The organism is Amycolatopsis sp. lyj-84 (genome assembly GCF_046549075.1).
Classification (GTDB): Bacteria; Actinomycetota; Actinomycetes; order Mycobacteriales; family Pseudonocardiaceae; genus Amycolatopsis.
The window spans coordinates 221,724-265,940 of the sequence record NZ_JAJPWO010000013.1 but is presented as its reverse complement, the minus strand read 5'-3'; the positions used below and the strand labels follow the sequence as shown (position 1 = coordinate 265,940).

Sequence of the window (44,217 nt, the reverse complement as noted above, 5' to 3'; positions counted from 1 at the left end):
CGCACGACTCAACAACCGCCCCCGCAAAACACTCGACTGGCACACCCCACTCGAGAAACTCACCACGCTACTGTCCTAACAGAGCACGTTGCGACCACCACATGAATCCGCCTGGCTTTCGCGACACAGCCGCTCGACATCTCCCACGAACACGCCACTTTGACTTACCCCTCAAGAACCCGAATCGCCGCTCACAACCTCATACCAGCGGAAACCTTGCCTCGATCGCGTCCGCGATCCGGCGGCAAGCCGAGCCGTCCCCGTACGGCGAGGGGAGGCGGCTGAGTCGCTCGCGGTGCCCCGCGACGTCGTTCAGCCAAACCGCGGTCTCCACCCCGATAAGCGGTCCGGGCGGAACCAGAACGCCGAACAGGCCGGAGATTTCGGGGCGCTCGGTGCTCCGCCGCACCACGACCACCGGGCGTTTCAGCACGCTCACCTCTTCTTGGATGCCACCGGAATCCGAGACGATCACGGCGGCTTCGGCGGCCAGGGCGAGGAACGCGGGATATGCCTGGGGTTCGAGAACCAGAAGCGGCTTCAGTAGCCTGGTCAGCCCGAACCGTTCCACGCTCTTGCCGGTCCGGGGGTGCAACGGGAACACGACCGGGAGCGGCAGCTCACCGAACTCGCGCAGGATCTCCGCCAGTCGCTCGGGATCGTCGACGTTCTCCGGCCGGTGGATGGTGGCGAGGACGTACTCGTCCCGATGGAGTCCGCGAGCGGCCAAGACGTCGGCGCGATCCCCAGCGGATGGGAGCGCCGCCCGCAGTGCCTCAACGACGGTGTTGCCCGTGACTGCAATCCGCTCGGACGGAATGTTCTCGGCCAAGAGGTTCAGCCGGTTGAGATCGGTCGGAGCGCAGCAGAGATCGGCGACATGGTCGATCAGGACCCGGTTGTGCTCCTCGGGCATCGCACGGTCGTGACTGCGCAGCCCGGCCTCGATGTGCACCAGCGGGAGTGTGCGCGCGTTGGCGGCCAGCGCGCCGGCGAGCGCGGACGTCGTGTCGCCCTGCACCAACACGACCGGGTGAGAGTAGGCGTTCAGGACCTCATCGATTGCGCTGATCGCTTCACCGAGCTGCGCGCCACGTCCGGCGGAGGTCACCCCCAGTTCGTGGAACTGTTTCGAGGGAGGCAAGTCCGCCCGGATACGTGAGTACAGTGAGTCGTCGTAGTGCTGTCCTGTGTAGACGATCGCACCGTTCTCCCCGAAGTGACGCATCAGCGGCGACAGCTTGATGAGTTCCGGCCGGGTCCCGCAGACCAGCACGACACCGCCGGCCGTTTGTGAGCGCGACGCACCTCGGTGATCCGTCTTCGGTGCACGGAGGTCGGCGGCGATCGACATTCGGACGTCCTTTCGGAGCGGGTTTTCACGCACGCTACTCACCGAACCCACGTTCATGGTGACAAAATCAATCCATGGTGTGATCCGGTTACATGTTTCACCAGAAAGGTAATTACTCGAATAGGGTCAACCTGTCGAAGATGTCAGCACAGAACGGGTCCATCTCTTTGCTCAAGAAATACGTCTCACTCGCCGCGGTGATACTCATGACGGCCGTCACGACCGCCATTCCCAGCTCTGACGCGTCACCGCAAGTCCTGCTACCCGATCTCCGCCAGGCTCCCCCGGGCTGCGCCGGAGGGTTTTCCAGGGACGCCCTGAAATGCGTCGACTGGGACGTGTGCATGGTGATCGATCCGGCGGCACCGAACGGCCGCTGCGTCCTCCCCGCCGCCGCGCAAGCCGTCAGGCTGAGATTCACCAGCTCGGAAGAGAACATCGGTGACGGACCTCTGCTACTCTACGGCCGACGCGGTGACACGGCGCAGAACCGCATGACCGTCCGGCAAGCTCTGCGCAACGCCGCGGACGGGTCGATACCGTCGAATCACGACGAAGCGCAACGCTCCACCCGCACCTTCACCTACTACGAACCGGCCATGGACCACCAGCATTGGCACCTGATGAACTTCGAGCATTTCGCACTCGTCTCGCCACAGGGGAAAACTGTCGTCACCGACCGCAAGAACGGCTTCTGCCTCGGCGATCGCTTTCGTGTCAGGGACATCGACAAGCTCGGGCGGGTCCCTGGCGAATTCGGCCCTGACGCGGAACTCGCCCAGCGCCTGCGAGCGAACAAATGCCGCCATCATGAACCGGACGCACTCGACGTGGTCGAAGGAATCTCTGTCGGATCCGGTGACGACTACAAGTACGACGTCGACTTCCAGTGGCTGGACATCACCGATGTGCCGTCGGGAACCTACGACCTGGTGAACACCGTGAACGACGACCGGACCCTGGCGGAGTCGAACTACGGCAACAACTCCTCGTCCATCGCCCTGTCCATCGAATGGCCGGGCGGGGCACCGGGCCTGCACGAGGTCCTCCCGCGAGGCCCTGTCGTCAAGTTCCTTCGCAGTTGCCCCGGACGGAAGCGGTGTGGCTGAACCGTTTTGCAACTCAGGGAACAACGCCGTCCCGGATCGGATGACTCGAGTCGCGACGACGAAGACCTATGGGCAGAATTTTGCTCAGTCGCTGTTCGGGGCGGCGAAAAGCGGTGAGGTCAGGCGGCCCGGGCCGTGCCGGGAGCCTGACCTCACCCGCGGTACATCGCAGAGGGCAGTCAGCTTCCGCCGCACGAGAAAGCCGCCGCACGGAGGGGCATCCGTGCGGCGGCTGTTTCGCGGGATCGGTCAGTTTTCCTGGACGGTCCCGCCGTCGACGATGCCGCCACCGGCGCAGTTGTCCGGGGTGGCACCCTCGGCCTCGGTCTCGCCCGGGGACAGAACCGGGACGGCGATACCTTCGGCGACGTCACGGACCGGGACCTGAACCCCGAGCACGTTGACGTTGTTGTCGCAGACACCACCGACGACGTTGAGGTTGTGCACCGCGTCGAGGTTCTGCACGTTCGCCAGACCCAGCTGACCGTTGTGGTCCACCGGCTGACCCGCCACAGTGACACCGGCCGCCGAGGCGGACCCGCCGGCGATCGCCATTCCGGCGGCCAGAGCGGTAGCGACGAACCCAAGCTGCTTGATCACAGAAAAACTCCTAGAGGAACCCGCCGAATGAACCCGGCGAGGGGGAACCCTGGCGGCGAACTTCGATTCGCCGCATCCAGGGATATCGACTATCGTGCATTTCACGCTGGATGGGGCCGGTCAACTCCTGGGCAGGATGAACCGGCCCCACCCGTGCCGGCGTCGCTTCGCGTCGCAGCGGGCCCGGAACACGCAGCGAAGTGTGCATCTCTTCTCCGTGTTCCGGGAACGCCTCACGACTTCGATGCGCCTCGCCGGATCCCCTGCCTCGGCCGGCTTCCGCACACACAACGGGCAGCCTCGGCAGAGAAATTACTAGTTGCCTTGAAAAGTTCCGCCGTCGGTGATGCCACCGGCGGCGCAGTTGTACGGGGACTCGCCACTGGCCTCGTGCGCACCCGGCGACAGGATCGGCACACCGATGCCGTTGAGCGAGTCACGGATCGGGACCTGGACCCCGAGCACGTTCACGTCGTTGCCGCACACACCCAGCGTGCCGTTCACGTTGTGCAGCGCGTCGATGTTGTTCAGGTTGACCAGGCCGACCTGCTCGCTCACGTCGTGGCCGTAGTCGTAGTAGTCGTCGGGGGTGTCCGCGGACGCGACCCCACCGCCGACGAAGGCGCCGGCGGCCATGGCGGCCGCGACGAAGCCGATCTTCTTCAGCATGGATTCTCCTTGAAAGGCGATTGCATCGAACAGGACGGCAATAGAAGTGTGTTTCGTCCTGTGTCACGGAAACGTACTGAGGTCGCCCGCTCTTTTCCACGCCGATCCACCATCGTGTGGGCACCGCGGACCCCTGACCGCGCAACCGGTGGTCCAATCGGGTAATGCTCCCCTTGCCCACCAGAGGAATTCGACGCGGAGCACGAGCACGGCTCTTTTCTTGTAGCACAAGGATCACCGGGCACCCAAGAGACTGAGTCGGCTCACCACCGCTTGCGAAATCCCGAGAGCCGGTTTTACCGTGACGGCCCGGGTTACCACCAGTGTTCCCTCGCGGGAACGCGAGAGTCATCGGGTGCGCATGGAAAGAATCTGGATACCGGGCCTCGCGTCCGCGGCAACTGTGCGGATGTCGTGTTCACCGGAGGGTCCGGCCGTCATCGCCTTGACCGGTGAACTGGATTCGCACACCGCCGTCGTCGTGGAAATGGCGGTCGCGACGGCACTCGCCCGAAGCCGGGGAATTCGAGCGATCGTGATGGATCTCGCCGAGCTGACTTTCCTGAGTGTGACCGGCGTTCAAGCGCTGCATGCCGCCGTCGATCGCGCCGCCGCCAAGGGCGTCACGCTCCGGATAGCGCTCGGCCCGCACTCCGTCGCCTATCGCGCGATGGTCACCACCGGCATGATCGCCGTTCTCGATCACTACCCCGACCGGCACACCGCCTTCGCCGTGGCGGATCTTCGTTCAGTGAACTGACGCCCGGCCTGCCGGAGCCGCCGTGTCGAACTTGCTACCCGGCCACTCCACGGTCACCCGCGTATTTCGGCGTCGAACCGCGGGCTGTCCGGACGAGGCACGCCTCCTGCTCACTCACGCAGGTGCAGGCCGATCCGCCGATGAGGTTTGAAGCCGTCACCCAGTGGTCGTTCTGTGCGCCGAGGAGACTTTCCACGCGTCCCGCGTCAAGCAGCCGTCGCCCGCAGAGTGACCAGTGCGAGGTGGCTTTCACGATGGAATCGGGATTCGGAGAAGCGGTCATCCGTGGACTTCATCGCTATGTCCGGTTGGTGATCCAAGAGCTCGGGATGCACGGCGACGCCTTCCACGCTCAACTCGAACCGACGGCTGGCGCATAGCCGTCGCCGCGTTCACGCGTGAAGTATGTGAGCGTGAGGACGACGGCCGACCCAGTACGGCTCCGACCGGGATCAGGGAAAGCGATGTGACCCTCGCTGAGCGCCTGACGGGTATTTGCGCCCTGTCATGATCATGAGCCAGGACGCACCCAGCTCGCCCTGATCTGTCTGACCCACGACCGCGGCAAGGACGGCTTCTCTCGCAGGCCAGGCCGCCGGACGATTGAGAGAGAGCGAGGCTGGGCAGTACACCTGTGCCCGGTTCCGGGCCGGCGCCAGGCGAGACGTAGCTAAATCTGCCGTGGCGTAGCGGTTGAGCCCAGCAGCCGTCGTCCGACATCTGCCCGGTCCGGCCCCGCACATGGCCGTCCGGCACCTGCGGGAGGCCGGTGGCTTCCCGCATGACGAGGAGGCCACCACATGCTTTCCACCACCGTCGCGCCGACGCCGCCTCGGCAACGAACGCGGAACCCGGAACGGCGATCTACACGTCCCCCGGTGACCACCACCGTCGCCGCCACCGGCGACCTGGACCTAGCCGTCACCGCGCGTTTCCAGGATAAGCTCGCCGATGAAGTACGTCGCCGGCCCGCTACCCTGATCGTCGACCTCACTGACGTCACCTTCATCTCCAGCCGCGGGCTGGCGATCCTGCTCGAGGCGGTCACCACCGCCCACTCGCATGGCATCGCCTGCGCGGTCATCGCGAGCCATCATGCCGTCCTGCGACCCATCAAGGCGCTCCGCCTCGAACGCGTCCTCCCTGTCCACACCGACCACGCTGCCGCTGAGATGTCGCTCGCCCCACGAGCCTTCTCGCCCTTTGAGCAATGACACCCTGCTCACCCTCGCGGACGGGTCTTGCGGCCGGTCACCTTGTTGTAGATGACCAGGACGATGATCGCGCAGATGACCGACCCGATCCATCCCGCCGGTTGGAAACCACGGAAGCCGACAGTGAGCAGGCCGAACAGGAAGCCACCCACGACCGAGCCGACGACGCCCAGGACGATGGTCCGCAGCAGGCCGATGTCGTCCTTGCCCGGCACCAGTGCTCGCGCGATGAAACCGGCGATCAGTCCGAACAGGATCCAACCCAGAATGGTCCAGAGCATTTCTTCACCTCATGATCGATCGTGGACAGGTGCTCGCGCCCTACCTCGCGCGAGCGCCCGTCTTGGTGGAAAAGCGGAACTCGACGGTCGCCGGCAGGATGTCGAGATCGAGTGCTTGACGCAGCCGAGGAAGGCCGTCGGTGTCGATCCGATGGCGGATCTCGGTGAGATCGCCGTCCTGCTCGGCGCTGATCACCAGCGCCACGGCCGGTGTGTCACGGGTCCCGGCGAGTGTGGCGTGTGCGGCGTGGACGCCGGGATAGGTCGTCACCTCGGTGACGAACGGTTCGATCGCGGTGCTCGCGGCCAGTTCGGTGCGACCGGCGGCGGGGTCGGTCTCGAAGTGCCAGGTGTGAGTCTTGGGTTTGCGGGTCAGCTGCGCGATGAGCCATCGCAGCAAGAGCAGGCCCAGCACGACGGCGGCCGCTGCGGTGACGTAGAGCGTCCAGGTAGGCGGCTGCGCCGTTCCGGCCACCAACGCGGATTCGGGGCGCAAGACGGTGACCGTGCCGAAATGGGTCAGCAGCGCGAAAGCGCCTGCCGCGATCAGAACGAGCCCGAACAGGGCGAGCACGGTGCGGTTGAGGCGTGCGGGGCGATTGAGGTTGGTCATGACGCGCTCCTGGCGGCACGAACCTTGACCTTGACGGTCGGGCGCAGGACGGGGTCGATCTGGTCGAGCCGGTGTTCGACCGCACCACGAACGGCGTCGGCGAGACCATCGATGGTCGTCCGCCCGGTACTCACCTTCGCGGTGACAGTGCGGGGTTTGAGTTTCACCGTCGCGCCGGACACACCGTCCACTGTGGAGGCCGCGGCGTGCAGGGTGGAGCGGTAGCTGCGACGCGAGGCACCGGAGTCCGGATCGCCCCGCAGCGGCAGGACGGTGGGCTTGCCCGGCAGGATCGCCGCCAAGACCAGGATCAGCCCGAGCAACACCGCGACGCCACCGGCGATGGCCGTCACGACGTCGCTCCAGCGCATGTCGTGCAGGGCACCGGCGACGGTGTCGTAGCGAATCCAAGGAGTTTCACCGAGAAGCATCTGGATCGCGATGACCGCGACGAGGGCGCAGGCGGCGAGCAGGACGATCGCGGTGAGGGTCGCGGGGATGCTGCGACGTGGGCGGCGTTTCACTGGACCCTCCCGGCCTCGGCGGTGGCGGTGTGCAGCGCGGTGACGGTGATGTCCACGTGCGACACGGTGAGCCCGGTGAACTCTTCGACACAGCGCATCAGATGTCGGCGGGCGTTCTCGGTGGTGCGAGACACTGACATCGGATAGCTGATGGAGATCCTCACGTCGAGGGTGGCGGTCCCGCCGTCGACCTTCGCGGTGACCTTGGCGCTGTTGTCGAGGTCTTCACCACCGACGGCGACACCGAGCACGCGGCTCGCGGCGCCGCCGACGCCGTCGACCTCGGTCACCGCGTGAGCCGCGATCCGTTCCACGGTGCTGTCGGAAATGGTGAGGACGCCCCGGTCGCCGGAAGCGGCGGGAGCCGTCCTGGGCGCCGGGCTCGGCAGGGTGGCGGTCATGGAGATCAGCCCCTGTCACGGCCGGTGAGCTGCGACAAGTCGAGCTTGCCGTCGACGACACGGCCGACCAGCAACCCGAGGGCGCCGAGGGCCAGAACGACCAGGAAGGCGCCGAACCCGCCAAAGGCGGCCGCGAGGCCGAGGGCGAGACCGGTGAGCAGACCGAGATGCGTGGAATTCACTGGTTCTCCTTGGCAAGGGCGATCGTGTCCGGATCCTCGACCGTGGCACCGGCTGGAGAGGCGATATCGCCGATCCGCACATGGATCGGGCGATCGACCTGCCCCACGGCGATGCGGACGTCGTCGCTGATCTCGACGGCGGTCGCCGGGTAGCGGCCGACGACACCGATGGTGATCTCGTCGTCGCGGACGCGGATGCCCGGGATCCGGCGTCCGCGCAGGAGGGTGGCGATCTCGCCGAACCGGCCGCTGTGCAGACCCGCGATCCGGGGCTGGGCCTGCACGGCGGTGGCGATGCGGTCGGCGTCGATCTCGACGCCGAGGCTCACTGGACGCGGCCGGTGTCGGTCTTGGTGTCCTCGTCCTCGTCGTCACCTGGGATGTGCACGTCGGAGACGTTGATGTTGACCTCGACCACCTCGAGGCCGGTGATCTGCTCGACCGCGCCGATGACGTTCCTGCGCACCGCACGCGACAGGTCGGCGATGGACACGCCGTACTCGACGAGAATCTGCAGATCGACCGCGGCCTGCTTCTCGCCGACCTCGACCGACACCCCCTGGCTGGCCGACGCGGTGGCACCGGGAATGCGCTCACGGATCGCGCTGAACGCCCGGGCCGCGCCACCACCCAGGTCGTAGACCCCGGAGATCTCGCGGGTGGCCAAGCCCGCGACCTTCGCCACCACCGTGTCGGCGATGGTGGTCGCCCCCTTGCTCGACTCCAACGCGCCCGTGCCGGTCTTCTCGACTGCGCTCGACTGGCTGGGAGCCTTGGTAGCGGTCGAATTCGTCATGACGTCTCCTCGGATCGGTTCCTGTGGTCTCGCCGGAAGCTCTCGGTGTTCCATCCTCGCTTCCACACCACTAAGACCCGGCCTCGAGAAGATCGTCACGACCCCATCGTGTGACCCCCGTCCCGCCAGTCCAGGTAGTGCGATCCCGACTTCGAAGTACTGACATCGCGACGGCGAGAGGGGTTCAGCTCGCGCCGCCACCGTTGCCGCATCGCACCGATCGCATCACCTCGCCGAAGCTGTGGACAGAGCGGAGCCGTGGTGCGTGTGCGCGGTGATCGCTTCGAGCCGGTCGCAGGTCTGCCAAGGGTGCCAAAGATTCGGGGCGTCGTTCTTGGCGAGCGCCGTACTGAGCCTGGACGCCGTCGAGCTCCAGCCGGAAGTCGTACGGCCCCGGCCCCCACCGAATAGCCCGGCCCTTCAGCCATGGCAGTTGCACCTTGCCACTGCAACGAACCAGCGGTCCTCAACTTTTCGAATGAAAGTATCGAAATTACGCCGAACGAGATCACCGGAACCCTCTTGGACCTCAACGTCTTACACTCGACAGGATTAATTTCTACAGTACTGTCACTTGCCTATGAAAAACTATTGACACCGGCGTTTCGATATCGGCTACCGGCTACTTGATTCCCTTGCTCACACTGCATTGCTCGCCGGATTCCGACCCCTTGGACGATCCACAGAGATCCTCCGCCGTCCGATCCCTTCGCGTTTTTGCCGCCCAGGGAGACACGGTGCCGTTCCCGGGGCCCAGCCCGACCGGTAACGAAAAATCACAGACGACACCCGACTGCCCTTGGATCAACCCTGATCGGCCGGTTTTAGCGGCCATTCGGGTATCACGCAAACATGACCGAAATCGGTGTCACCATCCGAACTAACTAATCGCGGGTGATCATCCTGTCATTTCCCCGCACCTCGGCGAATACTTGATCATGACACCGACCGGTGCCGTAATATGAAGAAAGGGACACAGATGAGCAACTCGAAGCGTCGGGCCGCGCTGGCCGCCCTGCCCATCGCACTCGGACTGCTGGTTGCCGGCCCCACAGTGGGCATGGCCTCGGCCGCGCCGCAAGCAGAGACGAGCGATCAGGCGCGCTGCCTGCTGCTCTGTTTCGGCCACCACCACCATCATCACTACTACCACCACGGCTACCCGGGATACTGGCTGTATTGATAGCTCTGTACCGCGCCGGGGTGGGCTCCCGGCGCGGCGCTGTCACCGGCGAAGCGTCGGCCTCCAGTCTGCGGCTGCGCCGGGTGATCGCGGGCGGGTTCACGTGCAGCGACTGCGGCCCAACGCCGCCGAGATCACCGAACCGGGTCGGCCAACCTGCTTGGCACCCCTCGCGCTACGACCACGACTTCCGCCATCTTCACCCGCACACAGCCCGTTACACCCAGAGTCACTGGGACGACGAGGCAGGGCGAGAACGAGAAGAGGTGTGGCCGGATGAAGGCTGAGAATGAGGTCCAGCTGCGCTGGGAGCACCGGACAGTGCGACTCGACGACATCGACGGCACCCACACCGAGACGGTGATCTACTCCGGTATCGCGGTCGTCTACCACCGCGGCGGGCACGTCGCCGACGAGGTCTGGCTACCGGTCGGCGAAGAGGAACCGACCGTCGCCGACGACGAGGTGCTGATCACCGCGCTGCGCACAGCGTGGCGCTGGACCAGTCCAGCCGCCTGAACGAATAGTTCTCCGTCGCGGGAGGCGGGTAGATCCGGATGTCGAGTCCACGCTCGCGGCGATCGTGAAAGCCGCCTTGGACCCTGTCGCCGGCGCCGAGTACGCCGGGATCTTCCTGGTCGAACGCGGCCGCAAGATCCGCACCGGCGAGCCCATCCTAGTCGACGACCTCGCCACCGCCCGCCGGCGCTGGCCCTCTTTCGCGCCTCAAGCCCTCGGCCAGGGCTTCGCTTCCGTGCACGCGATGCCCTTACGGTTGCGCAGCGAGGTCATCGGCGCGCTCAACCTGTTCGGCCGCACCGTCACCCCGCTCTCGCCTTCGGATATCCGGGTCGCACAGGCTCTCGCCGACACCATCGGCATCCTTCAAGAACGCGCCATCCGCCGCGGCGAAGTCCTCACCGAACAACTGCAAACCGCGTTGAACAGCCGGGTCATCATCGAACAAGCCAAAGGCGTGCTGTTCCACGCCGGCGACCTCGCTATGGACCAGACCTTCGACGTGCTGCGCACTTACTGCCGCCATCACTCTGTCCGGCTGTCCGGCTGTCCGACACCGCCACGCAACTCGCCAACGCGGACCTCAATCCCCACGAAGAAGGGCCGGCACCACAACCATGGGAATGAACGACACGCGCGCGCCTGAGCATGGCCGGCGCCCGCGTGCCGGGCAGGCTCACCACCGCAGGTCAAACGAGATTCGACCGTTGAACCGCATAAGGATTTCTCGACCGACAGCGCGTCGCTGGTATACGGCGTTCGATTCTGGCCGCCACCTTTGGCACCTGACTCTACGCAGCGTCTCGCGGGTTTGTTTCGACAGCGACAGGGCCTGAGTCTGCAGGACCATCATCGGCGACACGCCACGGCCCCAGGGAGCATTGTCGCGCGGGTCCCTCATCCGCATTCGGCACTACTCGTCGTCAGACGAATTGATTCCCTGTCACGGCGAAACTCGCGGTTGGGTTGTAGACGCGGTTTTTACCCTCGAAGTGAAAGACGACCATCTTGCCACTGTGATACTGGTTCACCATTGTGATGATTTTTGCCACCACGTCGTTCCGATGCGCGATGTTGGTCAGGTTAACCAGATCAACGATGACCGCGCTCGCTTGGGTCGACAGCTTGTCCCGCACCGCCGCGACGGAACCGGCCGGGTTGTAACCGTCCGGGGTGTAGGCGTCAACCGTCACCGAGTAGTTCTCGTCCGTCTGGATGTCCTGCAGCGACTCGGTGACGCCGCCCGTCGTTCCGCCGGTGTACACGATGAAATCAGCGGTCGCGCCGCTGCCTCCGACCGCACCGCGATGTCCGCTCGGCAGTTGCAGGACCACAGTGTGCTTGGCGGGCACCAGCGCCGCCAAAGCGCGTCCGCAACGTACTTCGCTTTCCGAAGCCGCGTTTTTCGTGCCTTCGGTCGCGTCGATGAAACCGCCCATTGCGTCTGCCTCCAGATATGAATCGCCCAACTACTCATCGGGGGATGAGTCAGAGGACAGGAAAGCGTTACCGACGTCATCGCGCCTACGCCCGAATGGCGCAGGCACAGGGCGAGGCGCTCGCCCGGAATCGGCACGAACGAACGGTCTTGCCGTCTCCGCGGGTAACCATCAGGCAACGACGCCAACCTCGACCGGTTACAGTGCAGTCGGCTGCCGTTCGCAGCCGACCCCCGTCGTTCCTTGGCAGTAGCGACCTTCGCAGCCGTCCCTGAAACAGGAGCGGCACGCGAGGCAAGGGTTGGTGAGGCGATCATGACCTTAAGGACCCCTTGTTGCAGGAGCCGCGCTTCGTGGTGGATGGCCACGCCGAGCTCGAGGCACTGCAGGATGGGATGGTCGACGCCGAACTACTCGGTCCCCACGGCCAGTGCGTCGCTCAGGTCGACGCTGGATGGCAACACTGCGGGCACCAGGCCTCGTTGATGGAGATCGATGATCGTGCGGGGTTCCACAAAGGTTCGCTTAAGACAGAAGACCAGCACGGTCTGGTGTCCAAGGCTCGAGTGGGATGCGCGGCTCGGGTGCCGTAGCCCGCATGCTGACGCCTCCGACTGCGGCGTTACGAGTTCACCGGGGCCAGGACGATGTCGAATCGAGCTCTCGACCACGTCATCTGCTCAAAATCGCGGCCGTCGGGCGTCGGTGTCCCGGGTTGTTGCCGCTGGAAGTCCTCGACAAGCGAGTCTTTGACCCCGAACACCGAATCGGAGCCGAGGAAGTCATCGCCGCGAACGAAGATGTGGGTGACGAGCGTCCGGTGGTCCGGGTGCGTAACCATGAAGTGCAGGTGTGCCGCCCTCATCGGTGACCGGCCCACCGCCCGCAGCATCGCGCCGACCGGCCCGTCCGCGGGGATGGGGTAAGGAGTGGGTGTGATGCCCCAGAACCGGTAGTGCCCTTCGTTGTCGGCGTGGAGATGGGCCCGGCCGGCGGTTCGGTCGTCGCCGTATTGGACATCGTAGAGTCCGTCGGCATCTGCCTCCCACACTTCGATGAGCGCGCCGGGCAGTGGCCTGCCCGCGGTGTCGGTGACGGTTCCCTCGACCCAGCACGGTTCGCCGCTCGCGCCGAAGGAGATGTCGCCGCCGAGTTCCACCTCCGGGCTGTCGTCGACGAAGAACGGGCCGAACACCGTCGCTTCGGTAGCGTCACCACGGGCCTCGTTGTTCATGGCGATGGTCTGCATCGAGGCACCGAGGGTGTCGGAAAGCAGGATGAACTCCTGCCGTTTGTCGTCGGTGATGTGACCGGCGGCGGTGAGGAACTCGATCGCCTTGCCCCATTCGTCCTCGGTCAGCCTCACTTCGCGCAGGAAGGCGTGGAGGTGCCGGACGAGCGCGTGCATCAGTTGCTTGAGACGCTGGTCGGTGCAGCTGTCGAACGACGCCAGCACCCTTTGCACCAAATCGTCCTCGCGTTGCTGCTGCTCCGGAGAGACCGTCGGTGCGCCGGGCACCGTGGATTCCTGGTCGGTCGTCATGCGGGTTCACTTCCTTCCCACGCCGCGTGGAGCATCGCGGCAAGGTTGTCTGTGGTGGCGTCCGTCGGGTTGTCTTCGGGTACGGACTTGAGGATCGCCTCGACCGCGTCGGGCAGGTCCGTCTCAGCGAGACCGTAGTCCCGCAGCGCCATCGGCGCGTCCAGGGTCGCCCGCAACGCCTGCAATCCGGCCAAGCCGCCGCTGGTGCCGAATGCCTCTGCCAGGCGCCAGTCGGCGTCGGGCGCGTTCGGCGCGTTGAACGCCAGGACATAGGGCAGTACGACGGCATGGGTCTGCGCGTGCGGCAGGTTGTACATCCCTCCGAGGACGTGGCAGATCTTGTGGTGCAGTCCCGAACCGGCCGAAGCGAACGCCACTGCCGACAGGTAGGCGCCGTAAAGGGCATGTTCGCGACCGTCCAATCCGGACGGGTTCCGTGCCACCCCGGGAAGACCGAGGTTCAGTGCCCGCACACCCTCGATCGCCAGCGCCGCGTTGATCGGATCGGCACGGGGCGCCCAGAGACTGTCGACGCAGTGCGCGAGGGCGTTCAGCCCGGACGCCACGCTCAACTCGACCGGCAAGGTGAGAGTCAACGAGGGATCGTAGACGATCGCCGCGGGGAGAACCCGTGGGTCGCGGCCCGTGGTCTTCACCGCGTTCTCCGTCAGGCCCCAGACATCCGTCGCCTCGGATCCGGCGTACGTGGTGGGAACAGCGACGATCGGCAGCCCGGTCGTCAACGCGACCGCTTTGGCCAGCCCCGTGGTCGATCCCCCTCCGATCGACACGATCACATCGGCCTCGTGCGCCGCTGCCGCGGCGCGGGCCCGCTCGGCCACGCCGACGGGAACGTGCATCAGAACCTCGTCGTGGCGCAATGCCACGGGCAGATCAGCCGCGATCTCATCAGCGAGCACCCGTTCGGCGTCGGCGGCGATCACCATCACCCGCCGGGCATCGAGGCGCTCGACCTCCGCCCGGACACCAGCAGCCGCGGCACCCGAGGCGAACCGGATTCGCTGCGGGAGCGTGGCATGAACGAAACGCATCACATCACCTCTGTACTCACGTCGGTCGAACCGCTCGGTACGGGACAGTCATCCTCGCGCGACGGCGTCGTCGAGGTCGTAGCCGTAGATCCATCCGTTGGCGACCAACGGATCCTCCGCGGCGAACGCGGCGTCCCGGGCGCGCTGCTCCGGGCCGTCGGGAAGGTGGTTGATGTGGGAACGGCTGTGGCTGACGGCCTGCAGGCGGGTGGTGCGAGGGATGCGGAGTTGTTCGTACCGGCGCAGCGCGGCGGCGGGGTCGTCGCGATCCGCGGTCAGACAGCGTGCCAGTGCGGCGGCGTCCTCGATCGCCTGCGCGGCGCCCTGGGCGAAGAAGGGGAACATCGGGTGCGCGGCGTCACCGAGCAGCGTCACGCCGCCATCGGACCACCGCGTGAGCGGTGCACGATCCAACAGGGCCCATCGTCCTGGTGTGCCCGCGGCACGGATCAAGTCGGTCAGGCGCCGGTCCCAGCCGTCGAACTCGGCCAGGAACTCCCTCTCGGTCGCGGTCGCGGTCCAGGACTCGACCGTGTAGTCACCGGCGGGAGCGAAGGCGACGAGGTTGACGTACTCGCCCGCGGAGATCGGGTAGTGCACCAGATGGTGGCCGGGGCCGATCCACAGTGTCTGGGTAGGACGCCGGGCGAAGTCCGGCGCCCGGTCGGCGGGGACCAGCGCGCGGAACGCGCACGTGCCGGAGTACGTCGCGGGCGCTGATCCGAAGACGGTGCCGCGCACGATGGAGTGCACTCCGTCCGCGCCGATCACGATGTCCGCCTCGACCGAGTGGCCGTCGGCGAAATGGATCCGGTACGCGTCACCGCATCTGTCGAGCCCGACGCACTTCCGGCCGAGTTCGACACTGTCGGCCGGTACTCGTGACCGGATGGCGGCGAGGAGATCGGCTCGGTGCGCGGTGTAGGTGTGCTCGCCGTACAGGTCCAGGCAGGCCGTCTCGAGGTTCTCCGCGGAGAGAATCCTGCCGTCCTCCCATCGGCGGAATTCCCAGCCGGTGTCGAGCCGGACCGCACGCTCCCGCAGGTACTCGAACGCGCCGAGCTCGCGAAGCTGGCGCCCTGCGTTGGGGGCGATCACCAGACCGGCGCCGACCTCGGCCAGACGCGGCGCTTGTTCGTACACTTTCGCCGGAAGACCTTGACAGTTCAGGAAAGCCGCGGCCGCGAGCCCGCCGATACCACCGCCGAGGATCGCGATCCTCTGCATCGAGATCGTGCCTGCCGCCATTCTTGAGCTCCTCCGGTTATCGGCGCGATCCGCGGATCGGCGTGGGTTGCTTCGCTGTGCTCATGCTGCCTCCTCGCGACAAACGGCGCGGCATCGTGTGTCATTGAACGAACATTCGATCCGTGTCCGGCAGGAGGTCGCTCGCATGCCCCGAACCAGTGAGCCCGGGCGGAGCGTGAGCTCCAGGCTCCTCGAATTGCTGTTCTCCTTCGGACCGGGCGAGACCGAGTTGAGCTTGGCGGAGCTCGCCCGCAAGACCGGGCTCCCGCACGCGACCGCACGCCGTCTCGTCCTGGAACTGACCACCGCGGGTGCGCTCGAGCAGCGTGCCAACGGCCGCTTCGCCGTCGGACTCAGGCTGTGGCAGCTGGGCACGCTCGCGCCCATGACCGAGTCACTGCGGACGATGGCCCAGCCGTTCATGGACGACCTGTACACCGCGCTTCACCAGCATGTGCAGCTCGCCGTCCTGGAAGGCGAAGAAGCGGTGATCATCGAAAGGCGATCCTCCCCCCGTGCCCTCGGGCTGATCTCACAGGTCGGTGGCCGATTACCGCTGCACTGCTCCGGAGTCGGCAAGGTGCTGCTCAGCCACGGCGAATCGGCACTGACGACCAAGATCCTCGGGAGCGAACTGCGCCGTCACACGCCGAAGACGATCACCGATCCCGATGTGCTCCGCAGTGAGCTGGCCGATTGCCGTCGAACCGGCACCGCACAGGTGCGCGGCGAGTTGACCAAGGACGCCGACTCGATCGCGACGCGGATCGTGAACCACGAAGGGCGAGTCGTGGCCGCGATCTCCGTGGTCGTCCTCTCCGGTTCGGTTCACCGGCAAGCCGCTCTTCCTTCCGTCATCACCAGCGGGCGCGGCATCTCCCGCATGCTGGGCTGGCATCCTGGGGTCAAGGTCCGAAAAGGCTGAGAAAGTACCTCCTCCGCGGAACGCCGGCGGGATTGCAATGTTCATCCAATGAACCAGCGCGTTGTTCTGCCCTCCGCAGCTGCTGATACTCGCCGCGCGGCCAGATGGCCGTTATCGCATCCCGTCGAGTGTGCAGGAGTGGGCCGATGCCATCACCGGAAGTCATGGCCAGCCGGAGAGAGACACCGCAGGTCACAACGTCCGACCTGTTCATCGACGGCAAATCCGTACCCGCGCACGGTGGCCGCTACGTGGAGACCCTCGAGGCCGTCAGCAATACTCGGATCGCCCGGGTCGCGGCGGCGACCGTGGAAGACGCCAACCGTGCCGTCGAGGCAGCCGCAGCAGCGCTGCCCGCCTGGGCCGGGCTACCGCCGGCCCAGCGCCGGACAGTGCTGCAGCGGGCCGCCGAACTGTTCGGTGAACGGTCCGCAGAGCTGTCGGCGATCATGGGGCGCGAAATGGGCGCCACCCGGCCATGGTGCCGGTTCAACGTCCATGTCGCACAGGGCATGCTCACCGAAGCCGCGGCACAGGCCTACTCCGCCGTGGGCGAAGTCATCCCGTCCGACGTACCGGGCCTGACGGCACTCGGGATTCGCCAGCCCGCCGGAATCGTCGTCGGGATCGCGCCGTGGAACGCGCCGCTGATCCTCGGCGTCCGGGCGGTGGCGATGCCCCTGGTGTACGGCAACACGGTCGTGCTCAAGTCCTCCGAGCAGACCCCGCTCACGCAGGCCGCCATCGTGAAGATCCTCCATGACGCCGGCGCACCGCCGGGAGTGGTCAACCTGATCAGCAACGCCGCGGAAGAGGCACCCGCGATCGTCGAGGCACTGATCGCCCATCCAGCGACCGCGCGGGTCAACTTCACCGGCTCGACCAAGGTAGGCCGGATCATCGGCGAGCTGGGCGGACGCTACCTCACCCGGGTGGTTCTCGAACTGGGCGGCAAAGCGCCCCTGGTGGTCCTCGCCGACGCCGATCTCGAGGCCGCTGCGTCAGCCGCCACTTTCGGCGCCTTCGTCAACCAGGGCGAAGTCTGCATGTCCACCGAGCGGGTCATCGTCGAGCGGCCGGTGGCCGACGACCTGAGTGCGCGACTGGCCGCCAGGGCAGCGAAGCTCGTCGTCGGCCCGGCCGATGACGACGCCTCCCAGATCGGCCCGCTCGTGCACGCCGGTGCCCGCGACCATGTCATGGGGCTCGTCGAGGATGCCGTGCGCCACGGTGCCGAGGTTCTCACCGGAGGGTCCGCCGACGGTCTCTACGTCCGGCCGACCGTGCTGCGGCACGTCACTCCGGACATGCGGATCTACCGTGAGGAGACCTTCGGCCCGGTGGTGTCGATCATCGAAGTCGACGACGCCGACCACGCCGTCACGACCGCGAACGACACCGAATACGGGCTGTCCGCGAGCGTCTTCTGCCGTGACGGCGGGCGAGCGCTCGACGTGGCCCGCCGGATCCGGTCGGGAATCTGCCATATCAACGGCGCGACCGTGCACGACGAGCCGCAGATGCCGTTCGGCGGCGTCGGCGCCAGCGGATGGGGACGGTTCGGATCCCGCGCCGCTCTCGAGGAGTTCACGGAGTTGCGCTGGATCACGCAGCAGTCCGGCGAGCGCCACTACCCGATCTGAGCATGCGACCACTTCATCACCCGCTCGAGGAGACGACCCTGATGACTACCGCTGACCCCGGACTTGCCGCCGGCGAAGCCGTTCTGGAGAACACCGTGCGGGAGGCGGTCTTCGAGGTACTGCGGCGCCACGGGATGACCACGATCTTCGCCAATCCCGGATCGACGGAGATCACGTTCCTCACCGGACTTCCGGACGATCTCGACTTCAAACTCGCGCTGCACGAGGGCAGTGTCGTGGGCATGGCTACCGGCTGGGCGACCGCGACCGGCCGCCCGGCGTTCGTCAATCTCCACACGACCGCGGGACTGGCCAACGCCGCGGGCGCGCTCGCAACCGCGCGGACCAACCGGGTGCCACTGGTGGTCGTGGTCGGGCAGCAGGACCGCCGCCATCTCGCCCATGACCCCTTCCTCGCCGGCCGGTTGTCCGGACTCGTGGGCGACTATCCGGTGTGGACCGGCCACCCGGCGCGCGCGCGGGACGTCCCCGCTGCGGTGGCCCGTGCGCACCATGAAGCAGTCACCGGCGAAGGTCCCGCGCTGGTCGTGGTGCCGATGGACGACTGGCTCCAACCAGCCGGGCGACTCCGTGCGGCGGCGGCGACCGACATCCGCCGGGGACGGCCCACCCTCGGGCCCGAGATCGACGAGCTCGCGGCCGCCCTCGACAAGGCCAAGGCGCCAGCGTTCGTCGTCGGATCCGCCTCGGACGGCCAAGCGAACTGGACCGCCGTCGCCGCACTGGCCGAGCGCCTCGGGGCACCGGTCTGGCAGGAACCGTTCGGTGCCCGCGCAGGCTTTCCGCAAGATCATCCCGCCTTCACCGGACACCTGCCCCCAGCACGGTCCGCGGTGCGGTCCGTCCTGGGCCGCCACGACGTGATCCTGGTGCTCGGCGCTCCGGTGTTCCGGCAGTATCCCTGGGAGCCGGGTGAACTGGTTCCCCGGACGAGCACCGTCCTGCAGGTGACGCCGTACGCGGACGACACCCATCACAGCATCGCCGACCGTGCCTTCGTCGCCGATGTCGCGCTGACCTGTCAGGTCCTCGTCGGCCGTGTCCGCGCTCGTGACGGGCAACCCGACGCCGCGCGCACACCGGTGACTCCCTTGGCTCCGCCGCGAACCGGGGAGCCGCTTCGGCCCGGGCACGTCTTCGACATCCTGGCCCGCGGGCTACCGCGGGACACGATCGTGGTCGAGGAATCGCCGTCGAGCCGGCCCGAGTTGCACCGTCGCGTCCCCGCCCGTGCTCCGCTCGGTTTCCTGAGCGCGGCCGCGGGCGGCTTGGGATTCGGCCTGCCCGCGGCGATCGGGCTCAAACTAGGCGCACCACGTCGCCCCGTCGTCGCCGTCCTCGGAGACGGTTCCTCACTCTATGGCATCCAGGGCCTGTGGAGCGCCGCCCACTACCACATCGGAACGCTGTTCGTGGTGCTGTCCAACGGCGGCTACGCCATCATGGACCGCCTCGCCGAACAGTCCGGGCAGGGCAAGCAGCCGTGGCCGTCGTTCACCGAGGTGAGCATTTCCGGGATCGCGTCAGGACTCGGCTGCCCCGCGCAGCGGATCAGTGACTATGACGAGCTGGCGGCGACGCTCGCCGAACACCTGCCGGCACTCGCCGGACGGACAAGCCCGCTGGTACTCGACATCGAGGTGGCCGCGGACCCGGCCTACGGGTAGCGAAGCCCTTTGGTGCCGGACATTCATTCGACGAAGCCACGGAACGGCGGATTCCCCTAACGCCGGCAGTCCGCGAACTGAGGCCGGAAACGGCACGGAACTGTCATGCCTTCCCCAGGAGAACGGAAAAGAATCATGTCCGCTCGCAATGTCGCGACGGGCCGTGAGGCCACGCGGAGTACCCGATGGATCCTGCTGATCTGCTGCCTGACCGTGGTCTTCGACGGCTACGACCTGATCGTGTACGGGACCGTCGTCCCCGACCTTCTCGCCTACCGGCCGTGGGCGCTGACTCCGGCTGATGTCGGCCACATCGGAAGCATCGCTCTCGTCGGAATGCTGGTCGGCGCGCTCTTCGTCGGCACGCTCACCGACATCGTCGGCCGGCGCCGGGTGATGATCGGGTGCCTCGTCTGGTTCTCGATCGCCATGCCGCTGACCGCGCTGGCACCCAACCCGGAGATTTTCACCTTGCTGCGCTTCATCACCGGGCTGGGGCTGGGCGGAGTGATCCCCACCGCGATCGCGCTGACCGCAGAGTACTCCCCCGCCCGGCGTCGCCAGCTCAACAACGCGCTGATGTTCTCCGGCTATTCGATCGGCGGAATGCTCGCCGCGGTCCTCGCGCTGGTACTGCTGCCCGTCGGCGGGTTCCGGATCATGTTCGTCATCGGAGCCGCCCCCCTGGTCGTCGTCGTGCCGCTCGCCATCCGGATGCTGCCCGAATCGATCGCCTTTCTCACGGCGAAAGGCCGGCACGACGAGGCAGCGGCCTACGCACGACGATTCGGTCTCACCGAGTACGAGCCGCCGGCGGATTCCCGGCCCGTCGGCGCGAAGCGCGGGCTCGTCGAAACGGGCAAGACGATCATGGGTGGCCGTCGCCTGCCGATGACATTGTTGCTCTGGGTCATCTCCATCATCGGGCTGCTGCTGGTCTACGGGCTCAACACCTGGCTGCCGCAGTTCATGCGCAACGCGGGCTACTCGATGGGATCGGCCCTGACGTTCCTGCTGGTGTTCAACATCGGCGCTGTTGTCGGCGTCATCATCGCCGGCGCGCTAGCGGACCGCGTGGGCGAGAAACTCGTCATCACCTGCTCGTTCTGCGTCGCCGCCGTCGCGGTCCTGCTGTTCATCGTCAAACCCGCGACCGCACCGATGCTCCTCATCGGCGCGCTCGCCGGATTCGGCTCGAACACGCAAACCCTGGTCAACGCGTTCATCGGCGGACTCTATCCCCCGCAGGCTCGCGCGACCGCGCTCGGCTGGGCACTCGGCGTCGGCAGAATCGGCGCGATCGTCGGACCCACCTATGGCGGCTACATCCTCACCCAGGTCAACGCGGGCTCTCTCTCCAGCAATTGGAGTTTCTACGCCTTCGCGATTCCGGCGGTGCTGGCAGCGGTTCTCACCGTCCTCGTCCCACGACACCACTCGACAGGCCTGCACGACACGGTGACCACACCCGTCGCGGCCGGGCGCACACCCGGCAACCCGTAACCCAGACGTCTGTCGGCTTATCACGCCGGGCAGATCGAACGGCAGAGTCACCGCACCACCGAACGGGCGGACTGCCCATTGAGAAAAGAATCGCTACGAATCAGGAGAATGCCCGTGACCGCGAACAAAGTTGATTCAGATGTGGTCGTGTTGACCGGAGCCGGCGGGGGCATCGGACGGGCCACCGCGGTCCGCCTCGGCCGGCATGGCGTGCGCCTCGCCTTGACCGATGTGAACGAGTCGGCGCTGCGAGAGACCGCGGACCAGGTCGCCGAGACCGGCCCCGAGCCGGTCATCGAGGCCGGAGACGGCTTGGACCAGAGTGTGACGACGGCACTGGTCGCCAAGGCGACCGAGGCCTTCGGCCGGATCGATGGTCTGGTCAACGCGACCGGCATCACCTTGCCCAGGTCGTTCCGGGACACCTCATCCGAGGATTTCGACCGTGTCATGTCGGTCAACGTGAAAACCCACATGCTCATGATGCAGGCGGTCCTGCCGATCATGGCCGCGGCCCGGTACGGCTCGATCATCAACATCTCCTCGGTGGGCGCCCGGGTCGCACTGCCGAACCTGACCGTGTACTGCGCGTCCAAGGTCGCCGTGATCGGCCTGAGCCGCGGCGTCGCCGCCGAATACGCCGCCGACAACATCCGATGCAACGCCATCTGTCCCGGCGGGGTGGACACCCCGCTGGGACAAGCGGCCCTCGACCCGTTCGAGGACAAACAACGTGGACTGGAAATCCTCACCGGCCGCCAGCTGTTCAAACGCTGGGCCGAACCGGATGAGATCGCCAGCCTCATCGAATACCTGCTCTCCCGCGATTCGACCTTCGTCACCGGCGCGGTGTTCGACATCGACGGCGGCCACACCACCACCTGACCCCTCGCCTGTTCCCGATTTCCTTCCCGACCGAGCAGGAGAGACACTTGCAGATCACTCACCTCGGACACGCCTGCGTGCTCGTCGACACCGGTTCCGCCCGACTGCTTATCGACCCTGGCGTCATGTCCGACATCGACGGCGTCGACGGCATCGACGCGGTACTGCTCACGCACAAGCATCCCGATCACGTGGCCCCGGAGAAGGTCCGAGGCGTGCTGGCCAGGAGCCCCCGGGCGGTGCTGGTAGCCCCTGGCGACATGGGCGACGTGCTGTCCGGCCTGCCGGAGCTTCACTCGGCCGAACCGGGCGCGACACTGAAATTCGGGGACACCGTCGTCGACGTCGTCGGTGGACGCCACGCGACCGTGCACGACACGATTCCCAGCTGCGCCAACCTCGGCTACCTGGTCGACGGTGGCGCGTTCTTCCACCCCGGGGACTCGTTTCATGAGCCCGCAGTGGACGTCGACGTGCTCGCCGTGGCGATCGACGGCCCGTGGCTCAAGATCGCCGAGTCCATCGACTACGTGCGGCGGGTCTCGCCTCGCGTCGCCATCCCGATCCACGAAGGCGAAACCCTCGACCCCGCGAAATACGTCGGCATGCTGAGCAACGCCGTCGGCGGCGACGTCGTGCGCCGCTTGGATCGCGGGTCGGCCACCCAGTTGTAGCGGCCACCAGCACGGCAGCGGCCGAAAGGTCTCGGCCGCTGCCGTGAGCTGACCCCCATGTACCGAACCGCTCGCCGAAGGTCGATTGACCAAGCTCGTTGAGTTCGTTCACCGAGCCACGTCCACGCAATCACGCACCGGCCTTCGTGGTCCCGACTTCACGGACGCCGATTCGATTCCCAACGGAAGGCAGGGCAACGATGCCCGAGTACCTCGTGTTCCTCTTGGTTGCCACACAACATCACCGGCAGTCGCGGTTCTTCGCCGGTGCGGAGGTGGCGTGATGACGACCGGCGAATCCTCTTCCCAAGCGCGGCGCTACGAACGACGCCTGCTCGTCGTCCTGTTCCTGGGGGTCGGGTTCGTCCTCTTCGACAGACAGGCCTTGGCCTTCCTCGCGCCCTACATCAACGCCGACTTCGGGTTGTCCTCCACGCAACTCGGCCTGGCCGCGGGCGCACTGTCCCTTACCTGGGCCGTTTCCGGAATTGTGATGGGAATGCTCTCCGATCGGCTCGGGCGGCGTAAACCGCTGCTGATCACGGCCGTGGTGCTCTTCTCCCTGATCTCAGCGGTCTCCGGGCTGGCTTCGGGCTTCGTCGCCCTGCTCATCGCGCGAGCTCTCATGGGCGCGGCCGAGGGCGGCGTGATCCCGTTGTCGCAGTCGCTGATGTTCCAGGCGTCCCGGCCGAAGCGACGCGGACTGAACACGGGCCTGATCGGGGGCGCTTCGGCGGGATTGCTCGGTGGCATCGCGGCGCCGTTCGCCTTCATTTGGCTCGCCGAGTCCATCGGCTGGCGTTGGTCGTTCTTCGTGACACTGCTGCCGGGTCTGGTGATCGCGGCCGCGATGACGATGATCGTCCGAGAACGTCCGTTGCCTCCGGCTGCCGAACCGGAGAAGAAGCCGGCCGCGGTGAAGGTACCACTTCGCCAAATCCTGGGCACACGCAACGTGGTCCTCTGCATCCTCATCGCTGTTTGCTACCTCACGTGGTTTTCCACGATCGTCACGTTCACGCCGCTCTATTTGCTGAAAGTAAAGGGTTTCTCACCGGGAACGATGGGAACGGTGATGACGTGCCTCGGCGTGGCCTGGATGGTGTGGGGTGTCGTCACACCCGCCATCTCGGACCGGATCGGTCGCAAGCCCGCGCTGGCAGGCTTCACCGTCCTGGCCGTCTGTTGCCCGCTGGCGGTGATGTTCGTGGACAACGCGTGGCTACTCGGAGCGGTGATGATGCTGACCTACACAGGCGTCGGCTGTTTCACGCTGTTCATGGCGGTCATCCCCGGCGAGTCCGTCCCGCCGGGCGCCTTGGCGACCGTGGTCGGTGTGACGATGGGTGCGGGTGAACTGCTGGGTGGTGCCTTCGGCCCCGTGGTCGCCGGGTGGGCTTCGGACAGGTGGGGTCTGCAGGCGGCGATGGTCATCGCGGCGGTGAGCGCGGTGATCGTGGTGCTACTCAGCCTCGGCCTGCGAGAAACGGCACCCCGTATCTTGTCCCGGTCGACGGGCAACCGGCCGGCTGCACGGGCCGGCGCCGCCGAGGAAGTGTCCGGACTCGGATAGGAACCGGCCCGGCCGCGGAACGAACTCGCCGAAGGCGGCCTGCCGAACGACGCTATCTGCCATAGCTGGTCCACATCGGACGGTGCCCTTACTCTGCCATCCTTGTGTGGTGTCCTGTCGCGGACTCGCGTCCCGGCCCACGCTGAGAGGTGAAGGGACATGGCCATGGCTGTGCTGGAGCGTTTCGCGGTGCTGAGCTCGCCGGATCTCGACGAGTTCCGGCATTCGGTGTCGCAGTTCCTCACACCGCACCGGCTGACCCCGCTCGCCGGAAACACAGCAGGGGTGCATACCGACCTGTCGAAGACGTCGGTGGGCCCGGTGTCGCTGGTGTACTGCCGCAACAGCGGCGTCGAGCTCGGCGTGCATCTCACCGAAAACGTGGACTACTACGACATCAACCTCGCCTTGCACGGCCGTAACCGGGTGACCTTCGGCCGTGACGAGGTGGTCGTCGACGCCTCTCGCGCAGCGGTCATCTCACCCCGGATGCGGGTGGATATGCGGCTGAGCGACGACTACCGGCAATTGCACGTGCGTATCGAACGGCAGGCGCTGACCGACCACCTGGAGGCCATGCTCGGCCGGTCAGCACCTGCCGTCATCCGCTTCGAACCCGACATGGATCTGACCGGGCCCGCCGCCAGGGGATGGTTGCGGACGGTCCGGATACTCCTCCAGGACCTCGATCAGCCGGCCGGCCTTGCCGAGCACCTGCTCGCAGCGGCACCGTGGGCGAATCTGCTGATGACCGGTCTGTTGCTCGCGCAGCCCAACAACTACTCCCCTCAACTGGAACGCATCGATGCTGGACTGCGCCAGCCGACGCCCGTCCGGCGCGCGATGGACGTGATCGAGTGCGATCCCTCCGCTGATCTGAGTGTCGACAGGCTGGCCCGCGCGGTGCGGATGACGCCGCGCTCGTTGCAACGGCATTTCCGTTCGGCGCTGGGTGTGTCACCGCATGAATACGTGCAACAGGTGCGGCTGGCGCGCGTCCATGAAGAACTCCGCCTCGCCGAACCTGGCACCGTCACGGTCACCGAAGTGGCGCTGCGGTGGGGATTCACCCACGTTCCGCGCTTCGCGGGCTTGTACCGAAAGCGCTACGGCACGCCCCCGTCGCAGACTCTTCGCGACGCCCTCTAGCGCACGCAGGGTCGGTGTCGCGCCGCGGATCACCTTGTCGCACAGTGGATCGTGAGGCCGTCGCCGGCTTCGTAGGGTCCAAGTACCAAGCGCAAAGGAGCGTGGTGACGATGGACTTCGACGTGGCGATCGTCGGTTATGGACCGACCGGGCTGGTTCTGGCCTCGGCGTTGGGCGAGGCCGGCCACCGCGTGGCGGTGTTCGAGCGGTGGCCGTCGCTGTACGGGATGCCGAGGCTGACCCACATCGACGGTGAGACCGCGCGGATCATTCAAGCGACTGGGGATCTCGACCAGGCGTTGCGCGAAGCGTCGGTGGCGGAGGTGTACGAGTGGCGCAACGGCGCCGGCGAACTGTTGCTGACCGTCGACTGGTCCGGCCGATCGAGTGGGTACGCGGCGCACTACACCATGTATCAGCCGCACATCGAAGACGCGATCGATCAGCGCGTTCGCCGCTACCCGAACGTCAATGTGCACCAGGGAACCGGTGTCGTGGCACTGGACCAGGATCGCGACCACGTCCGGCTGACCGTCCGGCCCTGGCGGCGTGACCGCGACGAGCAGTGGTCGATCGGTACTGAAGACCGCACCGTCACCGCACGGTACGTCGTCGGTGCCGACGGTGCGAACAGCTTCGTCCGCAACGCGCTGGGCGTCGAGCAGATCGACCTGGGCGTCGACGACCGCTGGCTCAACATCGACACCGAATGCGTCCAGCCGCTCGGGCCGCGATTTCAAGTGGCCCGTCAATTCTGTGACCCCGAACAGCCGAACATGTTCATGCCCATCGGCAAGTTCAGGCAGCGGTTCGAGGTAGGACTCCGCCCTGAGGACGATGCCGCCGCGATGGAGACGGCCGACTGGGCGTGGCGCTGGCTCCGGCAGCGACACGACCTCGGCCCGGAAAGCATCCGCATCCTCCGCCAGATCGTCTACACGTTCTCCGCGCGAACAGCGGTCACCTGGCGGCGCGGCCGGGTACTGCTGGCCGGGGACGCCGCGCACACCATGCCGCCGTACATGGGGCAGGGCGCCTGCTCGGGGATGCGCGACGGCATCACCTTGGGCTGGAAGCTGGACCTGGTGTTACGCGGGCTTGCCGGTGAGGCGCTCCTTGACACCTACGAGGCTGAGCGCCGTCCGCATGCCGAGAGCATCCAACGGTGTTCGGTCGAACTCGGCAAGGTCGCGAACCTCAAAGACAAGACGGCCGCAGCGGCCCGCGACGCCGCGTTCCGACGAGGAGAGCTGCCACCGCTGCCACCATTCCCGACGATCACCGGCGGGGTCGTGCACCGCACGCCCACCGGCGAGCCGTCGCCCTTGGCCGGCACGCTGGCCCCGCAGGGCATCGTCGGCACGAGCAACGGCAGCGGCCGCTTCGACGATGTGGTCGGAGGCGGCTTCAGTCTGATCAGCCAAAAGGACGTCCGAGCTTTGCTCAACTCCGAACAACGGGAGTTGCTCACCGCACTCGACCTGTCCGTCGCCACGTTCATCCCGGGAACGCCGGACAGCGTGAACGATTCGGACGGCACCTACACCCGGTACTTCGCCGACACCGCCACCGACACCGTGATCTCCCGGCCGGACTTCCACCTGTACTGGGCAGGCCAGGCCCAGGATGCGCCCGCGGCGCTGGAGGCGTTGCGCGCCCAGCTGTGCTGGACCGGCTCCCGGACCCCACTCGCCACAGGAGCTGACGCATGACTGGGATTCACAGGCCGGACGGTGGTTCGAACGCGCCGATCGAGGTGTTGTGGCGCGCTATGCCGGTCACGCGCATGCTCGACAACGGGGTTGATTACGCCGACGTGCTCGCGATGCAGCGGAGCACGGCTGACGGCATCGCGTGGGACAAGGCCGCCGAACGGCTCGCCACGGCGCAGCTCGAGCGTGCCCGCGCCGCAGTACGCGACGGGCATCCGGTGACCGCGTTCGCGGCGTATCGGGCGGCGGCCGCGGACCTGCTGTTCGCGCAGATGGCGTTCAACTTCGACAGCGCCCGCAAACGCTCACTGTACGAGGCGTTCACCGACGCGGTCGGTCGCGCCGCGGCACTGGCCGATCCACCGTGGGAACGCGAATACATCCCGTTCGCCGGCGGGCTGATGAACGCCTGGCTGCTGCGGCCTGCCACGGAACCGATCGGTGCGGTGATCGTGTTCGGCGGTCAGAGCGGCTGGGGTGCCGCCTACCTGCCTCAGGCGGACGCGCTGCTGCGGCGCGGTATGGCCGTCCTGCTGGCAGAAGGGCCTGGCCAGGGTGAAAGCAGGCTGCGCCACCGGATTTTGCTCGACGTTGACGTGCGCGCCGCCTATTCAGCGTTCGTCAGCCGGGCGCTGAGCGTGGCCCCGCGAGCCGGATTGTGGGGCAATAGCCTCGGCGGGCTCTACGCCGCGACCACTGCCGCCGCCGACCGCCGGGTGTCGGCGGTGTGTGTCAACTCTGCTCCCGCGCAGCCCCGCCTCCAGCCGTTCCGCACGTTCGTCGACCAAGCTGCGGCCATGCTGGGCACGAGCGACGCGGACGCTATCCAGGTCAACTTCGACCGCATCGCTTTCCGGCCCGGTGTCGACCGGATCGGGTGCCCGTTACTGGTCTTGCACGGCGGCGCGGACCCCATCGTGCACCTCGATCAGCAGCAGCCTTTCCTGGACGCCGCACACGACGCCACGCTGCGGGTGTGGGAGGACGGTGAGCACACGATCTACAACCACGCGCACGACCGCACCGCGTACGTCGCGGACTGGTTCGCCGACCAGTTCACCGCACAGCAGCCGGGCACGTGATGGCGTTTCGTTCACACTCGACCGTTTCGCAGGGCCTGACACAAAGGAGCATGGGTGTCTGACTACGACCCGTTTGTCAACAGCGCGGAGCCCGCGCCCGGCACCCACCGTGTCCGGCGCATCGTCACCGGGCTCGGCCCGGATGGCGAGTCGACGGTGCTGCTCGAGGACAGGGGGCGGTGGGCGCGCACCGGCCATGGTGTGCCGGCCTACGTCGTCACGGATCTCTGGCGCACGAACACCACACCCGCCGACAACACCGGGCCCCTGCGAGACCCGATGGACACCGACGAACAGCTTCCCATCGCGCCGACGGTGACGGGCACGGTGTTCCGCACACTCGAGATGCCACCTGATTCGGAGTGGCGGTTCGACGGCGACGGCAACGAGATCAAGCCGCTGGCCGTCCACACCACACGCTCGATCGACTACGCGATCGTCCTGCGGGGTGAGATTTGGGCGGTGCTGGATGCCACCGAGGTCCGCATGCGGGCAGGGGACGTGCTGGTGCAACGCGGCACGTCCCACGCCTGGTCCAATCGTTCCGACGAACCCTGCCTGATGGCCTTCGTGCTTGTCGGCGGGAACCTCCCCGAGGACGAATCTGCGGACTGACGGCGCTCGTCAGTCCGCGGACCCGCCTGGCACCAGCAGGCGGATCCGCGGACTGACGAGTGCCCTGTCATGACGCATAGGGAGAGGGGCCAGGTTCCTTGTCCAAGGGCACCCGGCTGGAGCGGGCGAACCGGCAGATCAGCATGTACGTGCCCACGACGAACAAGAGTTCGGCGATCGCCCGGGCGGACATCTCCCGGGCAGCGGCGTCGTAGACCGAATCTCCCACCTCGACGTTGAGCACACAGTCCTGGGTGAAGGCCAGAGCCGCCCGTTGCTTCGCGCTGAAGCAGCGGGCGGTGAGGTCTCCGTGTTCGGTCGCGGCGATCTGCTCGTCGGAGACGCCGACGCTCGTGGCCGTTACGACATTCTGGCGCCAGACGTAGTGGCAGTCCGACAATTTGCCGACGAGCAGGACCGCCAGCCGTACGGTGCGCGCGTCGAGCTCCATGTCCTGAAAGAGTGTGGCAAGGAGGTCGACGAACGGCGGATACACCGTCGTTGCCGATGCCATGGCGCGGAACAAGTTGACCTGCGGAAGCTTCGCCAGCGCCGCCCGGACTTCGTCCGGGGCCGAATCCGGATCGATCAGGGGAAGCCGGCCCACGTTGTCGCTCACTACGAATCTCCTTGTCTGCGCCGGCACTGTCAGTGACCGCTGTCAGTGACTCGATCGGCATAGCTCTTGATGGCGGTCACAATCGCGTCGTAGCCGGTACAGCGGCACAGGTTCCCGCTGATGGCCTGACGGATCTCGTCCTCGGTCGGCGCCGGATTGGTGCCGAGCAGCTCCTCGGCCGCGAACAGCATTCCCGACAGGCAGTAGCCACACTGGAAAGCGTTGTTGTCCCAAAAGGATTCCTGAAGTTTCGTGAGACCGTCCGAACTCATCGACTCGAGCGTCTCGATCACCGCGCCGTATTCGGCGACGGTGATCCTGAGGCAGGACTTCGTGATCAGGCCATCCAGCCGGACCGTGCAGGCCCCGCAGTCGCCGGTGAGGCATCCGATCTTCGGTCCAGTGACGCCCAAGCGGGCCCGGAGCGTGTCGATCAGAAGCTCACGCCGATCCACGGCCGCAGAACGACGTTCCCCGTTCACGGTGATCTCAAGAACAATCAGGTCATCGTCCATGCCGCTCCTCCTCCGTGACGCCGGCGTTGTTCCGTGCCAGGGCCAGCGCTCGCCGGGCCACCGGACCGGCGACCGCCGCGCGGTACTCCCCTGGCGCGAGCACGTCGGCCCACGGCGCGGACAACGCGGCCACCGTATGCGCCGCGGCCGCATCCAGTTCCTTGTCACCAACGCGACGCCCCACCATGACCGAGAGGTCCACCGTCAGCGGCACCGCCTCGATTCCGCCGAGGACCAGACGAACGGCCTCGCAACGACCGGCGTCGTCAAGACGGAGAAGCACCGCCGCGGTGGCGATGGGCCAGGAACCGCCGCCCCGCTTCAGCTTCACGTAGCCGTGCCCGGCCCCGCGCTCGGACGGCACTTCGAAACCGGTGATCACCTCGCCGGCCGCGAGCATGGTCCGCCCGGCATCGAGGAACAACTCCGCGGCCCGCAGGCGGCGTGATCCGGAAGGACCCGCGACGACCGCGTCCGCGCGGAGAGCCACGAGCGTCGCGGGTACATCGGACTGCGGACGGGCAGCGGCAACGGAACCACCGACGGTGCCCTGGTTGCGCAGGGCCACCCCGCCGGTCACCCCGCTCGCCATCGTGTGCAGGAGCGGCGCGTGGCGTGCGACGTCCCTGCTGGCGAGGAGGTCGCTGTAGGTGCACATGGCTCCGAGGCGCAGGCGGGAGCCCTCGACCGAGATCGTCGCAAGACCGGCCCGGCGGAGGTCGACCAGTCGCCGCGGGCGGGCCTCGGCACGTCCCATCTCCGGCACCATCCAGGTACCTCCGGCCAGGACTCTGCTGTCCCCGTCCAAAGCGGCCACGACGTCGGCCACAGTCCGCGGCGCGACATACTCGAAACGAGCCGGGATCATCGGCGCGCCTCCCCGAGCGCTCTCATGATGGTGATCGGGCTCAGGGGCGTGTGGTCGATCCGGGCACCGAGCGGCGCGACGGCGTCGTTGACCGCGTTGAACGCCGCCGCGAGCGCCCCGGAAAAGCCCGCCTCGCCGACGCCCTTCGCGCCCAGCGGGGTACCTGGTGCCGGGGTGCAGAGGTGGCCCAGCTCGACACGCGGCACGTCGACCGCCCGAGGGAGCAGGTAGGTCTTGAACCCGGTCGTGAGCGGGATCCCGTCGTCGTCGAAGACGAGTTCCTCGCTGAAGGCCGCGCCCAGGCCCATCACGACGCCCCCGGTGACCTGCCCGTCGACCATCAGCGGGTTGACGACGGTCCCACAGTCATGCGTCGCGACGTGCCGCAGCAGTGTGACGACACCGGTTTCGGTGTCGACCTCCACGACCGAGGCGTGCACCGCGTAGGGATAGGTCGTGTAAGTCTGTAGCCGGCCGAGTGCGTCAGGCACCTCGCGGATGTTCGAGGGCCGGTACGTGCGCGTCGACTCCAGATGCGGCTCGATGTCGAGCTCGAGCATGTAGGCACGGGTGTACACGGCACGGGCGGCCTCCGCGACGGTGACGCTGCGGGACGGGTCACGGGCGAGGCGGGCGATCCCGTCGTCGAGGCGTACCGGCTCGTCGGGATCTGCTCGCAGCAACGCGCGGGCCGCCACGCGGATCTTGCTCGCCACATCGCGGGCGGCGAGCACCGCGGCGTTGCCACCCGTGACCAGCGAACGACTCGAGATATTGCCGAAACCGTAGGGGCAGGCGTCGGTATCACCTTGCACTATCGAGACAGCGTCCAGGGCGACCCCGAGTTCGTCGGCGACGAGCTGGCAGATACCCGTGTCGCTGCCCGTGCCCGGACTGGTGACTCCGGTGAGCACCGACACCCGACCCGACGGGCTCATCCGGACCGTCGACGTGTCGTACGCCGCGACGAACGCACCCGGGATGTCGGCGCTTTCGGGCATCAGCTCGAATCCGATCCCGATACCGAGGTAGCGGCCCTGCTCCCGCAACCGTGCCTGATCGGCGAGTAATCGTTCGTAGGAAAGGATGTCCAGCGTCCGGTCGAGAGCGGCGGCGTAGTCGCCGCTGTCGAGCTCCAAGCCCGACGTGTGCCGGTACGGGAAGGCACCTGGGGTGACGAAGTTGCGCCGTCGCACCGTGATGGCGTCGACACCGGTGTCGGTCGCGACCCGCTCCATGATGTGCTCCAGCAGCAGCGTCGCACCGTCTTTACCGAACGGCTTGGTCCCACTCCACGGCGCCTTGTTGGTGACTACCACCCGATAGCGCACATGGCAGTGCTCGATGGCGTAGCCAAGCCCCGTCGACAAAGCCCCCACGTACGCCATTCCCCAGCCGTGTGTGGGGGCGGCGGCGCCGTGATCGGTCAGGGCCTCGACGTCGAGCGCGAGCACGCGGCCGTCGTCATCGAAAGCGACCCGGTAGGTCAGCAGTTGCTCCCGGGCGGCCGGCAGCAGGGACGCCGCGCGTTCTTCGACCCACCTGACCGGGCGGCCGACCATGCGCGCGAGAACAGGCGCGATGAAGTCCTCCCGGCTTCCGTACATCTTCAAGCCGAACGAGCCACCGACCTTGGGAGCGACCACACGGACCTGGTCCTCGTCCAGGCGCATCGCCGCGGCGAGCACCGTCCGGAGCACATGCGGGTTCTGCGTCGACGCGTAGAGCGTGAGGTATCGCCTGTCGGCGTCCCAGTCGGCCAGGTATGTGCGTGGCTCCATCGGTGCCGCCGTGCCGCGGTGGGTCCGCAGCTCGCCATCGAGCACATGCGGTGCGTTCCGCGCGGCTTCGGTGAAGTCGTCGCGTCCGACATGGCCCTCGATGAGGACGTTCTCACCCCAGTCCGGGTAGAGGATCGGGGCATCCGCCGCGAGCGCCGCCTTGACATCGAGCACGACCGGCAGTGGTTCGTAACCCACCTCGACCATCAGGCAGGCCGCGTAGGCGTCGGCCTCGGAAGTGGCGACCACCGCGGCGACCGGTTCGCCGGCGTAGACGACCTTGTCGACGGCGAGCGGGAACACGGCGCTGTGATGTCCCCCGAGCTGCCCCGCGTCCAATCCGTGCGGGATCTCGTCACACCACGACATCATGTCCCTGCCGGTGACCACGGCGATCACTCCGGCCGCCTCTTCCGCCGCCGCCGTCGACACAGACCGGATCAGCGCGTGCGCGACCGGTGCGCGCACCAAGGCGACGTAGACCGTGTTCGGCAGCACGATATCGCCGGTATAGGTCGCGCGTGCCGTCAAGTATTCGGCTCCATCGTGCTTACGGACCGGGCGGCCCACAGACCTGCGTGTGGTCTGCATTTCCACCTCCGCGGGCGTATCACCGCGCATCACCACAGCCTGTCCGAGCTGTTTCGGATATCCGTCATGGACGAACGCTAGGACCTGGCCCAGCCACGATCGATCCGTTACACGACAGCGTGATCCGGTTCGCGCCACATGACGCGCCGCAGTGTTGAGACTCAAATATCGGTCGATCATTCAATGAACATGACGTTGTGCGCAGAGCGAGGACCGCGTGAGCATTTCGTGCCAGCATCGAGGACCTACCGATACAGAGAAAGGCAAGCCGCCATGAAATTGTTCGACGTTCGCGGAGTTCCAGCCGGAGTCGACGCCGCACTCGCCCGCGTCGAGAACCCTCGACATCGACATATGCTGAAAAACTACCGCCGCCACGCGTTGCTGGAGGTTTCCGGCTACTGGGAGGACATCCTCATTCCTGTCATGATCGTCGACAACCCGTTGTACCGGATCACCGAACGCGGCAAGACGACGGTTTGCCACGGCCTTGACGACGTTCGTACCTTTTACTCGAAAATCGTCGGCGAGCAAACGAACGTCTTCGGCGCCTTGGAGGAAGAGGTCGCTGTCTCTGATTACGGCATCTTCATTGAAGCCGTCTTCGCGCAGATACTGCGAGGCGATGACCCCGCTCTCGCCGGCGAGGACACCGACCCGCAAGGCACCTACCAGGTGTCCCACAAGTTCGCCGCCACATGGCCATACCTTGACGGACGGCTGTACGGGGAGTTCATCTACGAGGACTCCGACAGCTGGCGCGTCGACGAAGTGGAAGCATCCGCGCTGATCACCCCCGAGCAAGCCCGCACCATCCTGGCTCCCTACCTCGCTGAGAGCCCGCTCTGCGAGATCGAAGAAGGGTTGAAGCTTTTCGAGAACGGTTCCCGCTAGTTGACGGCAAACCTCGGCGCTGACAACTGCCATCCGAACCCAGCCTCGGAGACTTGATGACTGAAATCCCAAACGATGGATACATCGACATTCACGCACACTTCACCACTCCGGCGATCGAGGACCAATCAAGGCGCGCCTGGCAGAAGATGCTCGGCCGGGGAATCTATCTTCCCGAACCGTTCGAATGGTCTCTGGACCGAACACTGGAGTACATGGACCTATCACGTACGGCCATGCAATTCCTGAGCAACATACCAGCCAGCCGAGAGGCGTTACAGGCTTCCAACGACTACGGCGCAGCGGTCGTGGCGCGGCATCCGGACCGATTCGGCCTGCTCGCCGCACTGCCGACCGACGATCCGGCCGCGGCCCTCGACGAGGCCGTCCGCGGACGAGACACCCTCGGCGCCGACGGATTCGCCGTCACCGCGAATTACAACGGCACCTACCTCGGAACCGATGACCTCTTTCCGCTGTGGGAGCAGCTCAATGAGTGGGGTTCCGTCGTCTTCGTCCACCCCGACGCCCGGCAGACCCCAACGCTAGATCATCCGGCACCACTGTACGAAGTAGCTTTCGAAACTGCCAGAACCGTCTTCGACATGATGTTCCGCAGAGTGTTCTCCCAGTTCCCCAATATAACGTTCGTATTCGCCCACTGTGGCGGCGCATTTCCTGCTCTTGCCGGTCGCGTGTCATTGCTGGGGAACGAGGCATGGGTTCCGCACGGACTGTCGGCACAGGATCTCAAGCTCCAACTGGCAACCATCTACGTCGACACCGCCGCGACAGCCTTCTCGAGTTCGCTCCTGCCGGTAGTGGCGACCCTGGGAGCCGACCACATCGTGTACGGCAGCGACTGGGGCGCGCCATGCACCACCGCTGCTACCGCTGAGGAAAACCGCAACAGCCTGCAGCACTGCGCCGCACTGACCTCTACTGAAGCCGCGGCCGTGCACCGACGAGCGCTCGACTTGTTTTCTCTCGACACTCACCGGCCGGTGAGTGTCGGCTCGAAATCGAGCGCCAGCGACTGAAACGGTCCGAGATCCGATCGATCGCCCACGTGGCCTGCAGCGACGGCGAACCGAGCACGATCGCAGGCGGCCGCACGGCGGCAAGCTCTGCACCATCGCCGGAAGACCGACCAAGACCACCACCACCACAAGACCACCGGCCTGCCGAAGGCCAGGGGCAGAGGCCACCGGAGCCATCACATCGGCCGGAAGCATCAGCGCTGGAAGAGCAAGGGCGATACCCGCCGCCCTTCGCGGTCAAGAGCTGCCCCTTTGGACCGCAGCAGCGCAAGCAGGAAAAGGTACGAAGATCGAAGGATGGTCGGGGATCCAAGACACGGCCGGGCGTACTACCTCTGCCGACCGAGCAACAACAACCGAGCACGCTCAGACCGATACGCCTCACACGAGAAAGCCCTCTACCTCCGTGAGGACGCCTTGCTCGACGCAGTCGCGAAGTTCTTCTCCGACCGCGTCTTCGGCCCCGACCGGCGTTCCATCCTCGAAGCCGACCTCGCCGGCATCGACGACCACCCCGAAACGCGAGAAGCGGGAGTGACCGACGCGATCAACCTGTGGCGCCAGGACTGTCCGTTGTTCGGCGTCGGCACCTTCGCGCGACGCCCCACGGTGACCACCCCGGACCCGGCACTGGCCCTGGCCGGGGACGGCATCCGCATCGACCTGCCCGTAGCCCTCATGGAACGCGCCGCGGCCACCGGGTGGACGGCGGCCAACGCCCTCCTGCGGCACTGGGGCATCACCGGGCACCCGATCCGGTCGGTGCCCAACCGCGGCCGGATCGGCGTGCTGAACCGCCTCGCCCGGTCGCGGTATTTCGGCGGAGTGAAGGTGTGATCGGTGCCGCCGATCGCGCGATGGTGTTGATCTCGCGCGAACCGGGCACTCCCAGGTGAGGGAAGGGAGAGGCAGATGACCACAACGTCCGATGTCATCGTCGTGGGAGCGGGGCTCGCCGGGCTGAGCGCGGCGGCCCGGCTTCACCGAGCAGGCGTCCGGGTCACCGTCCTCGAAGCGAGCGACGACGTCGGCGGCCGCGTGCGCACGGACGAGGTCGACGGCTTCCGCCTCGATCGAGGTTTCCAAGTGCTGCTTCCCGCCTACCCGGCCGTGCGCCGGCTGATCACCGTGGACGATCTGCGGCTGCGGAGGTTCACGCGGGGAACCATCGCCGCTTTCCCCGACGGCCACCGCTGGCTGGCAGGCCCCTGGAACGGCCTGCCCTCGATCAAAGGACTCGCCCAGTTCGCCACGCATCACCCGGGCGACGCCCTCCGCATGACCGGCCTGGTCCTGCGCGACGCCCTCACCCCGAACTCGTTCGTACGTAAGGACGCTCAGCGGACGACCGCGGAAGAGTTCGTGCGCTGGGGGCTGTCGGCGAGCACGATCGAGGCGGTCTTGCGACCGTTCCTCGCCGGGGTGTTCCTCGACCCGGCGCTGAACACCTCGTCGCGGCTCTTTCACCTGCTGTGGCGGAGCTTCCTCCGTGGTGGCGGTGCCCTGCCCGCCCAAGGAATGCAGGCCCTTCCCCGGTCGATGGCGGCCGCTCTGCCGACCGAAACGATCCGCACCGGCATTACGGTCGAGGAAGTCACCGGCGGCGGTGTCCGCACGAGTTCCGGCGAGCGCTTGACCGCGAACGCCGTCGTCGTGGCCACCGACGGCGACGCCGCCTCCCATCTGCTCCCGGAGGTCGAAGCGCCGGAATGGCACGCGGTCACCACGTTCTACTTCCGCGTCGGCACCACTCCCCTGCGCTCGCCGACACTGCTCCTCGACGGCACGACCGACCTGCTGCTCAACACAGCGGTCATCAGCGAGGTCGCGCCGGAATACGCTCCAGAAGGCTCCGCGCTCATCGCCGCCTCGGTACCCGACCGAGCCGACGTCCACCTCGAAGCACGAGTCCGCGAGCGCCTGGCCCACCTCTACCAGACCGACACGAGCGACTGGGAACTACTACGCGCGTACGCTTTGCCGCGAGCCTTGCCCGTCTTCCCGGCCGGAGCCCCGCTACGGCGTCCCGTCCGGGTAGGCGGGGGCCGTTACGTCTGCGGCGACCACCGCGACACCCCGTCGATCCAAGGCGCGCTCGTGTCCGGGCAGCGGGCCGCCCGAGCCGTGCTCGCCGACCTCGGCCGCCATTGATCACCAGGGCCGCAATCGCGTCCTGCACCTGCCACGGTGCTTGAGGCGAACCCACAACAGCACCCGCTGTGGTCAGGATCGCCGCGGGTTGATCCATGGCGGGCAGGTCGTTCAGATCTTCTCGAGCGCGTCCGGCTTGTGCACCGCTTCGCCACCGCTCTTATCGCTACGCACCAGATACTGCGGTTCATCGCGAGAGGCGCGCACGGTACGACCGGCGGCCTCGGTGTCGGAAGTGATCTCCTTCAAAACCTCTCCTTCGGCTTCCCCGCCGTGACTGCTCCAGCGAACCCGGTCGCCTTGGTGAAAACGCTTCGTCATCGTTCTCCTTAAGCCGGTTTGGACGGGCGTACCACCTGATACCCGGCCAAGATCGGGGTGAAACGATGCCAAAGCGATTCAAAAATCTATATTCCCTGGTCACCGGCACTGCGAAAACACCCTGGTTGCCGTACGGTCGAGGAACGCGGGGTTCAGTCCCAGCTTCGCGCGACCGACGAACTGTCCGCGGCCGCATCGGCAGAATCCGTGTCGAGTCCGGCTCAGCGACGCGCTCCCGCGAGTATCTCCGCGCACTTCACGCATGTTTCGCTTGCAGGCCCGTGTCGTCCCGCTTCCCGGGAGTCCAACCTCATGTCTTCTTCGTTCCAGCTGCCCCGCGAGCTCGACAACCGGCACGCCACCCGCCTTCTCAAGGCGACGAAACCCGGCGACCGCCTCGGCTTTTACGCCCAACCCACCCCTTCGCAGCCGACACAGGTGACCGAGCACGCCCACACCGCCGACCTGGTCATCCTCACCGTGTCCGGCGAGCTGGACACGGTGGCTGCCCCGTTGCTGCGACGGAACCTGGATCGTCCCTTGCCCGCCTGCACTTTGATCGACCTGTCCCGGGTGACGTTTCTCGGCGTCGCAGGGCTGCGGGTGCTGGAGGCGGCCGCCGCCCTGGCCCGATCCGAACGCCGCAGGCTCGGCCTCGTCACCGCCGCCCCCGGTGTTCTGCGGATACTGCGCCTGTTCGCCCTCGACGTGCGGGCCCCGGTCTATTTGCGACTCGCCGACGCGATGCGAGAAGTGGCGCTGGAACGGCCCTCGCGCCACCCCAGCCCGTTCTCCTGATCAGGCCACGCGGTTTGTGAAACCAAGCCCACGGCTATTCGCGACAGTGGTCGTTCTCCTCCTGACGATGCTGATCTTTGCTCTCGTACAGGCGAGCCAGACTTCGGACGCGGCGCCCAGGTCAACGGAGGTTCGACTTGCCCACCACCGCCCGCCTTCTCCCCACGCGTGTGCCACGGTCTCCCGCCGCGGCGGTCATCGTGCTGCACGGTGGCGGCGGCCGAGGCGGTGCCGTACCGGTGAGCCCGAGCCAGCTTTCGGTGGTGCGCATGATCCCGATCGCCCACCGCGTCGTCCGTGCCGGCCGCGGCCGGCTGGCGGTGTGGCGCTTGCTGAACTCGACGCGCGGGTGGGGAGGCACGCACACCCCGCTCGACGACGTCCACTGGGCACTGGAACGGATTCGCGCTCAGCTTCCTCCATCGACACCAATAGGCCTGATCGGACACTCGCTCGGCGGACGGGCGGCGATCCTGAGCTCCGGCGAAGCGAACGTGCGCAGCGTCGTCGCGCTGGCACCGTGGCTCCATCCCCGCGATGGTGACGTCGACGCTTCCGGATGCCGGGTTCTCTTCGTGCACGGCCCGGCAGACCGTGTCGCGAGCCCGCACCGGGCACTGGCCGCAGCGGAACGGCTCTCCCGAACCGCTCGGGTCGGTGTGATCCGAGTCGACCACGGCGGGCACGCGATGGTGCGCCGCCACCGGACCTTCGACGGACTGGCAGCCGGTTTCACCGCCGCGACCCTGCTCGACGAGGCCCCCAAGGATTCCTGCGGCGCGCTGGCCCGAATCCTGGCCGACGTGTCATTCGCGACAATCTGAGGTATCGGGCGACCCGCCGGTCCGTCGGCTCGTTCAGCCGCGGGTCAGGCGGGGCGGTCGCCGGTGCCACCGGTGACCGGCGCCGAGGTCTGCTGTGCGCCGCCGGGACGGGTCGGCCCCGCCGCGTCGCTCAGGCTGTCGTGCGCCGCGGTCACGACGGACGCGGGCGTGATCCCGAACTCGTCGTAGAGCCTCTGGTAGTCGGCAGAAGCCCCGAAGTGTTCCAGTGAGACGGTTCGGCCCGCGTCCCCGACGACGTCACGCCAGCCTTGGGCGATCGCCGCCTCGACGCTCACGCGCGCCCGCACCGTCGGTGGCAGCACTTCGTCCTGATAGGACAGCTCCTGCGTGGCGAACCACTCGCGGCAAGGCATCGACACCACACGGGCGTTGACGCCGTCGTCGGCGAGCAGTTTCCGGGCGTCGAGGGCGATCTGGACCTCCGAGCCGGTCGCGACCAGTATCACGTCCGGGTTTCCGGTGCAGGCAAGAATGTAACCTCCGCGGGCGGCGCCCTCGGCCGAAGCGAGGCCACCGGGACCGCGTTCGACGACTGGGACGTTTTGCCGGGTAAGGGCAAGCCCTGCGGGGCGGTCCCGGTTCTCCAGGATCCGGCGCCAGCAGACGGCCGTCTCGTTCGCATCGCCAGGGCGCACCAAGTCCAATCCGGGGATAGCGCGGAGCGTGGCGAGGTGTTCGACGGGCTGGTGGGTCGGGCCGTCCTCCCCCAGACCGATCGAGTCGTGGGTCCACACATAGGTGACAGGGAGCCGCATGAGCGCAGCCAGCCGGATCGCGGGCCGCTGATAGTCGCTGAAGACCAGGAAGGTGCCACCGTAAGGCCGGGTCAGACTCTGCAGCGCGATGCCGTTGAGGATGGCGGCCATGGCGTGCTCGCGGATCCCGAAGTGCAGGGTGCGGCCGTAAGGACCACCCCGCCACTGCGCGGTCTGTTTGCCCGTGGGGACGAACGACGGCTCGTCCTCCATCGTGGTGTTGTTGCTGACGGCCAGATCCGCCGAGCCGCCCCACAGCTCGGGGAGCACCGGCGCGAGGGCCGTGAGGATCTGCCCGGACGCCTTTCGCGTGGCCATTCCCTTCTCGTCCGCGGGGAAGCTGGGCAGGGCGTCGATCCAGCCGTCGGGAAGCTTTTCCTCCCGCAGCCGGTCCAGCAGCGCGGCGCGACCCGGATCGGCGGCACGCCATTCCAGGTAGCGGCCCTGCCAGTGTTCGTGGATGGCCCGGCCACGATCACCGACTTCGCGGGCGTGGGCGAGCACCGCGTCCTCCACCACGAAACTCTCCGTCGGGTCGAAACCCAGGAGGGTCTTGGTGGCGGCGATCTCCTCATCGCCGAGTGCCGAACCGTGAGCCGCGCCGGTGTTCTGTTTGGTCGGCGCGGGCCAGCCGATGATGGTGCGCAACACGATGAGCGATGGTTTGCCCGTCTCCGCCCTGGCCGCATGCGTGGCGGCGAGGACCGCGTCCACGTCCTCGATGTACCGGCCGGAGCCGGTCCAGTCCACGGTCTGCACGTGCCAGCCGTAGGCGGCGTACCGGGCAGGGACATCTTCGCTGAAGGAGATGTCGATGTCGTCCTCGATGGAGATGTGGTTCGCGTCGTAGAACGCCACGAGGTTTCCGAGTTCCTGGTGCCCCGCCAGCGAGGCGGCCTCGGCGGTGACCCCCTCCATCAGGTCGCCGTCGGACGCGACGACGTACACGTGGTGGTCGAACGGGCTTTCCCCCGCCGGCGCGTCCGGGTCGAGCAGTCCACGCTCCCGGCGCGCGGCGAGTGCCATGCCCACGGCACTGGCGAACCCTTGTCCGAGCGGGCCGGTGGTGATCTCCACGCCGCGGGTGTGCTGGTACTCGGGGTGCCCGGGCGTGGCGGAGTCCCAGGTGCGCAGCGCGGCCAGATCGGACAGTTCCAGGCCGTAACCGCACAGATAGAGCTGCAGGTAGAGCGTCAGGCTCGAATGACCGCAGGACAGAACGAACCGGTCCCGTCCGAGCCACTGGTCGTCGGCTGGGTCGTGCCGCATGACCTGCTGGAAGAGCACGTACGCGAGAGGCGCGAGGCTCATCGCGGTGCCGGGGTGGCCGTTGCCCGCCCGTTGGACCGCGTCGGCCGCCAGGACCCGGACCGTGTCCACCGCGCGGACATCCGCGTCAGTCCACCCTGCGGCATCGGCGACGGGCGGGGCGAGCGACGGATCGCGGCGGACGGGGGTGGTGGCCGAACGTGTCATGGAGACGGGTCCTTCCCGGATGCGTGAGTCGCCGGGTCCGGGGCGTCCATTGAGGCTGTACTCGTCCGGGGTAGCCGAGACCTGGCGGCCTCAAACCCAACCGCCCCTTAGCCCGCTTCGTGCCGGAGGATGTCGTCGGCGGTTTAGGTCCCGGAGTTCGCGATCCTCATCGTTGGTCAGATAGCCGACTTCGATAACGGCCAGCGGCGCCGAGTTACTGGACGCGGCCGGGGTGGTCGCGCTTGATCAACGATGACTCGGCCGATCCCGTCCCGACAGGAGGCGCTCCTCTGGAACGGGACCGGCCGATCTGCGTAGCGGTCGATGCCGGGGGGACAGCGTGACCACCACGGGCCCGTCGAGGCTGCCGAAAGGTTGTGCACACCTCGACAAGGACAGCCCGGACAGGAGAATGTAGTTTGTCGGCACGGCGCACAAGTTGTTCCGATATCGAGACACCCTTGCCCGGCCACGACAAGCCGATTCGCGACCGTTGCGTATTTCGAGTTTCCGGACGACCGCCGGAGTCCTGGCACCTGCTGCGCGGGGCAGGTCATACGAGCACACGCATCGAACCATCAGCGACGGCTTCACCAACCGTGATCCCGAGCAGACGAGGACCACTTCCACCTGGCTGACGGTTATCGGTGGAATGACGTCATTTCTGGTTCCGCGTGCAGCATGCGCAATCACCCGGTCTCATTGAGTACCTGATGGGACCGTACGTTGTCGGGGGCGCGGTGACGGCGACAGAACAGGCAGACGAGAGTCTTTCCCACCTCGACACCCGTGTCGGTGACGAGCCGCGCCACGTGTACAGTGACGTAACCGCATACCTCGCATTCGATGGCAGCGCTGTCGCGGTTGATCATGATTCTCGTGACCACAAGGTTCTCCGTGTTCAGTCTTGACCGCCGCATACCTGTGGCCGAGACGGACGATCACCGGCGAAACAGACACGATCGACGCCTAGGGCACTCTGTACGCATCGGACAGAATCGAATACACGGGCAATCGCATGCTCCGCAAGGATCAGCAGGCCGGTGGAGTACGTGCACCGGAAGACTCGTGCGGGCAGCGGAACGAAGGCTTGGACATAGTCGCCGGAACAGTTGGCACAGCCCTGACACAGCCTGCGAGCGAGCCTTCGCTAGGACGAAGGGACTCGCGGGCGCATCGACGGGTCGCACGCGAAGCCGGGACCAGGGTGCCGCGGGCGGGACTGTTGTGACAAGCGCGAAGCTGAGATCAACCTCGCACCTTCACACCGTAGCTTCCCCTGGCTTCTTTTTACAGTCTCGCGACCGAGAATCTTCGACGAATGAATTGATTGCGCATCGGTTTACCCAGGCAAGACCCCTGAAACCTGGTTGACGCCGAACCTGGGGCAGCGACGTCTCCGCATCGCCCGGCCGGGAGTTCCACCAGGACAGCCCCCGCTCAGCAGCCCTTCGTGAGGAGGTTTAACCCTGCCCCTGCGGGTACCCGCAAAACGTTGCGAAGTCGATCAAAGGCGGGTAGCGATGGCAATGGCGATCAGGAACGCGGAAGCGATTTCCCAGGGCGGCGAGGCCAGTGGGCCAGGTGCCGGGCCGGGCGGGCTTTCGATGGCCGATGATCAGGACGGTTCGGGCGACGGCTGGAACCCGGAGCGGCTGTATGCCGCGGCGCTGGCCACGTGTCTGCATCAAGCGGTGGTCGTGGTCGCGTCCACCAGCGATCTTGACACCACAGGCAGCGTCGTCCGCGGACAGGTCAAGCTGATTCACGAGACCGGACTGGACTACAGCGTCGACGCGCGGCTTTCCGTGTCGCTGCCAGAGATTCCGCAAACGCGGCGGCAGAGCGTTCTGGACCAGGCAGTGATCCACTGTCCGCTGGTCAACGGCTGGCCCGTGAACCTCGAAGACGAAGCATCCCCGTTGCCGAGTGGCGACGGCTGAGGTTCGTTTCTGTCTTCGAGCGCCGAGACGGAGAAGGCACGCGCGGCCGAAATCAACGGACCTACGCGGGTACGGCATGCTCCTGAAACACGGACAACGCTGGCCACACCCTGCACTCGGGCGAACCACCGCTACTACGCACCCGGACGCAGGCTGCGGCAGTCGCGGCGTCCGCGGTCAAACCTCGCCGCGGTGCCCGACCAGCCACAGGGCCACCTCGTAGAGCTTCACGTTGGTGGCTTGGGACGCGTCGACAAGCATCGCGAACGCCTGTACCGCGTCGACATTGTGGCGTTGCATCAGGATGCCCTTGGCCGTTCCGATCACGTCACGGCGCTCCAGAGCGACGTGCAGGCGTTCTTCGGTCTGCGCACCGGCGAGCGCGATCGCGGCGTGAGTCGCGAACATCAGGCCGTCGTCGGCGGCCTGATCGTCGAACACGTCCCGTGCGCGGGCGTAGAGGTTAAGCGAGCCGAGTGTGGTCTCGCTGACGAACAGCCGGAAGGACAGCATCGAACGGACCCCGATCGCGGCCGCCTTCGACGTGAACGTGGGCCAGCGTTTCTCCGTGGTCAGGTCGCTGATGCGGAACACCTGATGTTCGGCGATGGCGTCGAGACACGGGCCTTGACCGGTACGGTATTGCACCTCGTCGATCGTGGCGACGAGGCCGTCGGTGGGCGC

Annotated in this window: 44 protein-coding genes and 1 pseudogene (1 of these 45 cut by a window edge); 24 read left to right on the top strand and 21 right to left on the bottom strand. The window is 66.8% G+C overall.

The genetic code is table 11. From position 1 onward, the window contains the following. Window positions 1–199: 199 nt before the first annotated feature. Window positions 200–1,354, bottom strand: coding sequence for a non-hydrolyzing UDP-N-acetylglucosamine 2-epimerase (gene wecB, locus ACLJRM_RS33745; protein ID WP_410665397.1), 1,155 nt, complete (start codon window positions 1,352–1,354; stop codon window positions 200–202). 344 nt (window positions 1,355–1,698) lie between these two features. Here wecB and ACLJRM_RS33740 point away from each other — a divergent pair, with 344 nt between their 5' ends. Continuing rightward, complete coding sequence (locus tag ACLJRM_RS33740; RefSeq protein WP_410665396.1) at window positions 1,699–2,463, top strand: lysyl oxidase family protein; 765 nt, start codon at window positions 1,699–1,701, stop codon at window positions 2,461–2,463. A 249-nt stretch (window positions 2,464–2,712) separates the two neighbouring features. Here ACLJRM_RS33740 and ACLJRM_RS33735 read toward each other — a convergent pair whose 3' ends face one another. Both ACLJRM_RS33735 and ACLJRM_RS33730 read right to left on the bottom strand, forming a co-directional pair. Next, on the bottom strand, window positions 2,713–3,063 hold the full coding sequence (locus ACLJRM_RS33735) for a hypothetical protein (RefSeq protein WP_410599666.1): 351 nt from the start codon (window positions 3,061–3,063) through the stop codon (window positions 2,713–2,715). Between the two features lie 315 nt (window positions 3,064–3,378). Beyond that, a complete protein-coding gene (locus ACLJRM_RS33730; RefSeq protein WP_410599667.1) occupies window positions 3,379–3,732 on the bottom strand; it encodes a hypothetical protein in 354 nt (117 codons plus the stop codon). A 361-nt stretch (window positions 3,733–4,093) separates the two neighbouring features. On the opposite strand from ACLJRM_RS33730, the gene ACLJRM_RS33725 reads away from it, so the two are divergent. Together ACLJRM_RS33725 and ACLJRM_RS33720 are read left to right on the top strand one after the other, a co-directional pair. Beyond that, window positions 4,094–4,492 carry an STAS domain-containing protein gene (locus ACLJRM_RS33725; protein WP_410665406.1) on the top strand — a complete coding sequence of 133 codons (399 nt, stop codon included), beginning with the start codon at window positions 4,094–4,096 and terminating at the stop codon, window positions 4,490–4,492. Window positions 4,493–5,370: 878 nt separating this feature from the next. Continuing rightward, window positions 5,371–5,706 carry an STAS domain-containing protein gene (locus ACLJRM_RS33720; protein WP_410665395.1) on the top strand — a complete coding sequence of 112 codons (336 nt, stop codon included), beginning with the start codon at window positions 5,371–5,373 and terminating at the stop codon, window positions 5,704–5,706. 8 nt (window positions 5,707–5,714) lie between these two features. Here ACLJRM_RS33720 and ACLJRM_RS33715 read toward each other — a convergent pair whose 3' ends face one another. Genes ACLJRM_RS33715 through ACLJRM_RS33685 form a run of 7 tightly spaced genes read right to left on the bottom strand, consistent with a single transcriptional unit; the run spans window position 5,715 to window position 8,503 of the window. After that, a complete protein-coding gene (locus ACLJRM_RS33715; protein WP_410665394.1) occupies window positions 5,715–5,987 on the bottom strand; it encodes a GlsB/YeaQ/YmgE family stress response membrane protein in 273 nt (90 codons plus the stop codon). Window positions 5,988–6,027: 40 nt separating this feature from the next. Then, window positions 6,028–6,600: an alkaline shock response membrane anchor protein AmaP gene (locus ACLJRM_RS33710; protein ID WP_410665393.1), complete on the bottom strand. Its 573-nt coding sequence runs from the start codon at window positions 6,598–6,600 to the stop codon at window positions 6,028–6,030. After that, window positions 6,597–7,124 carry a DUF6286 domain-containing protein gene (locus tag ACLJRM_RS33705; RefSeq protein WP_410665392.1) on the bottom strand — a complete coding sequence of 176 codons (528 nt, stop codon included), beginning with the start codon at window positions 7,122–7,124 and terminating at the stop codon, window positions 6,597–6,599. Before ACLJRM_RS33705 ends, ACLJRM_RS33710 begins: the two co-directional genes overlap by 4 nt. Beyond that, window positions 7,121–7,525 (bottom strand): Asp23/Gls24 family envelope stress response protein, encoded by a 405-nt coding sequence (locus ACLJRM_RS33700; RefSeq protein WP_410665391.1) that lies wholly within the window; start codon window positions 7,523–7,525, stop codon window positions 7,121–7,123. Before ACLJRM_RS33700 ends, ACLJRM_RS33705 begins: the two co-directional genes overlap by 4 nt. A gap of 5 nt (window positions 7,526–7,530) precedes the next feature. After that, window positions 7,531–7,707 carry a hypothetical protein gene (locus ACLJRM_RS33695; protein WP_410599676.1) on the bottom strand — a complete coding sequence of 59 codons (177 nt, stop codon included), beginning with the start codon at window positions 7,705–7,707 and terminating at the stop codon, window positions 7,531–7,533. After that, on the bottom strand, window positions 7,704–8,036 hold the full coding sequence (locus ACLJRM_RS33690) for a hypothetical protein (protein WP_410665390.1): 333 nt from the start codon (window positions 8,034–8,036) through the stop codon (window positions 7,704–7,706). The genes ACLJRM_RS33695 and ACLJRM_RS33690 overlap by 4 nt, the downstream gene beginning before the upstream one ends. Next, window positions 8,033–8,503: an Asp23/Gls24 family envelope stress response protein gene (locus tag ACLJRM_RS33685; RefSeq protein WP_410599678.1), complete on the bottom strand. Its 471-nt coding sequence runs from the start codon at window positions 8,501–8,503 to the stop codon at window positions 8,033–8,035. Before ACLJRM_RS33685 ends, ACLJRM_RS33690 begins: the two co-directional genes overlap by 4 nt. Before the next feature lie 979 nt (window positions 8,504–9,482). On the opposite strand from ACLJRM_RS33685, the gene ACLJRM_RS33680 reads away from it, so the two are divergent. The 3 genes from ACLJRM_RS33680 to ACLJRM_RS33670 all read left to right on the top strand — a co-directional run bounded on the left by ACLJRM_RS33680 (window position 9,483) and on the right by ACLJRM_RS33670 (window position 10,851). Then, the gene (locus tag ACLJRM_RS33680; RefSeq protein ID WP_410665389.1) at window positions 9,483–9,686 is read left to right on the top strand and encodes a hypothetical protein; all 204 of its coding nucleotides are present in this window, start codon (window positions 9,483–9,485) and stop codon (window positions 9,684–9,686) included. A gap of 276 nt (window positions 9,687–9,962) precedes the next feature. After that, window positions 9,963–10,205 carry a hypothetical protein gene (locus tag ACLJRM_RS33675; protein WP_410665388.1) on the top strand — a complete coding sequence of 81 codons (243 nt, stop codon included), beginning with the start codon at window positions 9,963–9,965 and terminating at the stop codon, window positions 10,203–10,205. A gap of 64 nt (window positions 10,206–10,269) precedes the next feature. Continuing rightward, complete coding sequence (locus ACLJRM_RS33670) at window positions 10,270–10,851, top strand: GAF and ANTAR domain-containing protein (RefSeq protein WP_410665387.1); 582 nt, start codon at window positions 10,270–10,272, stop codon at window positions 10,849–10,851. Window positions 10,852–11,128: 277 nt separating this feature from the next. Here the strand turns inward: ACLJRM_RS33670 and ACLJRM_RS33665 are convergent, their stop codons facing one another. The 4 genes from ACLJRM_RS33665 to ACLJRM_RS33650 form a co-directional block, all read right to left on the bottom strand. Next, window positions 11,129–11,644, bottom strand: coding sequence for a hypothetical protein (locus tag ACLJRM_RS33665; protein ID WP_410665386.1), 516 nt, complete (start codon window positions 11,642–11,644; stop codon window positions 11,129–11,131). A 622-nt stretch (window positions 11,645–12,266) separates the two neighbouring features. Continuing rightward, complete coding sequence (locus ACLJRM_RS33660) at window positions 12,267–13,187, bottom strand: intradiol ring-cleavage dioxygenase (protein WP_410665385.1); 921 nt, start codon at window positions 13,185–13,187, stop codon at window positions 12,267–12,269. Beyond that, window positions 13,184–14,239 (bottom strand): maleylacetate reductase, encoded by a 1,056-nt coding sequence (locus tag ACLJRM_RS33655; RefSeq protein ID WP_410665384.1) that lies wholly within the window; start codon window positions 14,237–14,239, stop codon window positions 13,184–13,186. The genes ACLJRM_RS33660 and ACLJRM_RS33655 overlap by 4 nt, the downstream gene beginning before the upstream one ends. Before the next feature lie 48 nt (window positions 14,240–14,287). Continuing rightward, the gene (locus tag ACLJRM_RS33650) at window positions 14,288–15,487 is read right to left on the bottom strand and encodes an FAD-dependent monooxygenase (protein ID WP_410665383.1); all 1,200 of its coding nucleotides are present in this window, start codon (window positions 15,485–15,487) and stop codon (window positions 14,288–14,290) included. A gap of 145 nt (window positions 15,488–15,632) precedes the next feature. Between ACLJRM_RS33650 and ACLJRM_RS33645 the strand changes: the two genes are divergently transcribed. The 11 genes from ACLJRM_RS33645 (at window position 15,633) to ACLJRM_RS33595 (ending at window position 28,936) form a co-directional block, all read left to right on the top strand. Further along, window positions 15,633–16,412, top strand: coding sequence for an IclR family transcriptional regulator (locus ACLJRM_RS33645; protein ID WP_410665382.1), 780 nt, complete (start codon window positions 15,633–15,635; stop codon window positions 16,410–16,412). 146 nt (window positions 16,413–16,558) lie between these two features. Further along, complete coding sequence (locus ACLJRM_RS33640) at window positions 16,559–18,055, top strand: aldehyde dehydrogenase family protein (protein ID WP_410665381.1); 1,497 nt, start codon at window positions 16,559–16,561, stop codon at window positions 18,053–18,055. Window positions 18,056–18,096: 41 nt separating this feature from the next. Then, the gene (gene mdlC, locus ACLJRM_RS33635) at window positions 18,097–19,743 is read left to right on the top strand and encodes a benzoylformate decarboxylase (RefSeq protein WP_410665380.1); all 1,647 of its coding nucleotides are present in this window, start codon (window positions 18,097–18,099) and stop codon (window positions 19,741–19,743) included. A gap of 135 nt (window positions 19,744–19,878) precedes the next feature. Then, window positions 19,879–21,246: an MFS transporter gene (locus ACLJRM_RS33630; protein WP_410665379.1), complete on the top strand. Its 1,368-nt coding sequence runs from the start codon at window positions 19,879–19,881 to the stop codon at window positions 21,244–21,246. A gap of 147 nt (window positions 21,247–21,393) precedes the next feature. Then, window positions 21,394–22,131 (top strand): SDR family NAD(P)-dependent oxidoreductase, encoded by a 738-nt coding sequence (locus tag ACLJRM_RS33625; RefSeq protein WP_410665378.1) that lies wholly within the window; start codon window positions 21,394–21,396, stop codon window positions 22,129–22,131. 47 nt (window positions 22,132–22,178) lie between these two features. Continuing rightward, a complete protein-coding gene (locus ACLJRM_RS33620; protein WP_410665377.1) occupies window positions 22,179–22,805 on the top strand; it encodes an MBL fold metallo-hydrolase in 627 nt (208 codons plus the stop codon). Between the two features lie 283 nt (window positions 22,806–23,088). Further along, a complete protein-coding gene (locus tag ACLJRM_RS33615; RefSeq protein ID WP_410665376.1) occupies window positions 23,089–24,378 on the top strand; it encodes an MFS transporter in 1,290 nt (429 codons plus the stop codon). Window positions 24,379–24,537: 159 nt separating this feature from the next. Further along, on the top strand, window positions 24,538–25,527 hold the full coding sequence (locus ACLJRM_RS33610; protein WP_410665375.1) for an AraC family transcriptional regulator: 990 nt from the start codon (window positions 24,538–24,540) through the stop codon (window positions 25,525–25,527). Between the two features lie 110 nt (window positions 25,528–25,637). Further along, window positions 25,638–27,239 (top strand): bifunctional 3-(3-hydroxy-phenyl)propionate/3-hydroxycinnamic acid hydroxylase, encoded by a 1,602-nt coding sequence (locus tag ACLJRM_RS33605; protein WP_410665374.1) that lies wholly within the window; start codon window positions 25,638–25,640, stop codon window positions 27,237–27,239. Beyond that, on the top strand, window positions 27,236–28,321 hold the full coding sequence (locus ACLJRM_RS33600; RefSeq protein WP_410665373.1) for an alpha/beta hydrolase family protein: 1,086 nt from the start codon (window positions 27,236–27,238) through the stop codon (window positions 28,319–28,321). Before ACLJRM_RS33605 ends, ACLJRM_RS33600 begins: the two co-directional genes overlap by 4 nt. Window positions 28,322–28,375: 54 nt before the next feature. Beyond that, window positions 28,376–28,936 (top strand): cupin domain-containing protein, encoded by a 561-nt coding sequence (locus ACLJRM_RS33595; protein ID WP_410665372.1) that lies wholly within the window; start codon window positions 28,376–28,378, stop codon window positions 28,934–28,936. A gap of 67 nt (window positions 28,937–29,003) precedes the next feature. On the opposite strand, the gene ACLJRM_RS33590 is transcribed toward ACLJRM_RS33595, so the two are convergent. The 4 genes from ACLJRM_RS33590 to ACLJRM_RS33575 are packed head-to-tail and all read right to left on the bottom strand — an operon-like array spanning window position 29,004 to window position 33,250. Continuing rightward, window positions 29,004–29,555: a carboxymuconolactone decarboxylase family protein gene (locus tag ACLJRM_RS33590; protein ID WP_410665371.1), complete on the bottom strand. Its 552-nt coding sequence runs from the start codon at window positions 29,553–29,555 to the stop codon at window positions 29,004–29,006. Between the two features lie 29 nt (window positions 29,556–29,584). Then, the gene (locus ACLJRM_RS33585; protein ID WP_410665370.1) at window positions 29,585–30,070 is read right to left on the bottom strand and encodes a (2Fe-2S)-binding protein; all 486 of its coding nucleotides are present in this window, start codon (window positions 30,068–30,070) and stop codon (window positions 29,585–29,587) included. Further along, on the bottom strand, window positions 30,060–30,938 hold the full coding sequence (locus tag ACLJRM_RS33580; RefSeq protein ID WP_410665369.1) for an FAD binding domain-containing protein: 879 nt from the start codon (window positions 30,936–30,938) through the stop codon (window positions 30,060–30,062). Before ACLJRM_RS33580 ends, ACLJRM_RS33585 begins: the two co-directional genes overlap by 11 nt. Next, on the bottom strand, window positions 30,935–33,250 hold the full coding sequence (locus tag ACLJRM_RS33575) for a xanthine dehydrogenase family protein molybdopterin-binding subunit (protein ID WP_410665368.1): 2,316 nt from the start codon (window positions 33,248–33,250) through the stop codon (window positions 30,935–30,937). Before ACLJRM_RS33575 ends, ACLJRM_RS33580 begins: the two co-directional genes overlap by 4 nt. A 333-nt stretch (window positions 33,251–33,583) precedes the next feature. Between ACLJRM_RS33575 and ACLJRM_RS33570 the strand changes: the two genes are divergently transcribed. The 4 genes and pseudogenes from ACLJRM_RS33570 to ACLJRM_RS33555 all read left to right on the top strand — a co-directional run bounded on the left by ACLJRM_RS33570 (window position 33,584) and on the right by ACLJRM_RS33555 (window position 37,395). Further along, complete coding sequence (locus ACLJRM_RS33570; RefSeq protein WP_410665367.1) at window positions 33,584–34,204, top strand: hypothetical protein; 621 nt, start codon at window positions 33,584–33,586, stop codon at window positions 34,202–34,204. A gap of 56 nt (window positions 34,205–34,260) precedes the next feature. Next, entirely contained in the window at window positions 34,261–35,244 is a 984-nt protein-coding gene (locus ACLJRM_RS33565) for an amidohydrolase family protein (RefSeq protein WP_410665366.1), read from the top strand. Between the two features lie 510 nt (window positions 35,245–35,754). After that, window positions 35,755–36,081, top strand: a pseudogene (locus tag ACLJRM_RS33560) (FAD-dependent oxidoreductase); the annotation flags it as partial. Between the two features lie 75 nt (window positions 36,082–36,156). Beyond that, entirely contained in the window at window positions 36,157–37,395 is a 1,239-nt protein-coding gene (locus ACLJRM_RS33555) for an NAD(P)/FAD-dependent oxidoreductase (protein ID WP_410665365.1), read from the top strand. Between the two features lie 111 nt (window positions 37,396–37,506). On the opposite strand, the gene ACLJRM_RS33550 is transcribed toward ACLJRM_RS33555, so the two are convergent. Beyond that, window positions 37,507–37,716, bottom strand: a complete 210-nt coding sequence (locus ACLJRM_RS33550; protein ID WP_410599738.1) for a DUF2945 domain-containing protein — start codon at window positions 37,714–37,716, stop codon at window positions 37,507–37,509. A gap of 312 nt (window positions 37,717–38,028) precedes the next feature. On the opposite strand from ACLJRM_RS33550, the gene ACLJRM_RS33545 reads away from it, so the two are divergent. Next, window positions 38,029–38,514 carry an STAS domain-containing protein gene (locus ACLJRM_RS33545; protein WP_410665364.1) on the top strand — a complete coding sequence of 162 codons (486 nt, stop codon included), beginning with the start codon at window positions 38,029–38,031 and terminating at the stop codon, window positions 38,512–38,514. A gap of 137 nt (window positions 38,515–38,651) precedes the next feature. After that, window positions 38,652–39,338 carry an alpha/beta hydrolase gene (locus ACLJRM_RS33540; protein ID WP_410665363.1) on the top strand — a complete coding sequence of 229 codons (687 nt, stop codon included), beginning with the start codon at window positions 38,652–38,654 and terminating at the stop codon, window positions 39,336–39,338. 44 nt (window positions 39,339–39,382) lie between these two features. Here the strand turns inward: ACLJRM_RS33540 and tkt are convergent, their stop codons facing one another. Further along, entirely contained in the window at window positions 39,383–41,590 is a 2,208-nt protein-coding gene (gene tkt, locus ACLJRM_RS33535) for a transketolase (protein ID WP_410665362.1), read from the bottom strand. 1,523 nt (window positions 41,591–43,113) lie between these two features. Between tkt and ACLJRM_RS33530 the strand changes: the two genes are divergently transcribed. Beyond that, window positions 43,114–43,533: an OsmC family protein gene (locus ACLJRM_RS33530; protein ID WP_410665361.1), complete on the top strand. Its 420-nt coding sequence runs from the start codon at window positions 43,114–43,116 to the stop codon at window positions 43,531–43,533. A 177-nt stretch (window positions 43,534–43,710) separates the two neighbouring features. On the opposite strand, the gene ACLJRM_RS33525 is transcribed toward ACLJRM_RS33530, so the two are convergent. After that, window positions 43,711–44,217, bottom strand: the 3' portion of a protein-coding gene (locus ACLJRM_RS33525) for a GAF and ANTAR domain-containing protein (protein WP_410665360.1). The gene runs 192 nt beyond the window's last position; the window shows 507 of its 699 coding nt (coding positions 193–699); its start codon lies off the right edge, out of view — the gene reads right to left on this strand; the stop codon is at window positions 43,711–43,713.

What these genes read in the sequence shown, in the direction of transcription:
- tkt (WP_410665362.1), bottom strand. Translation starts at nt 41,590, where the DNA reads ATGACACGTTCGGCCACCACCCCCGTCCGCCGCGATCCGTCGCTCGCC.
- ACLJRM_RS33605 (WP_410665374.1), top strand. Translation starts at nt 25,638, where the DNA reads ATGGACTTCGACGTGGCGATCGTCGGTTATGGACCGACCGGGCTGGTT.
- ACLJRM_RS33700 (WP_410665391.1), bottom strand. Translation starts at nt 7,525, where the DNA reads ATGACCGCCACCCTGCCGAGCCCGGCGCCCAGGACGGCTCCCGCCGCT.
- ACLJRM_RS33685 (WP_410599678.1), bottom strand. Translation starts at nt 8,503, where the DNA reads ATGACGAATTCGACCGCTACCAAGGCTCCCAGCCAGTCGAGCGCAGTC.
- ACLJRM_RS33655 (WP_410665384.1), bottom strand. Translation starts at nt 14,239, where the DNA reads ATGCGTTTCGTTCATGCCACGCTCCCGCAGCGAATCCGGTTCGCCTCG.
- ACLJRM_RS33615 (WP_410665376.1), top strand. Translation starts at nt 23,089, where the DNA reads ATGACGACCGGCGAATCCTCTTCCCAAGCGCGGCGCTACGAACGACGC.
- ACLJRM_RS33580 (WP_410665369.1), bottom strand. Translation starts at nt 30,938, where the DNA reads ATGATCCCGGCTCGTTTCGAGTATGTCGCGCCGCGGACTGTGGCCGAC.
- ACLJRM_RS33570 (WP_410665367.1), top strand. Translation starts at nt 33,584, where the DNA reads ATGAAATTGTTCGACGTTCGCGGAGTTCCAGCCGGAGTCGACGCCGCA.
- ACLJRM_RS33660 (WP_410665385.1), bottom strand. Translation starts at nt 13,187, where the DNA reads ATGACGACCGACCAGGAATCCACGGTGCCCGGCGCACCGACGGTCTCT.
- ACLJRM_RS33730 (WP_410599667.1), bottom strand. Translation starts at nt 3,732, where the DNA reads ATGCTGAAGAAGATCGGCTTCGTCGCGGCCGCCATGGCCGCCGGCGCC.
- ACLJRM_RS33585 (WP_410665370.1), bottom strand. Translation starts at nt 30,070, where the DNA reads ATGGACGATGACCTGATTGTTCTTGAGATCACCGTGAACGGGGAACGT.
- ACLJRM_RS33545 (WP_410665364.1), top strand. Translation starts at nt 38,029, where the DNA reads ATGTCTTCTTCGTTCCAGCTGCCCCGCGAGCTCGACAACCGGCACGCC.
- ACLJRM_RS33565 (WP_410665366.1), top strand. Translation starts at nt 34,261, where the DNA reads ATGACTGAAATCCCAAACGATGGATACATCGACATTCACGCACACTTC.
- ACLJRM_RS33600 (WP_410665373.1), top strand. Translation starts at nt 27,236, where the DNA reads ATGACTGGGATTCACAGGCCGGACGGTGGTTCGAACGCGCCGATCGAG.
- ACLJRM_RS33530 (WP_410665361.1), top strand. Translation starts at nt 43,114, where the DNA reads ATGGCAATGGCGATCAGGAACGCGGAAGCGATTTCCCAGGGCGGCGAG.
- ACLJRM_RS33550 (WP_410599738.1), bottom strand. Translation starts at nt 37,716, where the DNA reads ATGACGAAGCGTTTTCACCAAGGCGACCGGGTTCGCTGGAGCAGTCAC.
- ACLJRM_RS33665 (WP_410665386.1), bottom strand. Translation starts at nt 11,644, where the DNA reads ATGGGCGGTTTCATCGACGCGACCGAAGGCACGAAAAACGCGGCTTCG.
- ACLJRM_RS33555 (WP_410665365.1), top strand. Translation starts at nt 36,157, where the DNA reads ATGACCACAACGTCCGATGTCATCGTCGTGGGAGCGGGGCTCGCCGGG.
- ACLJRM_RS33725 (WP_410665406.1), top strand. Translation starts at nt 4,094, where the DNA reads ATGGAAAGAATCTGGATACCGGGCCTCGCGTCCGCGGCAACTGTGCGG.
- ACLJRM_RS33680 (WP_410665389.1), top strand. Translation starts at nt 9,483, where the DNA reads ATGAGCAACTCGAAGCGTCGGGCCGCGCTGGCCGCCCTGCCCATCGCA.
- ACLJRM_RS33650 (WP_410665383.1), bottom strand. Translation starts at nt 15,487, where the DNA reads ATGGCGGCAGGCACGATCTCGATGCAGAGGATCGCGATCCTCGGCGGT.
- ACLJRM_RS33715 (WP_410665394.1), bottom strand. Translation starts at nt 5,987, where the DNA reads ATGCTCTGGACCATTCTGGGTTGGATCCTGTTCGGACTGATCGCCGGT.
- ACLJRM_RS33640 (WP_410665381.1), top strand. Translation starts at nt 16,559, where the DNA reads ATGCCATCACCGGAAGTCATGGCCAGCCGGAGAGAGACACCGCAGGTC.
- ACLJRM_RS33675 (WP_410665388.1), top strand. Translation starts at nt 9,963, where the DNA reads ATGAAGGCTGAGAATGAGGTCCAGCTGCGCTGGGAGCACCGGACAGTG.
- ACLJRM_RS33610 (WP_410665375.1), top strand. Translation starts at nt 24,538, where the DNA reads ATGGCCATGGCTGTGCTGGAGCGTTTCGCGGTGCTGAGCTCGCCGGAT.
- ACLJRM_RS33645 (WP_410665382.1), top strand. Translation starts at nt 15,633, where the DNA reads ATGCCCCGAACCAGTGAGCCCGGGCGGAGCGTGAGCTCCAGGCTCCTC.
- ACLJRM_RS33630 (WP_410665379.1), top strand. Translation starts at nt 19,879, where the DNA reads ATGTCCGCTCGCAATGTCGCGACGGGCCGTGAGGCCACGCGGAGTACC.
- ACLJRM_RS33710 (WP_410665393.1), bottom strand. Translation starts at nt 6,600, where the DNA reads ATGACCAACCTCAATCGCCCCGCACGCCTCAACCGCACCGTGCTCGCC.
- mdlC (WP_410665380.1), top strand. Translation starts at nt 18,097, where the DNA reads ATGACTACCGCTGACCCCGGACTTGCCGCCGGCGAAGCCGTTCTGGAG.
- wecB (WP_410665397.1), bottom strand. Translation starts at nt 1,354, where the DNA reads ATGTCGATCGCCGCCGACCTCCGTGCACCGAAGACGGATCACCGAGGT.
- ACLJRM_RS33740 (WP_410665396.1), top strand. Translation starts at nt 1,699, where the DNA reads ATGGTGATCGATCCGGCGGCACCGAACGGCCGCTGCGTCCTCCCCGCC.